The following is a 54739-nucleotide window of genomic DNA, read 5'->3' as shown; positions in this document are numbered from 1 at the left end:
ACCAAGATGCGCCGTAAACTTTCAGCGCGCCCCGCCTCAATTACCTCAGAATTTTCCCGCTACGTAAGACCCGAACCGTAACCCGTCGTCCCCGTCTAGCGCCCCGTGTCTGCATCTCTGCGTCTCCGGTAAGGGGCGTTCTAAGGTTTGTTCCAAATACCCGCAACCCCTTTTTTCGGATTTTATCCTTTTCGTCAAAAAACCTTCACAAACGCCTGTTTTATTGACTTTCTGAGCGTCGGAAATTTGTAGCACCAAGTCCCCGCGGGGTATCTCTCTCCGCTTATACGGGGCTTTTCGCGCCTCGACCCAACCACAGGTAGGTCATTGCGGTGGAATCGCCGACTCGCGGGCCGGATAATCGCGAATCCATATGGGGCGCTACAGCCGGTGCACGGTCACATCTGTGCCGCAGGCCTCTTGTGCAAGATCGACAACGTGCTGGTGGTGGGTGAGATAGATGGCCTGCCCGCGCTTTCCGACCCGCTGCATCAAGCGACAGGCCGCGCGGGTGCGGTCTTCGTCGAAGGTTTCAAAGACATCATCACAGAAGAACGGCAGCACGGTTCCTGTCGACGCCATTTGTTCATAGGCCGCCGCGCGCAGGGCAAGGTAAAGCTGGAACCGCGTCCCCTTGGACATTGCGGCGGCTTCCTTAGACACCCCATCCTCTGCCCGTACGGCCATTAACACATCCCCCTGAGCGGCAGGCTGCGTGGTCAGTGTAGTGTATGCCCCTTGGGTCAGATCACTGAATGCCTGTTCGGTCGCGGCCAACATCGTGCTGCGGTGGGTGTCGCGATACCTGCGGATGGCATCCTCGGCCAAAATATGGCCAAAACGCCCCGTCAGATAGCGCAGCATCACGGCCTGCATCTGTTCTTCGACCGTGCGCTTTTGCGAGGTGAGCGCCGCAATATCGCCATCCCCCCCAACTGCATCCAGCGCCGCTTGCGCCCGAGCGCGCGCAGCAATCGCGCTGTCGAGCTCTGCTTCAAGTCGCGACAGGTCTTCGCAGAGCTCGGCAAGCGCCACTTGCGCCTGTGCGAGGGGCGCGGCGCTGAGGCGTTCCTGCGCCTGCTCCCAGGCATCAACCCCCAGGATCGAAAGCAGACGGGTACGCAAATCCGCACTTTGCTGGCGCAGGGCAATTGCCTGTTGCGCGGTCGCCGTCGCCTGACGCAATGCATCGAGGGTAGAGGTGTCTATCTGATCATCAAACGCACGGGCCAGAAGTTGGACCTGATCATCTAGCACGGCAATTTCGCGCAGCGCCTCAGCCGCGGCGTCCTCCGCCACGGCAAGGCGCGCGTCCAGATCGCTGCGGCGCGCTTGGGCCTGACGGGCACGCTCCACCACAGTTTGCAAAGCGGCGTAACGCGCCAAGGGCTGTTCCTGCGCGTCTGCCCCGCCATCCAGTGCATCCAACTGTGCGATGAAACCGGCGCGATCCTGTTTGATGCCTGCAATCTGGCGCCGGACACCCGCCATGCGGGCGTCGACCTCTCGGATACTGCGCAGGCCCGTCAGCCCGTTCCACATGTCTATGCCAGACTGCAGCGCCGGAAGATGTGTTGCGACGGCACCGCGCCACTGGTCACGCGCCTCGGTCACGGCCGTGCGTGCCTTGTCCGCTGCGACTGCTCGGCGATCCCGCTCTGCCGTGGCCTGACGCACTGTGGCCTGTGCGATCTTTTGGGCATTCTGATGCTCGCGCGACGCCGCGATCTGGGTTTTGGCCATGAGCACGACGGTCCGCAAAGGCGCATCCCCTGCCTCCAACCGTGCCGCCAGATCGTCGCGCATCTGCTCTGCCGCGCGCAATAGCTCTGTGTGGGCCTGTTCAGATGTCTTTAAGGTTTCGGCTGCAGTTTGCGCCGCCTCTGCGTCGCGCACCCATTCGACAAAATCCTCGGCGGAAAGGGTTTCGGGCAAGCCAAGTGTATCGAGGTGGGACCGCAGTTCACCCGTCACCTTATCAAACGCAACCTCGGTCTCGGTACGTTTATTCTGCGCCCTGTCATGATCCTGCCGCGCCTCGATCAACTGTCGTTCCGCCTGCCGCATTTCCGCCAGCGATTGGCTTTGCCCTGCGCGTAATGAGGTCTGCGCGTCATCCGCGCGCATGGCGGCCTCGAACGCAGAGGCAGAGGCCATGTCCAACACATCTTTATGCAGCGCCCATAGCTCATCTCGGGTTTGTCGCCCTTTGGCGGCGGCATCATCGCTGATCAAGTCTGGGGCCGACGCGGCCATTGCGTGTTTTGTCTCGGCACCCGCCAGACGATCGGCTGCCGTGGTTTCCGCCTGCACGGCAGCACGCAGGGCAAGCCGCGCTTCGCCATGAGCCTGCATCAATTCCTGCGCGCGCCGGCTGCTGAGCGGAAGTGCCGGAACCGCGTCGAACGCCACATTTTGCCGCGTCAGCCCGCGCAAGGCTGTGGCCACCCCCTGACGATCCGCCGCGAGCCGGCGCAGCGCGTCATTATATCGACTGACCAGATCCTCCGCTTCGGCCTGCATGAATAGGCGTTCGACGTCCGCGTCGACGGCGGTCTCTTCTTCGGTATCGCGCAGGGCCCGTGCCGCGTCATCGTATTTGTCGCGCGCGACCTCTGCCTCCGCCTGAGTGGTTTGCAGATGCTTGCGCGCATCGTCCAGAGTGGCGCGCGCATGTTCAAGCGCCGTAAGGGCGGGATCGCTTAAGATGAATTGCGCAAGCGCGCCATCGGCGGGCAGCCCCAGAGCATCAAGCCGCGCTCGCATATCAGCGGTATCCTGCTTCAACTGTGCTTCGCGTTTGGGCAGGTCGGATTGCCCCGCCTCTACCTGACTTTTCTTGAAGGCAAGCGCATCAACATCAGCCCCTCGCGCCAAATCATCCGCGTTGACGGCGACCTCGTCTCGCGCGGCCCGCAATGTGTGCACCTCGGCGACGGACCGTTCCCTTTCGGCAACAAGCGCGATCCGTTTCGTCATCATTTTAATCAAGTCTTCGCTGTCGAACTCCAGCGTCGTGGGATAATGCGCGATAGGGGTAAGCTGCGCCTCTAGGGTTTTCCATTCTGTCGCCAATGGATGCGCATCAAGTATAGCCTCCAGCCGCGTTTTCTGAACGGAAAGCTCGGACTTGGCGGCGCGCAGACGCTGCTCTTCGGTTTGGGCGGCGTCCCGCGCAAGACGCAGCTCGCGAAACGCGGCGGCGCTGACGTCGTGATCCTTGATCTGCTGGACCAGTTCTGCATGCGCAGCCTTCAGCGCCGCGAACTCTGATTTTGTACCGCCTTTTAGATAAAGGTCACGATTGCCCTGCGCCACCCGCCCCAAGACCTGCGACAGATCGCTGATACCCGCCGCGGCAGAGAACAGCAGCTTCCCGATATCCCCCTCGCTTTTGGTAATCTCTTCGCCGCCGGCCTCGATTGTTTCATCGTCGAGACACAGCAGACTTTGGTATTCCTTTTGCGACACACCGCGCAGCGCCGCAGACAGCAAAGCATCCGGCACAGGTTGGCCCGCCGCGTCCACAAGATTGCCCGAGCGTTTGGGCAATCGGGACAGCTGGTGGATCTGCCCGTCAACATCGACGGTACCGCTGACGCGCAGGTTCGCGCGGGGGTGTTTGAAGGCATAGGGTTCACGCGCTGCAAAACCGTAAAGCAGCCGCAGATACCCCTCCATCAGGGTGGTTTTGCCCGCTTCATTGCCGCCAAAGACGATATGAAAGTCCGATCCGCTTGCGGGGCGCGCGCCGAAATCCAGCACGCGGTCGGTAAAGTGACCAAATCGGTCCAGCGCAAGCTGCTGCAGCCGCATCATTCGCCTGCTCCTCGCATCTGCGCGGCCATGGTCAACACCGCCTCGTCGGTCAGCTGCCGCAACAACGCCTCTTGCGCCTCTGCATCCGGAGCGAGGGCGCGGCGCTGATCAGCAGGCAATAGGCCAAGGATCTGGCTCAACTCTTGCTGCAACCTGTCCCGAGTGGCGGGCTCCTTCGCGATGGCAGTCATCAACTGCTGTACCTCGGCCACAGCACCATCCACCGCATCCTCAGATACAGCCGTTACATCCACCGACATCTTCTCGATCCACAGATCACCGATGCTTTCCGCGATTTCGTCGGCTTGGGCGCGCCAAATATCCGCCAACTGGCGTATCTGCCACGCCAGCGCCGTTTGCCCCGTCACCCGCAACCGCAAGATCGCAGCCCCCCGTCCGGCCTGTGCCTGCAACGCCGACCGCAGTTTGCGGCGCAGATCTTCGTCAGCCTCCGCCCCCGTCACATCGCAATCACAGCGGCGGAATTCCACGACCGAGGTCGCCACTTCCGAAACCGAGATCTTGCCATCCTCGATCGTCAGCAGGCTAGCGGACTTTGGCCCCGCCTCCCCGATATCGCGCCCTTGCGGCATGCCCGGCATCACGATCCAGGGGTCTTCGCTGTGCACAGCGCGTTTGTGAACATGCCCCAACGCCCAATAATCAAACCCAGCCCCCGCCAGTTCGCCGACCGACACAGGCGCATAAAGATCATGCCCCTCCGCCCCCGCGAGAGAGGTATGCATCATCGCAATATTAACCGCCCCCGCCTCTGGCACGGTATACTTCGGCAGCAGGCTTTCCGGCGCGTGACGGTCGCGAAAGCTGACGCCGTGAATATAGACGGGGTGGTCCGCCAGTTGTACTTTCTCGCCCCGCCCGTCGAACACATGCACGTTCGGCGGCAGGTCGATCTCCCCCGCGATGGGGTTTTCCGCGTCGTGGTTCCCCTTGATATAGAACACCCGCACGTCAGCCTGCGCCAAACGATGCATCTGCGCGGCGAGATACGCGGCGGTTTTCGCGCTACGTTCTTGCCCGTCATAAAGATCGCCCGATATTAGAAAGGCGCTGACTCGCTCGTCGATGCAATATTGCACCATCGTCTCAAGCGCTTGCCGGCTGGCGCCGCGCACCTGCGCGGCCAGACGGTCATCCTTCATCGCCAAACTACGAAGCGGTGAATCGAGGTGAAGATCGGCAGTGTGCAGAATACGAAGGGTCACGGACGGAGGCCACCTTGTTCACGGAAAACGCTGCGGTCTTTGTCACGTAGTTCACATTCCGTTGCAACGGGCCGCAGTTGTGTCTTGCGGCTTTGATCCGCTGATCCCGCGGGCTAAGACTGTCACACCCGCCTGATAGAAAGTCATTCGATGCATCGACACGATATCCCGCTGACCCAAGACCTGGTGCTGATCGGCGGCGGGCATGCCCATGCGTTGGTGCTGCGCAAATGGGGGATGAACCCGCTACCGGGCGCGCGGTTAACCGTCATCAATCCCGGCCCCACGGCCCCATATACAGGTATGCTGCCGGGCTATATCGCGGGCCACTATTCACGTGAAACACTCGAGATTGACCTTGTCCGACTGTGCCGCTTTGCGGGCGCGCGTCTGATCCTGTCCCACGCCACAGATATCGATCGCACTGCGCGTCTGGTCCATGTCGAAGACCGCGCTCCTATTGCATATGATGTTGCCTCCTTTGATATCGGGATCACCGCTAAAATGGGTATCCCGGGGTTTGATGGTTTTGCTGTCGGTGCAAAGCCACTTGATGTCTACGCCAAACGCTGGCGCGATTTCCTTGCCGCGGTGACGAGCGGGGACATAGAGCCCGAAATCGCCGTAATCGGCGGCGGTGTCGCCGGTTGCGAGCTGTCCCTCGCGATGGCCCATGCCCTACGCAGCGCGGGGATCGAGCCTCGGGTCACTTTGCTACAGTCCGACCCGACGCTTTCGGGCCTTGGCAACCGCGCGCGCCACACGGTCGAGGCCAAGCTTCGCGGCGCCAAGGTCACCCTACGCACCGGCATACGCGTCACGGAAATCGCCGCCGATCATGTCGTTCTGGGCAGCGGCGACAAAATCCGTTCTCAATTGACGGTCGGCGCTGCCGGTGCTTTCCCGCACGAATGGCTGGCGCAAACGGACCTTCCCTTGCGTGATGGGTTCATCGAAACCACGCCCGACCTGTCACTTCCCGGTGACCCAACTGTATTTGCCGTCGGCGACTGCGCAGCAATGCCCTTTGCCCCACGCCCCAAGGCTGGCGTGTTTGCCGTTCGCGCAGCACCCATCCTGTATCACAACCTTCGCGCCGCCCTCACCAATGGACCCCGCAAGCCCTTCAAACCACAAAAACGTTACCTAAAGCTTATCTCCCTTGGGGAAAAATCGGCTTTGGCGGAAAAATTCGATCTTGCATTCTCGGGGCCCGCGTTATGGCGCTGGAAAGACCGGATCGACCGCGCCTTCATGGATAAACTTGACGATTTGCCGCCGATGCAACCGCCAGCTTTGCCCGATACGCTGGCGCAGGGTGCCCGCGATATACTGGCCGCGAAACCCTTGTGTGGCGGCTGTGGCGCTAAGGTCGGAAACACAGTGCTTCGTGAAGGGCTATCAACGCTTCAAGGTCCGACGGATGCGGCCGTTCTTTCTGTCCTCGGCGATGATGCTGCGGTGCTAAAGCAACCCGGTGGCGGCTTTCAGGTCATCAGCGCCGATCACTTGCGCGCTTTGATCCACGACCCCGCCTTGATGACGCGCATCGCTGCAGTGCACGCCTTGGGCGACATTTGGGCCATGGGAGCGCAGCCCCAAGTGGCCCTTTCCAGCATCGTACTTCCCCATATGTCTCAGGCGCTTCAGTCCCGGACACTGCAAGAAATCACCGACGCAGCCCGTGCGATATTCGACCACGCGGGCGCGACGATTGTCGGGGGGCACACATCGATGGGTGCTGAAATGACCATCGGATTCACCGTCACCGGCACGCGCGAAACGCCACCAATCACCCTGTCGGGCGCTCAAGCTGGCGACTGCCTTGTGCTGACCCGGCCCATCGGATCAGGAATTATCATGGCTGCGCATATGGATGGCACAGCACGGGGAGCCGACGTCGCCCAGGCCCTAAACGAGATGGCAGAACCGCAGGACCGTCAAGCCTTCCACCTGCGTCGCGCCAATGCCATGACAGATGTCACCGGCTTTGGCCTTGCGGGTCACATCGCCGCCATCTGCCGCGCATCGCGCCTGAGCGCGGAAATCTCGGCGGACGCCATTCCCGTCTACTCCGGTGCCCGAGACCTATCAGATCGCGGCGTGCACTCCTCGCTGTATCACCCCAACGTAGACAACGCCCCCACGCGAGGACGCAGCGACCCGCTTTTGCACGACCCCCAAACCGCAGGCGGCTTGCTGGCTGCTCTACCCCCAGCCGAGGCAGAGATTGCGATCCGAGACATGGCCGCCGAAGGTAAAAAATCCTGTATTATCGGGCATTTGACCGACGGCGAAGGACCAATCACTGTGCTGTAGCTACACTCGGTGCGTCTGGCGATCCCGGGAGGACTCGAACCCCCAACATCCTGATTAGAAGTCAGGTGCTCTATCCAGTTGAGCTACGGGACCACTCAGGCCATCTCATAGCTAGTTTGCGTGGGATGAGCAAAGCAAAATCTACCCGCAATCCCCATGATATTGCCATCACGTATCTCCTCTTACGATAGTATAAATCACCAACGGCTCCGCACAGGGACCCAATACTTATTGATCTTTGGGACTTAGCCGTCGGCGATCCCAGGTGATACCGGCACGCACAACACGCGCCGGCGCGCCCACAGCCAAGCTATGTGCGGGGATAACCCCAAGAACCATGGAACGGCTACCGATCACTGAATGCTGCCCTATCTGCGCTCCTTTCATGATCCTGACACCATGGGCCAACCAGACATGATCCCCGATTTCGATATCTTGGGGCGGGTTGATCCGCTCCCCCGTTTCTACGTCAAGGATCGAATGCATATCACTGACATCCATGGTGATATCGCCGGACAGCATGCAATCCTCGCCAATCGTGATCGTGCCCGCTTCGTGCAGACTGAGGTGCGCCATCATGATCGTGGTGCGATCGCCAATGCGAATATGCGTGTCACGCGCGCGGCACCGAAATGACCCCGCCAAACGACAATCTACGCCAAAATAGACGGCGCTCTCGTGATTCCTGAGCTCAACCAAGCCACCGGAGATCACAGTACCCTCGCCGATCACCACGTGGTTATTGCGCCCGTATATATTAATCCGCACCCCTTCGGCGCAGGTAGCTGTTGGCGATATATCTACCTGATTGTTCTGACCATTATCCGTCACCAAAACGCCAAGTTGCGTTTTGTTCACCTATGTCACCTCCCGTAAAATCCGAACAGAAATTCTGTTGTAATGCTGAATAAACTTAACCTCCCCTTAAGAGTGAGCGTGCTGATCTAGAGATCTATCAACGCAACATAGAATCGAAATGATTGATTTTGTATAAACAGCTCAAAGCTCTCTTTGCCCGCTATATCGCCGCCCACCTAAGGGCCGTGGGGCGTCCAATGCACATTACGGACCCGTCCGGTGCCACGGTGGGTGCCGTTGATGTATTTGCCGTAAATGACGGGAACTTGAGGCTGGCGGGCTGGACGTTCGCGGATGATATCGTGCTGCATATGAACGGCGTAAAAGTAAGCGCTAAAGCTGACTTGATCCGTGACGACGTGGCCGAAGCCTATGGTGGCGCCCGACGGGTCGGATTCGACCTGACCACGCCGCTCGCCCCGACCGGCTTGCAAGAAATCGGGCGGTTTGGGGTCGAATTTCACCGTGTCCGCAATGGCACCTGGACAATTTCGCGAAGTCTAAAACTCCCTCACCTTTGGTGGATTCAAGCGCGATTGGTAATCAAATTCGTCATCGCGCTGATGCTGCAGTTGCCTGCCTATGGCGGCTGGCGCGTCAAACGGGACCTCGCTTTTCGCACGCGGATCAAACGCGGGCTGGGGCTATGCCCCATCCACCATGCGCGCGAACTTGACCCTGACCTTTTCCGCGCCAATACGCCTCCCGTCACAATGGCATCGGTGACGATAATACTGCCGGTATTCAATGCGCATGACCTACTGAAAGAGGCGCTGCGGCGCGTCGTCGACAATACCGATCTTCAGTGGCGCATTATTCTGATCGAAGATTGCTCAACCGATAAACGGATTCTACCGTTGCTGCGCGCGTGGTCCTTGGCCCACAATGACCGTGCGACACTGCTTGAGAATGATCAAAACCTTGGGTTTGTAAAAAGCGTAAACCAAGGCTTGCGCTATGCACAACGCTGGCCCGACACGGTTATTTTACTGAATTCTGACGCCTTAGTCCCGGCGAACTGGGCGAGCCGCCTTATCCGCCCCCTCGCTGAATATCCACGCGCCGCCACTGTAACCCCAATGTCCAACGACGCGGAAATTTTTACCGCCCCTCTCATATGTGCGCCCCAAAAACTTGCCGCCGGACAGGGGGATCTTATAGATGTGACCGCCGCGCAGCTTAACCCGCAAAGCTATCGCGTGGCCACGCCGACCGGGGTGGGATTTTGCATGGCGATAAATCCCAGCTATCTCAGAACTGAACCGCAATTGGATGTCAGTTTTGGTCGGGGATACGGCGAAGAGGTCGATTGGTGCCAGCGCATCAGAGCAGCGGGCGGACAGCATTATTGCGCCGTTAACCTTTTCGTAGAGCATCGCGGTGGACAAAGTTTCGGATCGGAAGAGAAGACGCGTCTTATCGCGAAAAACAACGCTCTAATTTCAAAACGTTATCCCGAATACGATACAGAGGTGCAGCAGTTCATTGCCTCTGACCCATTAAAATCGCCCCGGCTCGCTTTGGCATTGGCTTGGCTCGGGGCACAAGACACGTATCCGGTCTCGATATATATCGCACACAGCATGGGTGGCGGCGCTGAATCGTATCTGCAACATCGGGTGAAATCAAAACATCACGCGTTGGGCCGTTCCGCTGTTGTAATCAGGGTCGGCGGTGCCATGCGATGGCAAATCGAATTGCATTGCCATGACGGAATAATCTCCGGCGGGACCAACAACCTCGACTACGTCAAACAACTTCTACACCCCATAAAACGGCGACGATTAATCTATTCCTGTGCGGTTGGGGATCAAGATCCGCTGACTATTCCAAGTGCGATTCTAGAATTGAGCCAAACCGGCCAACAGGTGATAGATTTTCTCTTTCATGATTACTTCGCAATCTCGCCAAACTACACTCTTCTGAACGATCAGGGAGTGTACGATGGCCTACCCCCACCTCACCTAAATGCCCCAGCAACCACAGGTGCACCGATAAGCATGACTCGGTGGCAAAGCGAGTGGGGAAAACTCCTGACCGCATCCCAAGAGATCGTGGTATTTTCTAAAAATAGCAAAGAAATTGTGCGCGCAGCATTCCCCAACTGCGCCGACAAAATTCAAGTTACACCGCATAGAATTTCAGACGCCGTGCCCCGTATCCCTCGGCCCCTCAGCCCAAAGCGCCCGGTGATCGGTGTATTGGGCGACATTGGTCTTCAGAAAGGCGCACAGATCATCAGCCGAGCCGCTGATGCGATAGATGTGCAAGGTGTCGGTATGGTCATCGTCGGGAACTTCGATCCCGCCATTCCCCTCCCCCCCTCGGTGCCTATCCATGGGAGATATACCATATCAGATCTGGGAAAAATTGCCGCCCGATACGGCGTGACAGATTGGTTAATACCTTCCGTGTGGCCGGAGACATTCTCGTTTACCACGCACGAAGCTCTGACATCCGGTTTGCCCACCCATGCGTTCGCAATTGGTGCTCAGGGCGAGGCGGTTACGAAAGCTGAAAACGGTTTCCCTATTCCCTACTCAACCCAACAGGATTTGGCGGATATTCTGCTGTCTCACATTAAAAACCACATCACCAAAACCTGGGCGGTGGCCTCATGAACCAGATCTCAGTTCCCCTAAAATTTTTGCGAAACAATGGCATCGAGGTACTGAACCGGGGTGCTACGTCGATCAGCCTGCCCAGACATACCGTGCTCGAAGCCCCGGGGAGCCTGAAATGGACACAGTATGAACACTCGTTAGAGATGGGAACGTTCTCGTATCAAGTCTCGGGATACTGTTTTGCCGCCCGTATCGGCCGATATTGTTCATTCGGCGAATCCGTCCAAATAGGTCGGCAAAATCACCCGTTGGACTGGGTATCCACAAGCCCCGCTTTCTATCTTGGGGACCGGGTATTCGAACTTGGCGACGGTTTTGAGGCAGCCGAACATTACCACAATTATAGGACAGCTCACAGCAAGCCGCCCACCAAGGTAAAAATCACTACAATTGGAAATGATGTATGGATCGGGCACGGGGCGTATATCGCCGCCGGGGTCACCATTGGCGACGGCGCAATAATCGGTGCGCATTCGGTCGTGACCCGTGACATTGCCCCTTATTCAGTCGTCGCGGGGAATCCGGCCACTCTCAAACGAATGCGCCTACCGCCGAACTTCATCAGTCTCATGTTAAAGTGCCGCTGGTGGCAGTTTGCGCCGTGGCAAATGGACCACCTTGATCCGTCGGATGTGCTGGAATTCTGTAGAGGGATAAACTCAATGCTCAAAGATGTCGCGCCTTTCGCACCCCCGACGCTGGATCTGCGATCGGAAAACATTCAGTGAAAAAAGTCGCATTTTTACATATTCCCAAAACCGCGGGCCAATCTGTGCACTCGGAGCTCACTAAAATTTATGGCAACGCTCGAACCTCTCCTGTTCGCGTTCACCACCAAGCTTCTTCAGACGGTCAATTTCCCAACGGGTATGACCTTTACTCGGGTCACCTAGATTGGTGCCGCCTTCGTGAGACCCAGACAGATACCTTTGCGTTCACGGTACTTCGCGATCCATTTGAAAGGATCGCTTCTTTCTACTTTTATTTAAGAAATAAGGCCTCGCGCCTCACGGACAGCCTACTCTCGTCGCCTGGGCATATGGGGTTGTACAAAGTAAAAAATTGCTCCCCCGCCGCATATTTCTTTGGCGGAAGTCCCGCTTGGCAACAGTTCATTAAGGATCACTACGACAATTTTTACTGTAGCTATCTCGCCACCGGGAAAGTTCGCGGGGCGGCCGAGGTCTGCCATTTCTCGAAAGATATGCTTGTTGGTCAAGCGATAGGCGGCGCGCGGAAACTAGATAGGGTTTATCGCTTAAGCAGTTTAAATCTGCTTGAAAATGACATTCATAACCTGACTGGGCGTCGTCCTTCGATTGTGAAAACGCGCATCAATGTTGGGCCAAAAGGCGTTCAGACAAGCCGTTGGCAAGATCTAATGACTCTGATCAACGATAAACCGGCACAGGAAAGACTGGCTGCGTTTGCTGAGGCTGACATATCCCTGCTTGATCACCTCAAAGACGAGGGTTTGTTAATTTAACACCGCTTCAGAACCGTTTGAGTTGTGCAAGCGCGCGCAGGGCTAGATCCCCCGCACGTGTTTGCCGGTAGATCCCGAGCGAAGTCAGTGCCGCGCGACCCTTAGTGTGACTTTGGAATCGCCAATCGAGAAACCTCAATAATTGCTCGCGAGCGGTCACCGTCAGAATGGGAGCAATTCGGTACATCGCGGCCGCATTTGCATCGATCCAATTCACCAACGTACCATCCGCCATGCATCGAGCCCTGCGCCGTAAATGACGAACAGGCGCGCCCACAAGATTTGCACCGTGTTGCCTGTATAATACCCCAGGTTTCTGATCATGAAGAATACCAAACCCTGCGCCTGTGATCGCCTGGTACATCCACCAATCATGAAAAGGGGTTTCCGCAACGTCGGTAGTACTTAAAATGCTACGCAGATAGTTGGTGACGATAGGCGGAATCACAATCGTATTTCCGCGCAAAACGTTCTGTACGATTGCATTTCCAAAACGATAAGGGCGGTTCAGCATTGGGGACGTTCCCAACCGCCCCCCCGTTTGGTCCACATAGTAACTTCTACTACTGTAAACACATCTACCACCCAGCCGCCCGACGAGCGCGACAGCACGGGATAGTTTGTGAGGCAGCCAGATATCATCCTGATCGGAAAACGCCACCCACCTCCCGTCTAACTCTTGGTTTTTCAACAATTTATAATAATTGGCGGCAACGCCCCTCTGAGGCCCTTTGAGCAAGTGAATATCATGGTGCGGTGTTTCCGCTTTGAAATTTTCAAGCGCCTCCCAGGTGCCATCGGTCGAGCCGTCATCGCTTGCCCAAAGGCTCCAATCCTGATGCGATTGCCCGCGGATTGAGGCCAGCTGATCTGCCAAAAACATGCCACCGTTCTTCGTCCCCATTAAAATGTGAACATGCGGTTCCGCCATCCCAAAGTCCTTCGTAGTTTAATCGACTTTCTCTGAACTACTTCGCGCGAATTAATAAACTGTGAGGACTATTGAATTAGGCACTGAGATCATGACCCATAATCCTGCCCAATCAACGACCACGCACCATACGCATGCGGCGCGCAAACAACAAAAGCTGCGCGAGCGTGAGGAAGCTTTGCGACGCATCGAAAAAAAACGGCATGATAGGGCGCTTGCCGTTGCGGCGCGGGAAAAGAAACGAGAAACCGCCTCTCAAGCGACCATTCTGACACTGCCAGTCACGGCGATCGTCCCGCCTGTGCCGCAAGCGCGCCTTCACCTACGTCATCGGCTTTCGTTTGTCAGCTTTATCATCATCGTTCTCGGAACCAGCCTGTTCGTGTCATGGTACCTTTGGGAGCGCGCTGCAGATCGCTATACCTCTATCGCAGGATTTGCTGTCCATAGCGAGGATATGAGCTCGCCGGTCGAACTCTTGGGTGGGGTTGCAAATCTCTCGGGGTCCGGTGCCGCTGACGAAGAAGTTCTGTATCAATTCATTCAAAGTCAGCACTTAGTGGAGAAAATCGATAAGTCTCTGAATTTGCGAAAAATATGGTCACCCCCCGCAACGCATTCTGATCCGGTCTTCGGCTACCACGCCCCTGGTACGATCGAGGATCTGACCGAATACTGGGGTCGCATGGTCAATGTGTATAGCGATAGTAGCACCGGTCTGATCGAGGTTAAGGTGCAAGCATTTGATCCCGAGGACGCGCGCGCCATTGTCCAAGCAATCTATGCTGAAAGCGCACAACTGATACATGAACTTTCCGCGATAGCGCGCGAGGATGCTACCCAACATGCTAAAGAAAACTTGGCGCGCGCAGCGCAGCGCCTCAAGGAAACGCGGCTTACGCTGGCCGAATTCCGCATAAGGAACCAATTGGTGAGCCCCGATACACCGCTTCAAATTCAAACTGGGTTATTGGCATCTTTAGAAGCAGAAATGACGGAAACGTTGATTAGCATCGACATGCTTCAACAAACCAGCACGCCAACCGATCCCCGCTTGAAGCAAGCGCAACGAAGGCGCGAAATAATAGCAGCGCGTATCTCGCAGGAGCATCAGAAATTGAACGCCAAGCAGGGTTCAATGCACTCCATTGGTTTCGCGGATCTTTTTGGGCAGTTTGAAAGCCTAAAGGTCGATTTGGAATTTGCTGAACAGTCTTATACCGCCAGTCAAGCCGCCTTTGATACAGCGGTTGCAGAGGGACGAAAAAGATCAAAATACTTGGCGGCGCATATACCTCCGACACTTGCAGAGACGTCAATTTATCCAAATCGCGCTTTTCTTTTAGGCGTCACATTCGCATCTAGCTTCGCCCTGTGGGCGCTCGTTATGCTGGTTTGGCACTCCTTACGAGATCGGCACTAGGATCGCCGATGATTGTCTTTCGAAATTTGACCAAAACCTATCATGTGCGGGGGCGACGGAAGACAGTCGCTTCAAATATTAACGTTATTTTTCCAACTGGTATTTCTGTCGGGCTGCTAGGGCGGAACGGCGCTGGAAAATCTACGCTGCTCAAGATCATTGCGGGGGCAACTGACCCTACATCGGGCGAGGTCATCTCTGATGGCAGTGTATCCTTCCCAGTTGGCTTTGCTGGGTCGTTCCACCCCGACATGACGGGGGCACAAAACACGCGCTTCGTTGCACGGATTTATGGTGCAGACACGTCTGCACTGGTCGACTACGTCGCCGATTTTTCAGAGCTTGGGGTTCACTTTCATCTTCCATTCCGAACATACTCCGCCGGTATGAAGTCGCGTCTGGCTTTCGGCGTTTCCATGGGGCTGCAGTTTGACACCTATTTGATTGACGAAATCACCGCTGTCGGAGATGCTCGGTTCAAACAGAAAAGTCGTTCCATTTTTATGGACCGCCTGTCCCGATCTGGTGCAATATTTGTAAGCCATTCCAATGGCATGCTACGAGAACTATGCACTGCAGGCGCTGTTTTAGAAGCCGGAAACCTAGAATACTTTGCCGACATTAACGATGCGATAGCACATCACGAATACAACATGGGGAAATGATCAGCTCTTCCCAAGGCGTACCGTATGGCTCTATCTCTTCTGCCGGAAAACACCAAGCTTGCCTATTGCATCGGGGCTCAGAAAGCCGGCACGACTTGGCTTTATGAAACCTTGCGCACCAGCAGTCAGATTCATTTTTCGCGCAGTAAGGAACTTCATTATTTCAATGTGATCGCGGGTAAGTCTGACCAGGTCTATGACCTACGTATGAACACGGTGAAAACCTTGGCAAAGGAATTGGTGTCAGAACGCGGCCCCAAGAACCGGCGCAACCTTAGGGTCCTCAGCGAATTGGCTGACCTTTTGTCCATCTACACGGATGCGCCTGAACATCACGAGGCTTATCTTTCCTATCTTACTCAGGGATTTAGCGGTCAGCCTGTGATTTGCGACATCACCCCGGCTTATGCGATACTGGACGCAAAGGACTTCTCCGAAATGGGGAGCCTTGGCGAAAGTTGTTTCATCTTTATTTTGAGGGATCCGATTGATCGTATGTGGTCCCAAATCAGAATGGCCGTTAGCGCGGATGCCGCCCAGGTAGCTGACTTTCAAACGGCTTGCGAGGCGCGCGCGCAGCATTTGATCGACAGCAAACGGCTGCCTAAGTTAGAGCGGGCGAACTATCGGCGCACGATGAGCGAGCTGGAAGCAGTGATCCCCCTACATCGAATTAAATATGTATTTTACGAAGACCTTTTTCACGCTCATACCATGCGCGATATCTGCACGTTCTTAGGTATTTCGCCGATTTCACCCAAAGCTGATCTTCGCAGTAATTCTGGTCGTCACGCCATGTTGCCAGAGCACCTAAAACACAGTTTTAGAGAGGCCTTTGCCCTACAGTATGACTTCATTTTAAATCGTTTTGGCGCAGCGACGCCCGCCCGATGGCAGATCAACAGCGCGCAGAGGGTAACAGGATGATAGGTCGGGTCGCACGCGGACGAAATACAATGGTCTTTGCGACGCCACGCATTATCGTCGCGCTGATGCTTCGCGAAATCGGGACCAGCTATGGCCGGTCCCCGGGTGGGTATATTTGGGCATTGGCTGAACCCGTTCTCGGGATCGCGCTGTTGACCGCAATATTCTCGATCGGGTTTCGTATGCCCCCGCTCGGAAACAATTTTCCGATCTTTTACGCTACAGGTTTGCTGCCCTTTTTGATGTTCGTTGATCTCAGCAACAAGGTCGCGCAGGCGATCAACTATTCGAAGCAGCTACTAGCCTACCCGCGCGTGACTTTCGTAGACGCCATCTTGGGGCGGTTCATCCTCAATTTTCTCACTCAGCTTCTTGTAGGCTTTATCGTACTGAGTGGGATCATTTTTCTGTTTGATACGCGGGCCGCAATAAATGCATCAGACATCGTGTCAGCTCTGACTATGATTGCCGCGCTTTCACTGGGCGTGGGGGTGTTCAACTGTTTCATGATGTCGATGTTTCAGGTCTGGCAACGTGTCTACGGGATTTGCACGCGGCCGCTTTTGCTACTGTCCGGCGTCATCTTTTTATACGAAACGATACCCGAACCCTACCGCAGCTATCTTTGGTTGAATCCGCTGATCCACGTGGTCGGCCGCGTCAGGTCCGGATTTTATCATAACTACGACGCACCCTACGTCTCCTCAGCCTATGTCTACGCCGTTGCCGCGATACTGGGGCTTTTCGGCCTTGTGATGTTAAGGCGCTATCACCGTGACATTCTGGAACGGTAGCCATCCCAGCATGGCAATGTGAGCTTTAAAAACTTTCGAAGTCGCCATTCAGGATAGATAGGTTCTCGACCCCCAGCAGATCCAGTGTTTTGCCGCTGCCAAAATCCAGCACGATATGCCCTTCGGCCCCTTTGCGTGCGAAGGACTGAAGCTGGCTCATCGATAAACTTCCCCCACCCCAAAGGGAAGAATCCAGCGAAAGAGTATCAATTTCGTTTTGAAAGCTCAGGATTTTGTCTTGGCCTGCACCATAGATAAACCGATCCGCCCCGATCCCACCGGACAGCACGTCGTTTCCCGCGCCGCCGTCAAGCGTATCGTGACCGGCATTGCCTTTGATCAAATCATCGCCGTCTCCGCCGATCAGCTGGTCGGCACCATTGTCGCCCGACAGCGTATCGTTCCCGGACCCACCGTTAACCGTATCGTTGTTGATCCCCCCGGCAAGACGGTCATTCCCGCTATCGCCCTGCAAGAAATCTGCCCCCGCATTTCCGAAAAGCTGATCATTCCCGCTGCCGCCAAGCAGTTGATCCGCACCGGCGCTACCCTCCAAACGGTCTTTGCCGGCACCGCCCCACAGGCTATCGGCATTTAACCCGCCGATCAGATGGTCATCGTCCCTATCCCCATAGAGCCGATCCGCGCCGTTATTGCCGGTTAACGTGTCGTTCCCGTCGCCACCGCCAAGCGCGTCATACCCGTCGCCACCCCACAGGGCGTCGTCCCCATCACTACCGCGCAAAGTGTCCCAGCCGATACCGCCCCAGATCTGATCCCCCTCAGTCCCACCCTCAATCAGATCGCTCCCGCCGTTGCCATAGATCGTATCGGCCCCAGCTTCGCCAAGAATCGTATCATTGCCGCCTGCGCCGATCAGCCTGTCGCGATCCGCGCGCCCACTTATATGATCATCGGCCGCATCCCCTTCCAGCACATCCGACTGCGGCGTGCCAACCAGAACCAACGGGGTCGGTGCGGTGGGAAGGGATGGCGTATCGGGTTCCTCTGGCAGGGTCCAATCCGGCATGAAACGCGACTGCCCAATCAGATCGAGCGCTTGAACCTCCTCCTCGCTAAGGGACTGTCCGTTCGATGTTTTTATCTCTAGCCGCTCCTCACCAAAGGACAGAACCGCACCGTCTTTGGTCGAAGATATGGTCAACTGAGACCCATGTCTCAGGAACGGCCAGGCCGACAGATCAATACTGTCCTGCGCGCTGTCGAAATCGGCAATCGTATCGGCCTCCCCATCTGCGGAAAGGACAAAAAGATCGCGGCCGGAACCGCCGGTCAGCAGATCACGGCCGCCGCCGTCTCGCAAAATATCATCCCCTGCGCGCCCAGCGATATGGTCCGCGCCATCCCCGCCGGATAGCAAATCGCCCCCCGTGCCGCCTGTCAGCGTGTCAGCTTGATCACCCCCTGTTGCCGCCGCAACCCGGTCAGAAATATCCACCGTAAAGACGCTTAGCCCCGCTTCGGCACCTGAGGCGACGGCGAGGTGCAGTAAATCTCCTTGTACCGAAAAGTTAAGCGCCGACACCGCGTCGAGCGTGCTTCCCTCCGTGTCTTCGATCGACACCAGATGCATCAACCGGCCATCGTCCATCAGTTCGAAGACCGAAACGCCGTCATCTCCGCCCGCCGCCGCCACATAGGCGCGGCCGTGATGTGTTGCGGTCTCGATCACATGCACCCCGTCAAATCGCGTGTCCCGCGTGTCGAGGACGTGATCCGTTAAGGTTAATCCACCATTTTCCCCCAGCATCGCGACGCTCAAACTCGCGCTTTCTGCCGCGGCCAGTATCGCAAATCCATGCTCCCCAACGCCTACAAAGGCTGTCGCGCTTGGTCTGCCGATCCCCACGCCATCCTCCGCCGCGATACGAGAGACTTCTCGCGGGATACCATTCCCATCCAATTTGAACGAAATAAATGCGTCGTCCCGCGCCGAGGACGCCAACAGATACGGCGTGCTTCCGACATACCCGACGCTCAGCCCGGTCAGCCCTGCCTCTGACGCGACGCCACTGTCGCCCGATATGCGCGTCAGCGCCCCATTGTCGCCCATGCGCCACGACCCGATGCTATCCGCCCCCCGCACCAGCCCGTATAGATAGCTCTGGCCGCCTAAATCCAGCGTCTCAACGGCCAGTAACTGGGCAGGCACGGCACCACCGGTCACGGCAGAAACATTACCAAAGCGCCCATCATCTGTTAACGCAATGCGGGTGAGCGCGGCGTTATCCGCCCCCGTGAGCAATAGCGCACCGTCTACGACCTCCAGCCTGCTGGTGACCCCGGCCCGCGTGTCCCCGGCGATCGCCCGACTGTCCAGAAACCGAAGCCCCCCTTCCGCATCAATGCGATAGGCCAGCAAGTCACCGCCACCAAAGCGCGAGGTCGTGTACAGCACCGCCCCGCCAGAGGATTGGACAACCGCCATATCCGTCACCCCGGTCAGCGCCATATCCTCCCGCGCGGACAATGTGGTTTTATGCTCAAGCTCCATCGGTTTATTCCCCTACATGTTCCGGGGATAAAGATGGGCCGAATTCCTTAACGGCAGCTTCAGGTTTTAAGGCGGCAATGTGGCCCTTTCATACAATTTTCGGTTTTCGCAGATCAGAGGTATAGACCGCCGCTTTGCGTCGTGCCCGCGATATCGCCCGGCAGCACGGTCCCGCCACTTTGCACCACAGCGTTGCTGCTCACGTCAAAACGTTTGCCCGTGGCTGTGCCGGTGAAACCATGCCCGCTGAAATCCGCCTGCCCGGCCATCTCGCAACTCACAAACGCAGTGGCAAACTCGGGAGTATTCGCCAGCGTCACCGTCTGCATCCCCCGCGCCAGAACAGCCCCCTGCGACAGACGCAGATGATACGCGGCATCGCCGTCGATAACATACGAACCCGCACCCTCGACGCGCCCGCCGACAATATCCAGATGTCCCCCCGCCGCGCCAAAGATGACCTCATCAACCTCTAACACAGCTTCCGGCAACACCCGGATCGCCGGGTCGGCACCGGAGGTTTCTATCCTCATGCCTCGCAATCTCAGACGCCCCGAAACCAGCTCGATCACCGTCCCTGTCGCTGTCATCGTGACCGCGTCGGGGTCGCCAGCATTCCCGACAAGCTCAACCAGACCTCCCACCAATGCCGCGCTTACCGCGACTGGCATAGGGCCCAGATCATAGCTTCCATCCGCCAATTGAACCGTGACGGCGTGGCCTGCGCTGTCCAAACGGGCGACTTCCTCCATCGCACGGCCTAGCGACGCAAAGGCAGCCGCCCCCGTGCCCCGCCCACTTTGCCCATCGCCACCCTGAAGCGGGTCCACATAGTAAACGCGAGCGGCAGTCAGCCGCTCTCGCCAACCCGAGACTGGGGCGGTCACACGCCCGCTCGCCGCTTCAATGCGCAAAGCTTCCGCCCAAGTCGCGCCGTCTGCGCTGACCTTAATGGCGAAATCATCGCTCCCCGAGGTCCCCATCTCGGCCCGCCCCCCAAAGGCGGTCTGGAACAGCAGGCTGGCCGTGTCCCCTTCCGCCGCCTTGTTGACCTTCACCTGATGCCCCGCCCCGGCATTGTTGAACAGCACCGCATCCGACGCCACAACCAACCGGTTATACGCATCCGGCGTCGCCCCGACACCCAGCCGAGGCACATCTTGCAACCCCGGCACCGCCCAGCGCGCGCCGTCGTAAACCACTTGGGTTTGGCTGGGGGCCACAGATGCCACCCAGCCCGGCATCGGCGCGATAAACTGCCACGCCCCATCCACGAAAACCGCCACTTCTTGGTCATGCCCCGCCCAATCCCCCACAGCGTTTGAGGCCACCAGATACCGATCCCCCTCGGCTGCGGTCGCGGGCGGCGTAGTTTCGGTGAAAGACAGGACCGACAGTTGCACAATCGCATCCAAAAGCCGCAGCGCCTCGTTATGGGTCACATGCTTTTGCGCTTGCGACGGTTGAATATATGGAAGGGCGAGAACGGGGGATGTATCGGTCATATGGTGGCTCCTGTTCGGTAGATGGTGATCAGGGCTCACCCTGCCGCAGACAGGTTAACGCGAGCCTGCACCACCGCACGCCCCTATCGCGTTTGCCACTGCGCCCTTTCAGTGCTTTGCTACCGACATTGATTAGCTCGGGGGAACATCATGGCAGGACCGCTTTCAGGTATACGCATCATTGAATTCGCGGGGCTCGGCCCAGGCCCCTTCGCCTGTATGATGCTCGCGGACCACGGCGCGGAGGTGATCCACATCGACCGTCCGGGCGGCACCCGTGGCGGCCCCGAAAGCGACCCGAAAACCGATATTCTGCTCCGGTCCCGCAGAACAATCGAGGTCGACCTCAAATCCGCAACGGGCCAAGCCGTACTGCGCGATCTTGTCGCCTCCGCTGACGGGCTGGTCGAAGGGTTCCGCCCCGGCGTTATGGAACGTTTAGGCCTTGGCCCTGGGGATATGCTGACCCTGAACCCCAAGCTCGTCTACGGGCGCATGACCGGATGGGGACAAACCGGCCCCTACGCGCCAATGGCCGGGCATGACATCAATTATATTGCCCTCAGCGGTGCGCTGCATGCCTTTGGTCGCAAGGGGGATAAACCCACGCCCCCCGCCAATATGGTCGGCGATTTCGGGGGCGGTGCCATGATGCTTGCATTTGGCATGGTCTCTGCCCTTTTGGACGTACAGCGCGGTGGTAAAGGCACTGTGATCGACGCTGCAATGACCGATGGATCGGCCCTGTTGATGTCGATGATCTATGCGTTTCACGGTCAAGGCTGGTGGCAGGATGACCGGGGTGTGAACATGCTTGATACAGGGGCGCATTTCTATGATGTCTATAAGACAGCGGATGAAAAATTCGTCTCTATTGGCGCGATAGAGCCGCAATTCTACGTTCAACTACTGCACCTTTGCGGTCTGTCAAACGATCCCGTCATGCAGATCCAGAACGACCAAAGCCAATGGGACGCCATGCGCGATAAGCTTGCCCGCTTGATTGAAACCAAGACCCGCGCCGAATGGGACGAGATCATGATCGGCCACGATGCCTGCTATGCCCCCGTTCTGTCATTGGCAGAGGCACCTTCCCACCCTCACAACACCGCACGCGATACATTCGTCACCGCAGGGAACGTGCTACAGCCAGCGCCAGCGCCGCGATATTCGACCCATAAAACCACGCCGCCACGGATGCCCGACGGTCAAACCGATACCCGCACTATCCTCGCCGAGCTTGGCTATGACACAGATCGCATCGCCACCATCCTTAACGCAGGCGGTATTGCGTAACCGCTCTTATCCTTCATTTCGCAACCAGCGGCTGACAATCCAAAACCGACCCGCTACAAGACCGCCTAGCGCAGAGGGGCCAGCGGGCCGCAAGGAGCGGGGCAGCCGGATATGACATCGCCACAACGCCACCCGAATGGGGCAGCCACATGACCACGATGATCCCCGCCTGGGTCAACGGCAAGCTTACCCCCGTCGAAAAGCTTGAGGTCCACCAGCGCGGTCTGCGCCATAAGGCTATCTCGGTTTTCGTCATGCGCGGACGCGAAACCCTGATCCAGCGGCGGGCGCTTGGCAAATATCACACCCCCGGTCTCTGGGCGAACGCCTGCTGCACCCATCCGTTCTGGGATGAACCCGCGCTCACCTGCGCCAAACGGCGACTGGACGAAGAGCTGGGGATCAGCGGCCTACGGCTCGACCATCGCGACCAGGTCGAATACCGCGCCGATGTGGGCGGCGGCCTGACCGAACATGAGCTGGTAGAGATTTACGTCGCCGAAGCAGTCGCGCTCACCGATGTGACCCCGAACCCCGCCGAAGTGATGGACACCGCCTGGGTCGACCTCTCCGACCTCGCCCGCCAGACCCAAACCACGCCAGAGCGCTTTACCCCCTGGCTGCGCATCTATCTGGCCGAACACATGGACAGCATCTTTACCGCTTAATCCTCAGTCTCGTCCGATGGTTCTGGTATAACGCGTATGATTAACGTGTAGTTAGTTCGCCAAATCAAATGTGCCGATAAGCCTCGGTAAGACACTTTTCGCCCATATCAGCCAATGGCAGATTTCTCTCGAAAATTGGGCTCTAATGCGTCGCGTCGAGCTTCGCGCGATACGCCCCGAAGGCCCACAGGCTCATGATGGTATAGTTCTGAGCGGCCATATAAAACGCGATGATCGACGCCGTCATCCATGCCGGGAATCCCATACTGGCAGACAGCACAACAGCAAGTGCCGACGACACAATGCACCCAATGGCCGCCATAGCCATAAACTTTTCGATTTGACTGCGGCTAAGCACTTGTCGTTCGAAGGTAATGATCACGTGCCCAATGTATTGCAGTATGCCCGCGAATAAGAATGCCAGTACATTTGCCCACAAGGCCGGCAGCTTCAGCGACGTAAATATCACATACATCGCCACGTATGACATCGCAGTCCCCGTGCTGACCAAAGCAAATCTCGTGGACTTTCTGTAGCGCCGCGGCATTAGATACGACATCTTTTTCCATGTTCGTATCTGCAGCTCTTTCGACTTGGTATTTAGCATGTGAGCCACAGCGCCTCGGCCCGATCTTTCCACGGCGCGATCGCCTGCGTCAGCCGCGATACCAGCCCCGGGATCGAGGCTTCTTCGTTCATGCAAGGGATCACAACAGAAAGATACATATCACACCGCCTGAATAATTGACCCGTTCAGGGGTAATGAGGCGATGTGGCTGAAATAGGGCACCGATGGGTTCAATTTGCGGAACCTCTGGTCGTTAGACAGACCCTTTGAAACGTAAAAGGCCGGACATTTCTGCCCGGCCTTTGGTCATCAATCGTGGTCAGATCAATTGCTGACCGCGTTCCCCACACTCAGGATCTGCGGCAGGATCTGCGAAACAGCGCGGCTCCATTTGGTGACGGGCTGCTGCGCGATAAAGATGATGTCATCAGGGCGCAGCTCGAACCGCGGGGCCAGCGCGAAATTCGCGGCGTTACGGGCATCCAGATGCCACGCGGTAATGGCCCCCAGTTCGCGTGGATCGGAGGATGCACGCAACACATAGACCTGGGACACATCGCCGGTCGACGACGCTACACCACCTGCATCATACAAGGCATCTGCCAGACTTGCCTTACGCTCGTACGGCAAGGCAAAGCGCGACTGCGTCCCGACTTCCCCCGCCAGATAGACATAGTCGCGATCATCAGCACCAAGATCTAGGCGTGCTTTGTAGTTGTCACGGGCTTCGTCCAGATTATCACGGCGCAAGGACACCTCAAGCTGAAGCTCTTGCAATGCCGAGGCACGTGCCGCCTGACGCGCCTGAACCAAAGTGATCTGCTGCGCGAAATATTCCTGCGCACGCGCCAGTTCATATTCCGTATCAACAAAGATCGCATCGCCGGGCAGCAGGCGGGTCTTGGTCAGGCTCGCGCGGGAATAAAGCTGCGACAGCGGGATCTGATACAGCGTACCATCACGGTACAAACGGATCGAGGCATAGTCCTGATCCTCGACCGTGATCCCGCCAGCAGCCGCCAAGGCTTCTTCCAGATAGAGCGGCGTTAGCGTTACCGGCACAACAGTCGGCTGCGACACGGCTCCCCCGATGGACACACGGCGCGAGTTGAACTCGGAAATCTCGAGGCTGAAAGTCGGGTCAATCTGGTTCTCGACCAGACGCTGGAACAAGGCCGCTTCGGCGTCTTCAATGGTCAAACCGGCAATACGCACACGGCCCACATCGGGAATGTTGATCGATCCGTCATCCTGCACCGTATAGCCTTGGCGCGCGTTTTGTGCGGCCAGCAGCCCGGTCAACTGTTCAACCGATCCGGCGGCGCGCGGCGTGGCCAGCAGCACCACATCACCGATACCAATCTCGTAGGGACCGGGATCAACCGGGGGCGGCAGGCGCAGCTCAAGCGCGTTAGGGCGGGTCTGAACGTCGAGTGTGGGCGATGGCAGCGCCCCGGTTCCACGCAGCCCCGAGCCAGAGCCTGCGGTGCGGGAAAACACATCGGGCAGGCTCCGTGGCGCATAGGCGGACCTATTCGCCTGAATGACGGATTCAGCAGTGAGGTTCATCACCCGTACATTGGTGCCGCCAGCGACGCCCTCTACAACTTCAGGTGTTCGGTAAACCGTACCACAGCTTGCAAGGGTCAGGCCCAAAACAGCTACCAATAGGTATCGCACTTTAATACTCCCATTCATCATGTGACACCTCGCCCCCAGACAGGTTCGGCCCCTGTTAACCTTAACGGGCGGCGGCCTTGGTCATCAAATACCCGACCTCATCGCCCGCCCATTGCCGCGCCTGTACAATGGCACCGCTCTTTACACTGACCCAATACGTATTCCGAAACGACTGGTCCAGACTTTTACAATCCTCGGTTACAACCCGCGTCGGCACGGTGCCGATCTCAAGCGCGAGCGTCGCGCTGCCTTGCGGCTCCACCAGACAGCGATACGCGCGGGTAGAAATCTCATCCAGTCCCGTCAGATTGCTGTGCAACCGGTCCGAATAACCGCGCCGGCCGGACAGGATCAGCGCCTTGGGCTCCGACACATCAGCGGCGAAAAGTTCAGACCCAAGGCCGCGTGTCCCTTGCAGCATCCCGTCTTCCAGCATCAGCGCCGTTAAATCCGAACTCAGCCATGTATCGACACCGTTCACACGCGCCTCGCGCAGCATGCGGCCGGTTTGTGCACGGCTTTCGACGGTCAGCAGCAAGGCGGGGGTGGCGGTATCCTGCACCAGCGCGGCAAAACGCGGCGGAAACCCTTGCGCGGTTTTGGGCACGATTGAATCGTCATCCACAGCAACGGCAACACCACGCGCCAGAAGATTCTGGCTGGCGCTACAGGCTGTGAGGCCCGCCAGACACAGACCAAGGGTCAACGCACGTAAGATCATCGCAGGTATCTCCCCCAGCTGTCCCGAAGCTCTTTGCCGCGATAGTCGCGCACGACCCCGTGCAAACGGTTGGCGACAGCAAGACGCGCCCCGCCGTCGCGTGTAATCGGCTTGATTGTTTGCTGGACTTTCGTCCGCGACGGGCGTCCGGTCAGCCACGAAAGCGGCACTTCGAACCGCAGGCCCTTGTCGAAAGACCCTTCACCAAAATCATCAAAGGACACATCGGTGAGCGTGAAATAACCGCCAACCTTGAACCCGTTGTTAAATTCACGATCCAAAGAGAACGTCGCGCCATAGTCACCCGCGAGGTAGCGACCAACGTCTAGCTGCCCGAAGAACCCATTGCCCAGATCGTAATAGGCAGAGGCATGGCCGGTCACGACGTCATAGTCCTGAAACCCGAACAGCATGTCGAAATCACGTTGTTTGACATAGTTCAGTTCCGCCCCAAGTGCGAGCCGGCTATCCATCGGATACCAAAGCACTTCGGTCGACACGCCGCCAAACATCCCTTCCAGATACCCTGCCGAGACCCGGCCAAACAGGTTTTTACCCGGACGGAACAAATACTCGGCCGTGAGGCTGTTCACCTCGAGTTCTGATTCCTTTGCGTAGCGCACAGCATTGGAGCGGACCGGCTCGATCACGGAATTCGACACGCGGAACGATTTGTCGATATTGCCCACCAGCGGATAGCGGAAACGACCCGCAAAGGTCAGCCCCGGACGTGGCCGGTAGTCCATCTTAAGCTGGACGCCGAAATCGGCCCTAATCGGGCTGTTAGGGTCGAAAAAGGACGTGGCGAGATATGGCCCGATCGACGTGTCAAAGACCGGATAGATATCCGCCAACTCGCCTTCGCGGCCCTGATCGTGCCCGTCTTCCAGACGCGCCCGTGCCAGACTGCGCCAGGCACCATCGTAATCAAACTGCAGCTCTTCCAGATCGGATCTTTGCGTCACGATCTGATTCAGCGGCACGCCGCGCTCCAGAAACACGACCGTGAACTCTTCGATTGCGGGGGGCAGCGTCACCGCCATGGCCCGCGCCGTGCGCCCTGCCGCTTGGGCCTCATTGTCGAAACGGGTGTTTTCCACGCGGACGGTCGCGCGGTTGCCCGACATGGTGAAGCCTTGTAGCTCCAGCCCGTCTTCCGCCAGCACACGCTGCAACACGGCCTCGACCGCATCACGCCCGCCCCCGGCAGCAGAGTTGTTCCACTCCGCAATCGCCAGCCGGTTGCGCGCGCCAACGGTGCGCGGGGCCTGCTCCAACCCGCCGGGCACAGACGGTTTCTTGGGGTTGATGACATAGCTCAGCTGCGCGCCGACCTCATGCCCCCCGACGACAAACCCCTTGAGGTGCACACCGTTGTTGAAACGATACTCCAACCCCACATTGAGGGGCGAAGACACGTCGATGCCCGTGTTCACCGATTCCCGCGTGTATTCATCGGGGGAGTATTCGGCGAATAGCGTCATCTGGTCCGACACATTCCACTGCACGCCCGCGAAGACCGACGTCGGCCCGCGGAACCAATCGCCGGTTTCAAGCTGGCCACCTGTACCGCTGAACCCTGAGGAACGCGTGTCAAACCGGTCAGACAAAACGCTGAACGGATTCGAGAATGAGTTGCGCCCCGCAAGCCGCCCCCAGCCCAGACCACCGGTGACCTCCAGCTTCGACCCGAAGCTTTTGGTGGCCACAAAATATTCACTGCTCAGGATACCAGTGCCTAGAAAGTCACGCATCCCCACGGCGAAAGCAGGGCGTAGGTCGGTTTCATCCCAAATCTGGTAATGCACATCAAAGCTGCGGTCGAAAGTATCGCCGTCCAAGAACGCATTTGTACTGATATTCTTAATCTGCGAATACCGGAATGTCCCATAGAGACGCGGCAAGACCTGGAACGTTGCTGAATACCGGTAGTTGGGGCCAAACGCGCTTGCCGTGAAGGCCAGATCGCCGTCCTTCAACACGCGGGCCGTCGGCATTTCAACCAACCCGGGTGTGCCGTAGGTCGATAAAGATTGCGCTGAACCTTCGGCAAGACTAGTGACGCAAAACGCCCCGGCTAGCATCGAACAAGCTAGTTTCCTCGAGCGCCCTTGCATCTGCTAACCTACCTATTAATTAATTGTTGCGAATACTGGGACCGTAGAGAAGTTTAGGAAGGACTACACTTTGTGTGCCGTCCAATCAACGGATTTACCATTTCGTTGCGCCAGTTTTGCAACACAGAGGATACGCCAAGACCTATGCTGAACCGTTGGTTTAAACGCCGTCAACCTGACCCCGAACCCGAACCTCATTTCGATCCGATCACACCGGATGTACCCGTGATTGCGATCGGAGATATTCACGGGCGTTTTGATTTGCTTGAAAGACTGCCCGAACCTCCGGACGGAACACAGGTGATCTGCGTCGGCGACCTTGTCGACCGCGGCGAACAAAGCGCGCAGGTACTGCGGGCTCTGCACGAACAGCACGATATCATCACGCTGATGGGCAACCACGAACAGATGATGCTAAAGTTTATCGACAATCCGAAAGAGAATGGTCCGCGCTGGCTCCGGTACGGCGGGCTCCAGACTTTGTCGAGCTTTGGCGTCTCGGGCGTGTCGCAAACATCCTCTGGTGACGATCTGGAACGCGCCCGCGACGCCCTGCAAGACGCTATGGGCGAGGCCTTGCTCGACTGGGTGATCAACCTGCCAACCTCTTGGGTGTCGGGCAATGTCGCCTTTGTCCACGCCGCTGCTAACCCACTGATCCCTATCAAGGATCAGGAAAGCCGGACGTTGCTTTGGGGGCATGAGGATTTCGGGCGCAAACGCCGCCGTGACGGCATCTGGGTCGTACACGGGCACACAATCGTCGACACCCCGATGATCAAGGGCGGCGTGGTATCGATCGACACCGGTGCCTACGCGACGGACAAGCTCACCGCCGCAACGATCAACAATGGCGAGGTCGAATTTAACTACCTCTGATCTGACGGCATCCCGATTTTAACCACACCTTAGGATACCTCTGCTTTAGCTGACACACCGGCACATGCGCCGGTGTTTGGTTGCTATGGGTAAGAGGTGACGATGGCGTTTATCGATATCGGGATACGGCAGGGCAGTGATGTTCATGCACGTCGGGCACCACTTTACGAAGGCGGCGGGAAACGGGTGTTCGACCTTGCCGTCAGCCTCGCGTTGCTGCCGCTGATCCTGCCGGTGATTATCGTTTTATACTGTCTGGTGGCATCCAAGGGTCAGGGCGGACTTTATGCCCACCCGAGGATTGGGCGCGCCGGCAAGGTTTTCCGCTGTTGGAAAATCAGAACGATGGTCCCTGATGCACAGGCCGCGCTGCCGGCGATTCTATTGGCGCGACCTGATCGCGCGCTGGAATGGGCGTTGTACCAAAAGCTGACCAAAGATCCGCGCGTGATCCCCGGTGGCCATTTCCTGCGTCGCACCGGTCTGGATGAACTGCCCCAGATCTGGAACGTACTGCGCGGCGATATGTCTTTGGTCGGGCCGCGCCCCGTCACCCGGGCGGAGCTGCACAGCTACGGTGATGCCCGCCACGCTTACCAACGGGTGCGCCCGGGGGTCACAGGGCTTTGGCAGGTATCGGGGCGCGGCATCTTGCTGTTTGCTGAACGCGCCTTGCTTGATGAACGCTACGCCCGCCAGCCAAGCTTTATGGGCGATCTCAAGATCATCGCGCGCACTCTGCCCGTCCTGCTGCGCCCCACCGGATACTGACGGGGCGCAACAACAGTTAACGCGGTGACAAGACGCTAGACCAACCCTTTGATCCCCGTTGCGGTGGTGCCGCTGTCGCGCACTTTTGAGATGCGAAACGGATAGACGACCCCCGCCATCAAACCGGGCAGAGTGATTGCATCCCCGCTTTTCAGCGTCACCGCGACATCACCGGCCCCACCGACCATAAAGCCACGGGTGATCTGCGGCAGGTTGGCGGTATCGTCGGGCACAATATCAAAGGCCCCGCAAATAGGGCCGGTCAATCCTGCGGTATAGTCATTGAAATTGTCGGTAATTGGCATGTCGCTCTCCGTTTGGTGAAGAGCGCAGCTTGGTCTACCGATCCTACCTAAATCTTACCCCACCGTGCGGAGCACCCCCAAGGCCGGCAACCAGCCTTGGGGAAGATCATTTACGCAAGCTTGCCGTGGCAATGCTTGAACTTTTTGCCCGACCCGCAGGGGCATTCATCATTGCGCGCAGGGGTGCCCCACGTGCTTGGATCATTCTCGTCGAACCCCGCCACAGCGGTAGAACCGGACGCGGCAGCGGCGGTCGAAGCCGGCGCTTCGCTGTTCTCTTCCGCCGCCTGCGCTGCGTTAACCTGCGCCGCGGCCTGACGTTCCTGCATTTGCGACAGGATTTGCTGCTGCTCTTCCTCTGTCATAGGACGGATCTGACCCAGCTTCTGGGTCACTTCGGTCCGCAGGCTGTCCAGCATGCTTTCAAACAGTTGGAAGGATTCGTTCTTGTATTCGTTCAACGGATCACGCTGCGCATAGCCGCGGAAACCGACGACCGACCGCAGATGTTCCAGCGTCAGAAGGTGATCACGCCACTTGCCGTCAATCGCCTGCAACAACACCTGCTTTTCGATGTTGCGCATGTTCTCGGAGCCGAACTGTTCAGCCTTCTGGGCCATCATGTTTTCGCTGGCTTCGACAAGACGTTCGCGGATGACCTCATCGTCGACGCCCTCTTCCTCACACCATGCTGCAACGGGCACATCAAGGTTCAGCTGATCCGCAACCGCGGCCTGGAAACCTTGTGTATCCCACTGATCTGCATAGGTTTTTGGCGGCATGAACTGGTCGATCAGATCGTCGATCACCTGCTCGCGCATGTCGGCGGTGATCTCTTGCAGGTCGGCAGCTTCCATGATGTCGCGGCGCTGGCCAAAGATGACCTTCCGCTGGTCGTTCATTACATCGTCGAACTTCAACAGCTGTTTACGAATGTCAAAGTTGCGCCCTTCGACCTTGGCCTGCGCGCGCTCCAACGACTTGTTGACCCAAGGGTGCACAATCGCTTCGCCCTCTTTCAGGCCAAGCGTCGTCAACACTTTCTCAAGACGTTCAGAGCCGAAAATACGCATCAGATCGTCTTCGAGAGACAGGTAGAAGGACGACCGGCCGGGGTCACCCTGACGGCCCGAACGGCCCCGCAGCTGGTTATCGATCCGGCGGCTTTCGTGACGCTCGGACGCCAGAACATAAAGCCCCCCTGCGTCGAGCACCTTTTTCTTCTCGTCAGCGTGTTCCGCTTCGATCTTTTCACGGATCGCAACGGGATCGGCATCAGGATCAGCGTCCAGCGCTTCAATCACCTTCAGCTCGACGTTGCCGCCCAGCTGAATGTCGGTGCCGCGACCGGCCATGTTTGTCGCGATGGTCACCGCGCCGAACTTGCCCGCATCCGCCACGATCTGCGCTTCCTGCTCGTGCTGGCGCGCGTTCAGAACGTTATGCTTGATACCCGCTTCGGTCAGCATCTGGCTCAGCATTTCGGATTTCTCGATAGAGGTGGTACCCACCAGAACCGGTTGGCCTATCGCATTGGCTTCTTTGACCTTTTCGATCATAGCCTGATATTTTTCCAGCGCCGAACGATAGACCTGATCGTCTTCGTCCACACGCGCAACCGGCACGTTGGTCGGGACCACGACAACACCCAGCCCGTAAATCTCGGCGAATTCTTCGGCTTCGGTTTCGGCAGTACCCGTCATGCCCGCCAGCTTGTCATAAAGGCGGAAGTAGTTCTGGAAGGTGACCGAGGCCAGTGTCACGTTCTCGGGCTGGATCTGGCAGCCTTCCTTCGCTTCGATCGCCTGATGCAACCCGTCGGACAGACGACGACCGGACATCATACGCCCGGTGAATTCGTCGATCAGCATCACCTCGCCGTCGCGCACGATGTAATCCTTGTCGCGCTGGAACAGCTTATGCGCCCGCAAACCCTGGTTCACGTGGTGCACGATGGTGGTGCTTTCGGGGTCATACATCGTTAACCCTTCTTCCAGCAGGCCGCGGCTGTGCAGCTCTTGCTCGAGGAACTCGTTCCCTTCGTCGGTAAAGGTCACGTTGCGGGTTTTCTCGTCCAGCTCGTAGTGGCTTTCCTGCAGCAGCGGGATCACATCGTCGACGATTTTATACATCTCGGAGCGGTCTTGCGACGGGCCAGAGATAATCAACGGCGTCCGCGCCTCGTCGATCAGAATACTGTCGACCTCATCCACGATGGCAAAATTGTGCTGTTTCTGGAAAATCTGGCTCAGCTCAGACTTCATGTTATCGCGCAGATAATCAAAGCCCAGCTCGTTGTTCGTGGCGTAGGTCACGTCGCAATCATAGGCGGCGCGTTTGTCTTCCTCGGTCATGCCGGACACCGCAGCGCCCGTGGTCAGCCCCAGCGAGGCAAAGACCTTGCCCATCCAGTCGGCGTCCCGTTTCACGAGGTATTCGTTCACCGTGACCACATGCACGCCCTTGCCGGTCAGCGCATTGAGGTAAGCGGCCAGCGTCGCGGTCAGGGTTTTACCCTCACCGGTTTTCTGCTCGGATATGTTGCCCTGATGCAGGAAAATCGCCGACATCAACTGCGTGTCAAAGGCGCGCAGACCCAAGGTCCGGCGTGCGCCTTCGCGGCAGTTCGCAAAAGCTTCCGGCAGCAGATCATCAAGGCTTTCGCCGTCAATCGCCCGCTTGCGCAGCTCTTCCGTTTTTTGCTTCAGACCGTCGTCGGTCAAAGCCAAGAATTCTTCTTCCAGCGCGTTGATCTTTTCAACCAGCGGGCGGGTCGCCTTGATTTTACGGTCGTTTGGGGTCCCAAAGACTTTTTTGGCGAGTGTTCCGATGCCCAGCATGCAATCTCCTGCCGAAGTTATGTTCCAAGGCGTCCATCTGCTTGCCGAGCCGCCGGACAGCCCCTAGATACAAGACTGAACGTGCGCCAAGGCCGCGCCCATAGGGCGATGTAAGGGCCGCACTAAACCGTGTCAATGTAGCAGCCCCTTGTGGCTGCCAAACCAAGGACAGATACATGCAAAAACCTCTCACTTTTCTGGCACCATTCGTGGTGGCAGCTTCGCTCGCCCTGCCCGCTGTTGCGCAGGACGACACTGCCGAAAACACGGATGCGCAGACAGACGTCACCGCTGAAACCGTGGTTGCCACGGTCAATGGCACCGACATCACGATTGGCAGCATGATCATTGCCCGCGCCACCCTGCCCGAACAATATCAACAGCTTCCCCCCGAAGTCCTGTTCAAAGGCATTCTGGATCAGCTTGTGCAGCAAACCGCCTTGTCGCAAGATTTTGACGGCGAAGTGCCAAAGCGGATCGAGATGGCGCTTGAAAACGAACGCCGCCAGCTGATCGCGGGCGAAGTGATCGAGAGAGCAATGGCCCAGGACGTCACCGAGGGAGAGCTGCAAGCCGCCTATGACGAAGCCTACGCCGATGCGGAACCGACCGAGGAATTCAGCGCGTCGCATATTCTGGTAGAAACAGAAGAAGAAGCCCAAGCCGTCAAGAAAGAGCTGGATGAAGGCGCGGATTTTGCCGAGCTGGCGAAAGAAAAATCCACCGGTCCTTCCGGTCCTGCGGGCGGTACTTTGGGTTGGTTCGGGCCCGGCATGATGGTGCCCGCGTTTGAAACCGCCGTTGCCGAGCTTGAAGTCGGCGCTGTGTCTGATCCCGTTGAAACCCAGTTCGGCTGGCACGTGATCAAACTGGACGACAAGCGCCAGAAAGAAGCACCCAAGCTCGAAGACGTGAAGGACGAGCTGGAAACCCAGGTCCGTCAGGTCAAGGCACAGGCCCTGATCGAAAAGACCACCGAAGCCGCAGATGTTGACCGCTCGGCGGCTGACACAATCGACCCTTCGGTTCTGACCAACCTCGGCCTGCTGGAGTAACAAATGGGCAAAATCACCGCTGTATCCCCGCTGGCACCCGATCACTTCCCTGATCTTCCTGTCATCGATGGTGTGCGTTTCGCCACCATCGCGGCGGGGGTACGGTATCAAGGCCGCACCGATGTGATGCTGGCCGAATTGGCCCCGGGCTCTACGGTGGCGGGGGCGTTTACGCGCTCTGCCACCCGCGCCGCGCCGGTTCTGGATTGTCAGGCCAAGATCGGCGCGACATCAGACACCGGTGCCGCGATCCTGGTCAACTCGGGCAACGCCAATGCCTTCACCGGCAAGGGCGGCGTCACCGCGGTCGAAGCAATTACCGCTGCGGTTGCTGATGTCTGTAATATTCCCCAATCGCGTGTTTTCACCTCATCGACCGGTGTGATCGGCGAACCGCTGCCCCACGACCGGATCACGGCTGTTCTCGCGGACCTTAAGGGCGCGTTGTCCGACAAGGGCATTTCCGATGCGGCTAAGGCGATCATGACCACGGACACATTCCCCAAAGGGGCCCGTGCCGAGGTCGAGATTGACGGAAAAACAGTCTCTATCGCGGGGATTGCGAAGGGATCGGGCATGATCGCGCCAGATATGGCGACGATGCTGGTCTATATCTTCACCGATGCGGTTGTGAGCCAACCGGCGCTGCAAAAAATGGCGTCGACCCATACCGATAGCACCTTTAACTGCATCACCGTGGATAGCGACACATCGACCTCCGACAGTTTGATCCTGGCCGCAACTGGCGCGTCGGGCGTGGATGCCAGCGAAAGCGATGCGTTCTCGGAAGCGCTGCACGGCGTCATGCTGAACCTCGCGCATCAGGTTGTGCAAGACGGCGAAGGGGCGACCAAATTTGTCGAGATCGCCGTGACCGGTGCCGCTACGGATGATGATGCCAAGACCCACGGTATGGCCATCGCCAATTCCCCCCTCATCAAGACCGCCATCGCGGGCGAGGACCCGAACTGGGGCCGCGTGGTAATGGCCGTCGGTAAATCAGGTGCTGCTGCTGATCGGGATCGCCTGTCGATCCGCTTTGGCGATATCGAGGTGGCCAAAGACGGCTGGCGCAGCCCCGATTACTCGGAAGAGGCAGCGGCGGCGCATATGAAGGGCCAGAACATCACCATCGGCGTTGATCTGGGCCTTGGCGACGGCAAAGCAACGGTTTGGACCTGCGACCTGACCCACGGCTATATCGAGATCAACGCGGACTATCGTTCGTGAAGGTTATCCTTGTCTCGGCGGTTGCCCTGATCGACGTGGACGGGCGCGTGCTTTTGGCACAGCGCCCGCCCGGCAAATCCATGGCCGGTTTGTGGGAGTTTCCGGGCGGCAAGGTCGAAGCCGGCGAAACCCCCGAGGCCGCGCTAATCCGCGAGCTTCAAGAGGAACTGGGCATCGACACATGGGCCTCCTGCCTTGCCCCGCTGACCTTTGCCAGCCATGCCTACGATGATTTTCACCTGCTGATGCCGCTGTTTGCCTGCCGCAAATGGAACGGCACACCGCAAGCGCGCGAGGGGCAGACCCTGAAATGGGTCCGTGCCAATGCGCTGAAAGATTATCCGATGCCCCCTGCGGACATTCCCCTGATTCCGATCCTGCGCGACTGGCTTTAGGGCCAGCGCGACCTCGCTGCTGTTTCTTTACGCGCGTGAATACTGCTTCCTTGACTTTTTTGTTGCTATACTTAGGCAAATTGTCGCTTATAAAGATGCAACTTCAGGTTCTTCTGGGAGGAAGCAATGCTTCGCACAATCACCATCGGTTCCACCGTATCCGTCCAGGGTATTTTCGTCCGCGACATGCCCGACGGCCGCGTATCGGTTAAGGTTGATGACGCGATCTATACCGGCAAGCCAATCCAGCGCCGGAACTGATCAGGCACACGCAAAACATCTGAACCATCCCCCTGCCCCAAGCGTTTGCTTAGGTCATCAAGGATGGATCAATCATGAAGCCTCAACGTGTTATCGTTATTCTGAACAGAGGTTCCGGCCGCCAAGACGGGACAGAGCGTAAGTCCCGGATTTCAGACAGGTTTCAACACCACGACATTCCCGTCAGCTTCGTTGAATTCTCGCCCAATGGCGCGGATTTGGGACAGGTGGCGCAATCGACTGCCGAGGCGAACCCCGATGCCACCATCGTCGCGTCAGGCGGCGACGGAACGATCAGCGGCGTCGCCTCGGGCTTGGCGCATGTGCCCAACCAGATGGGGATTATTCCCGCAGGCACCTTTAACTATTTCGCCCGTTCGCTGAACCTGCCCGAAACCGTTGACGAAGCCGTGGATGTCATCGCCAAAGGCATCCTGCGCCCCACGGACATCGCCAAGATCAATGGCAACGCGTTTCTGAACAACGCCAGCATCGGGGCCTATGCCGCCATTCTGAAAACCCGCGAAGGCATCTATGACCGCTGGGGTCGCAGCCGTGTTGCGGCCTATTGGTCGGTGGTCAAAGCGCTGGCAACACTCCGCGCGCCGCTCAGGCTGACGGTGACGATTGATGGCAAATCCTTTAAACATAGGACACCGCTGGTCTTTGCGATCAGCAACGCCTTTCAGCTGAATCAAATGGGGCTGAGCGGCGAAGACTGTATCGCCAAGGGCGGCATGGTGCTGCTGGTTGCCCCCGATACCAACCGCTGGGGGCTGTTCAAACACGCTGCCGCGCTGGCCCTTGGGGTCGCGAAACGTGAAACCGACTATCAAATGCACTGCGGGAACGAGATCACGCTTGAGATGCCGCATAAATCACGCCCCGTCGCCCGCGACGGAGAGCTAAGCCGCATGAAAGGCCCGTTCAAACTGCACATGCAGCGCGAGGCCCTGCAACTGATCGTTCCTGCCGAATTTAACGAGGCCGTCAGATGAGCACATTGGTGCATCTCTCAGATTTACACTTTGGCAAGGATCGACCCGACCTGCTGGAACCGCTGCTCTCTTGTGTGAACGAATTGAACCCCGATATGGTCGCCATCTCGGGCGATTTCACGCAGCGTGCGCGGCGGAGCCAGTTCGAGGAAGCGCATAACTTTATCCAGCGGATCAACGCGCCTGTCTTGGGTGTGCCGGGGAACCACGATGTCCTGCTTGACCGCCCGTTTCAGCGGTTTTTCATGCCATGGCGCAGGTATCGCAAATGGATCAACGCCGATCTGACGCCTCGGTATGAGGACGATGATATGGTCGTCATCGGCATCAACTCGGTCGATCGCTTTTCGTGGCAGACGGGAAAGCTGACGGCAGGGCGCATCGCGCATGCCTGCAAGGCGATGGACGACACCGCCGCGCGCAAAGCCCGCGTGTTGGTGGTGCATCACCCGCTAGAGCATCCCAATCACACCAAGAAAAAGCCCATACCCGGTGCCGAAATCGCGCTGGAAAAGCTGCTGTCTTGCGGGGCGAACCTGATCCTGTCGGGGCACCTCCACACGTGGCACGCAGAGAATTTTACCGTCGAATCCGGCGGCACCACGGCGATCCAGTTGCATGCGGGGACCAGCCTGTCGTCTCGCGTGCGCGGAGAGCCGAATGATTTCAACCTTGTGAAAATCTCGGACGATCAGGTCTGTGTCGACCGGCTGAGCTTTAACGAAGACAAACGGGTGTTCGAAACGACAGAAGCCCGGACATTTAACCGGGCTTCTGGTCATCAGATTTCGGACGAAGTGTAACTTAGTCCAGCGTACGCACGACTTCTTCACGTGTGAAGATTTCGATAACGTCGCCCGGACGGATGTCTTCGTAGTTCTCGAACGCCATACCACATTCCTGGCCTGACGGTACTTCGGCAACTTCGTCCTTGAAGCGCTTGAGCGTTTTCAGCGTGCCTTCGTGGATCACGACATCGTCGCGCAGCAGGCGCACACCAGCGGCGCGGCTTGCTTTGCCTTCGGTCACCAGACAGCCCGCAACCTTGCCAACGCCGGTCACTTTGAACACCTCTTTGATCGACGCATAGCCGATGAAGTGTTCGCGGATCTCGTTGCTCAGCAGGCCGCTTGCGGCAGCTTTCACATCATCAACCATGTCATAGATGACAGAGTAATACCGGATCTCGACACCCTTCTGGTTGGCCGAGGCACGGGCCGATGCGTTTGCACGGACGTTGAAACCGATGATCGGCGCGTTGGAGGCTTCGGCAAGACCAACGTCAGTGTCGGTGATCGCACCCACGCCCGAGTGAAGGACGCGCACGCGGACTTCGTCGTTGCCGATTTTCTCCATCGCTTGAACGATCGCTTCGGCAGAACCCTGAACGTCTGCTTTGATCAACAAAGGCAGCTCGCTAATGGTTTCGTTCACCTTGGCGTTCGCCATCAGCTGTTCCAGCGTCGTCGCAGCACCAGCCGCAGCGCGTTTGTCTTTGGCGGCTTTTTCACGGTATTCCGCAATCTCGCGCGCCTGCGCTTCGGTGTCGGTGACGTTCAGAACGTCGCCCGCACCCGGTGTCCCGTTAAGGCCAAGCACCTCTACCGGCACGGACGGGCCTGCTTCTTTCACGCGCTCGCCCTGATCGTTGATCAGCGCACGGACCTTACCGTACTGCTCGCCCACAACAAAGATGTCGCCCTGACGCAGCGTACCGTTCTGAACAAGAACAGTCGCAACGGGGCCGCGGCCCACGTCAAGCTGCGCTTCGATCACGGCACCGACCGCGGCGCGGTTCGGGTTCGCTTTCAGTTCCAGCAGTTCTGCTTGCAGCGCGATGGCTTCCAGCAGTTCGTCCAGACCTTGACCCGTGGTTGCCGATACTTCGACGTCCTGTGTTTCACCGGACATCTTTTCAACGATGACCTCGTGCTGCAGTAGGTCCGTACGGACTTTGTCAGGGTTGGCTTCGTATTTGTCGATCTTGTTGATCGCCACGATCATCGGCACCTTGGCCGCTTTCGCGTGGTTAATCGCTTCGATCGTCTGAGGCATCACAGCATCATCCGCCGCGACCACCAGAACGACGATGTCGGTGACTTGCGCACCGCGCGACCGCATCGAGGTAAAGGCCGCGTGGCCCGGTGTATCGAGGAAGCTCAGAACCTGACCGTTGTCGGTTGTGACCTGATAGGCACCGATGTGCTGCGTGATACCGCCCGCTTCGCCGGACTGAACCTTGGCTTTGCGGATCGCGTCAAGCAGCGATGTCTTACCGTGGTCAACGTGGCCCATGATCGTGATGACCGGAGGACGCGAGACCAGATCTTTCGGATCGTCTTCGGCTTCCTTGATCACGTCTTCAACGTCAGCGTCGGAAACGCGCACCACTTTGTGGCCGAATTCCTCGATGATCAGCTCGGCTGTGTCAGCGTCGATGGTTTCGTTCTGTGTGACCATCATGCCGTTTGTCATCAATGCTTTGACGACAGCGCCAACGCGTTCGGCCATCCGGTTCGCCAGTTCGGAAACCACGATCGCCGGAGGCAGGTTGACGTTGCGCACGACCTTTTCACGCTCAACCGAACCGCCCATTGCCTTCTGGCGCTGGCGTTCCTGCTTGCGTTTCATCTGCGCCATGGACCGTTGACGGCCACCTTCGCCACCGGACAAAGCCTGGTTCAGCGTCAGTTTCCCGGAACGACGGCTATCGTCGCCACCCTTGTTGCGCTTGTTGGTTTCCTCGCGGTCGCCTTCTTTCTTGCGGGCCGCAGGGGTCGGTGCGCCGGATTTGATGTTCGGCGAACGCGGCGCGGCAGGGGCCGCTGCGGGGGCTGCGGCAGCGGCTGCTGCGGCTTCCGCTTCTTTCTTGCGGCGCTCGTCCTCTTCGGCTTTCGCCTTCAGGCTTTCCTCGCGCTCACGCTCTTCGGCTTCCTTCGCCTCGATCTCGGCACGACGGCGTTCGCGGTCTTCCGCGCGGGCCTTTTCCTCGGCTGCGCGTGCTTCGGCTTCTTCCGCCTCGCGGGCGCGGGCAGCCTGAACCGCCTTCAACCGGCGTTCCATTTCGGAATCGGTGATCCCTGCCGGACGCTTGGAGGGATCCCCGAGCGATGGATTGCTACCGCCGCCGGCTTTTGCGCCAGCAGGTTTGGGCACCACAACGCGCTTGCGCTTGGTTTCGACCACGACGTTTTTCGTCCGCCCGTGGCTAAAGCTTTGCTTTACGTTGCCGGGACGCGAAGACGCTCCCCGCAGGCCCAATGTCTTTTTGCCGTCACTATCGCTCATGAAGCTCGTCTATCCTTTCGGGTGACCGTTGCCACCCTCGTTTATGCGCACGCCTTTTAACCGCTGAGCCTCCTCTACAACACGAGAGGTAAGACCACCAGAGGCGAGCGCCCCATGTATCACAGTTTGGCGTCCGAAAGCCAAACCCAATTCGTCTGCCGTCAGCCAGCCAATGTAATGGCCGTAATGCGGCGTGCTTAGTTTCGATTTGCCGCGGCCCGATCCATCTACTGCCTGGATCAACACTTCGGCTTCTTCCATTTGCAGCCAACCTTTGACTTTTTCGTAGCCCGCAACGGCCTTGCCCGCCTTGCGTTGCAACGAAATCAGGTCAACCACACGGCGGACAAGTTGCTTTTCAACTTCATCCACCAAATCATCCGCAACCTTGACAGGTTGCTTGGCCGAGCGGGCGAACAGACCCTTCTTGGCCGCTTTTTCCAACGCGGCCCGATCCGCTGACACATACATCCCCCGACCGGGCAGTTTCCCCATTATATCCGGGAAAACATGCATGTCGGGACCAATGACAAAGCGGATCAGCCCGTTTTTGGGCTGCGCCTCGCCAGTGGCGATACACTTTCGTTCGGGACCGTCTTGCCGGTCTTTAGAAACGCCACCACGTGTCATATCGTTCCCCAAGGCCCCGCGATCAGGCCTCGGCCTCCTCGTCCGTGTCGATGTCGGCATCGAATTCTTCGTCGACATCATCCGCTTCAAGCTCCGCAGGATCGACCCAGCCCAGCAGGACGCGCGCGGTCATGATCAGCTTTTGCGCATCTTCCAGCGACAGATCGAAAGGTTCAAGTGTCCCTTCATCCTTGGTGCGTTCGCCATTCACGGTAGTCCAGCCACCGGCCAGCTCCCAATCCGCGCAAGTCGCGAAATCTTCGAGCGTTTTAACGTCGTCTTTGGCCAGTGCCTCAATCATTTGGGGTGTCAGACCGTCGAATTCAATAAGCGTGTCGTCCACACCCAAGGCGCGCGCCGCATCAAGCGCCGCTTTGTTCTGCGCTTCGATCACGTCACGGGCGCGGGCTTGCAGCTCGCTTGCGGTGTCTTCGTCAACACCGTCGATGACCAGCAGCTCGTCCACTTCGACATAGGCGACTTCTTCGAGGTTGGTGAACCCTTCGGAGACCAGAAGCTGGGCAAAGAATTCGTCCAGATCCAGATTATCCATGAACAGCTTGGTGCGCAGTTCGAACTCTGCCTGACGGCGCTGGCTCTCTTGCTCTTCGGTCATGATGTCGATGTCCAGACCGGTCAGCTGCGACGCCAGACGCACGTTCTGACCACGACGACCAATCGCCAGCGACAGTTGTTCTTCGGGAACGACGACTTCGATCTTGCCCGCTTCCTCGTCCAGAACAACCTTGGAGACCTCGGCAGGCTGAAGCGCGTTCACAAGGAACGTCGGCTGGTCTTCGTTCCACGGGATAATGTCGATCTTTTCGCCCTGAAGCTCGTTCACAACGGCCTGAACGCGGCTGCCGCGCATACCAACGCAGGCCCCCACAGGGTCGATGGAGCCATCATAAGAGATGACAGCGATTTTCGCGCGCGAACCTGGGTCACGGGCAACGGCTTTGATCTCGATGATGCCGTCATAGATTTCAGGCACTTCCATCTTGAACAGCTCGGCCATGAATTCGGGCGCGGTGCGGCTCAGGAAAATCTGCGGGCCACGCTGTTCGCGACGCACATCCTTGATGTACACGCGGATACGGTCATTCGGGCGATAGCTTTCGCGGCCGATTTTCTCGTTGCGACGCAGGATCGCTTCGCCAGCGCCCACATCGACGATAACGTTGCCATATTCCTCGCGCTTGACCAGACCGTTGATGATCGTGCCGGCGCGGTCCTTGAATTCTTCGTACTGGCGGTCACGCTCGGCTTCGCGGACCTTCTGCAAGATCACCTGCTTGGCGGATTGCGCGGCGATACGGCCCATTTCAACCGGTGGAACTTCTTCGCTGAATTCCTGACCGACTTCGGGGTTGGCCATATACTGCTTGGCCTGCTCTACCGTGAACTCCGCCTGATAGTTCTCAAGCTCGTCATCGGCCACAACCGTACGCACACGGGTAAAGGTCGCGCGACCGGTCTTGCGGTCGATGGAAACGCGAATGTCCATCTCAGCGCCGTAGCGCGACTTCGCCGCCCGAGCGAGCGATTCTTCCATCGCTTCAACCACGAGATTGGGGTCGATCATCTTTTCGCGGGCCACAGCCTCGGCGGTTTGCAGCAGTTCCAGCTGGTTGGCAGATGTAATGGCCATTTAGTCGTCTCCCTCGGTGGACCCTTCGGTCTCGATGTCATCGAATTTGGTTTCGTCAATCGCACCGGACGCTTTGCGTTGGCGCAGCATTTCTTTGATCAGATCGTCGGTCAGAACCAGTTTGGCGTCGGTCAGCCAATCGAACTTGAGCCCGATGGTGCCTTCCTCGACGTTGATCAGCACCTCGTCATCCTCGACGCCTGCCAGCTCGCCCTTAAAGCGGCGGCGGCCGTCGATCAGTTCGCCGGTCTCGATCTTGGCCTCATAGCCCTCGAACATCTCGAAATCCTTGAGCCGCGTCAGCGGGCGGTCGATGCCGGGGCTCGACACTTCAAGGGTGTATTCATCAAGGATCGGATCCTCGACATCCATGACAGCGCTGATGGATTGGCTGATCAGGGCCAGCTCGTCCACCTCGATACCGCCATCGGGACGGTCTGCCATCACCTGCAATGTCGTCGACTTGCCCGACATCAGGCGAACGCGCACCAGTTCAAACCCCATATCCTCGATCACCGGTGTGATGATCTCGGCCATGCGGCGATCAATGGCTGCTTTTGCAATCAGGTCGTTGTTCATAATCTCACTATCATCCTGCAGTTTCGAGCAGGCACAAAAAAACGGGCGCGCGGCCCGTGTTCAAGATCGGTGGAGCCTCAGGTGTGGACCCCGATGCGCCGCTGTTGAGACGTCATATACGCCCGTATCTGTGAAACTGCAAGCCCCGTGTGCCTGCCCTGCTTAGGCCAGCCACCAGCGTTCGGCGGCGCGCAGGTTGTCCAACGGGCGATGCTGGCCGGTGCGCAGGGGCATGGCGATGCTGCGTGACACCGCATGGGTCACCCCGCGTGCATGGGGCAGCAAGGCAATATCATCATAGGATTGAAGGGCTTCGCCATCATTCAGGTCTGCCGCTTCGACCAGATATTCAGCCATCGCCTGCGCACGGACCTGCTGCGCGGGAATGGACACCAGTTCAACCGTATCGAACCAGCCGGCGCTGCGCCCTTTGTAGTGATCCGCCACACGTTCGGCCAAAACCTGCTGACCCGGCGTAAATCTTCGCAGACGGTACAGGCCTGTGCCGATGCCTTCGTCCATCGCGTGGGCGGCGCGGATCACATGACGCGGGTCCGCCAGCGTAAAGGGCAAGTCCATCGCGGGCGCATCCATCGTGATGCGCAGCTGATGGGGGCCCGTCGCCTCTACCACACCGTCCAGCGCGAGGGACGCGACAACATCGCGCGCGGTCATGGGGCGTTGATCGTGAAACAGCACATCCTTGCGCAGATCGACCAGCCAGACGCGCCCGTCGGCGCTGCCTTGCCAGGCTGTTGCCAGCTCTCCGCGCAGGGTGCCGTCAGCGGCGATTTCGGTCAGCGTATCAAAGATTAGCCCCTGCCGCGCCACCTGCATGAACAGGCCATCGCCCTGCCCCCAAGTATCGCTGCGCGCCGCGCCCGACAGCGCCATCCGCAACCGCCCGCCCGCTTTGGGCATGGACGCCGCAGACACACCTGTCGCCGCCAGCAAGGCCGCCGCAGCACCCGAGGCAAATAAAGCACGGCGATCCATCAAAGAGCGGGTCATTGCGCGGCAATCCTGTCCATCGTGCGCACCAGTTCGGCGCTGATGCCGGGCTCAGACAGCGCATGACCGGCATTGCGCACCATCTTCAGCTCGGCATTAGGCCAAGCCTGCGCCAGTTCATACGCGCTGGAGGGGGGGCAAATCATATCGTAGCGGCCTTGCACAATCACGCCGGGGATATGGGCAATGCGGTCCACATGCGCAAGGATCTGGCCGTCAAACTCAAGAAATCCGGCGTTGGTGAAATAGTGATTCTCAAGCCGGGCGAAGGTGCGCGAATATTCCCCCGGTCCCTCATACGATCCGCCCGACGCATGGATCGAAGCCAGCGCGTTTTCCCACGCGGCCCAGGCCTTGCCGTATTTCACCTCGGTCATGCGGTCACCGCAGAACAGCCGCCGGTGGTAGGCGGCGATCAGATCGCCGTGCTCGGCTTCGGGGATCAGGCCGGTAAACCGCGCCCAAAGATCGGGCCAGAACTTGCCCGCGCCGCCGCCATAGAACCAGTCAAGCTCCGCCTGCGTCATCATGAAAACGCCGCGCAGGATGATGTTGCGCACCCTCTCGGGGTGGGTTTCGGCATAGATCAACGCCAGCGTCGCGCCCCAGCTGCCCCCAAAGGCAATCCATTTCTCGATGCCAAGCGCTTTGCGGATGCGTTCGATATCCGCGACCAGATCCCATGTGGTGTTATTGAGGACCGACGCAAAAGGCTTGGACCGCCCGCACCCGCGTTGGTCAAACAGGATCACGTGATATTTTGCCGGATCGAAATAGCGCCGCATCGACGGGCTGCACCCGCCGCCGGGGCCGCCATGCAGGACCACCACGGGAATGCCATCGGGGTTGCCGCATTGCTCGACATAGATCGAATGACCATCGCCCACATCCATCATCCGCTGATCGAAGGGATCGATCGGCGGGTGAAGATATTGCACTGCGCGCTTTTGGTCCGGGATTTTGTCCATTACAGCCCTATATAGTCATTGGACCCAAAAGAGCACAGAGAGATCAGAATGCAAGCGCCTCAAAGCACTGTTGACCCCGCCGAGATCGAAAAGTTTCAGGCCATGGCCGCCGAATGGTGGGACGAGAACGGCAAGTTCAAGCCGCTGCATATGCTCAATCCCTGCCGTCTGGATTACATCACCTCCCAAATCGCCGGAGAGTTCGACCGTGACCTGAAATCGCCCGAGCCGTTTCGCGGGCTGCGGATTCTGGACATCGGCTGTGGCGGCGGGCTGCTGTCGGAACCGATGGCGCGGTTGGGTGCGACCGTGGTCGGTGCCGATGCCGCAGCAGGCAACATCCCCGTCGCGCAGGTCCATGCGCAGCAATCGGGGCTCGACATCGACTATCGTCACACCACAGCCGAGGCGCTCGCCGAAGCGGGGGAACAATTCGACGTAGTGCTGAACATGGAGGTGGTCGAACATGTCGCCTCTCCTATCGATTATCTGATCGCCTGCCGCACCCTGCTGAAACCCGGCGGGCTGCACATCTGTTCAACGCTGAACCGAAACCCCAAGTCTTTCATGATGGCGATTGTCGGGGCAGAGCACGTGATGCGCTGGCTGCCCAAGGGCACCCATGAATGGTCGAAATTCATCACGCCGGATGAACTCTTTGACCTGCTGCACAAGGCGGGCCTGACGGCGGTGGATCGCAAAGGCTTCGTGTTTAACCCGATCACATGGTCGTGGCGTCTGTCGGACCGTGACCTGAGCGTGAACTACGTCACCGCCAGCCTGAAGCCAGAGTGACCCAAACCGGCGTCAGCCTTCAAGCTGGCGCCGCAGGGCGCGCAGGGTATCAAGCGTGGCACGCACCTGCTCCTCGCCCAGATCATCGGCCACGTCATTGATCAACGGCGAAATTTGCCGGATCGCATGATCCCGCGCATTGCGCCCTGCGGGGCTGATCGCCACCATCTTGCGCCGCGCATCGTCCCAATCGGGGCGGATATGCACATAGCCCGCCCAGACCAGTTTATTCAGCGTGTTCGTCATCGCGCCACGGGTGACATTGAACGTCTCGGCCAGCTGCGCGGGGGTCTTTTCGCCGTCATGCCAGGCCAGATTGTTCAGCACCGAAAAATGCGAAATCTCCATGCCTTTGGGCAGCGCCCGGGTCAGCCGGTTGCGCATCCGTTGATCAGCCGACAGCAATTCGCTGATCAACGTGATCGCAAGTGAGTTTCGATTTTCCGTCATAAGCCGTTACTAAGGTGCCTTGAAATCCCGCCGGTTGGCAAGACTGGGTACGCGGGTACGTGCCTGATGTACACGCGCCATGTCCAGCGTGAACGGATAAATGCCCGGCGCGGTGCCCGCATCCAGCAGCACCTCGCCCCACGGGGCAACAACCAGCGAATGGCCGTAGGTGTCGCGGGTCTTGTGGCTGTCGCTGGCATGGGTGCCGGTCTGCGCGGGGGCCAACACGAAACACCCTGTCTCGATCGCGCGGGCCCGCAGCAGCATGTGCCAATGCGCGGCACCGGTCACGGGCGAAAACGCGGCGGGCATGGTCAGGATCGTGGCCCCCGCATCCACCAACGCCTGATAGAGCTTGGGAAAGCGCATGTCATAGCAGATGCTCATCCCGATTTTGGCGAAAGGCGTCTGCGCCACAACCGCCTGATCGCCGGGGCGGTAGCCTGCCGATTCGCGGTAGCTTTCGCCCGCGTCGATATCCACGTCGAACATATGGATCTTGTCGTAGCGGGCTTTGATCTGCCCCTGCGGATCAATCAGGAACGACCGGTTGGCAAAGCGCCCGTCCGCATCCCGCGTTTTCAGCCCAAGCGATCCGATCAGCAGCCAGATGCCCGCCTCTTGCGCCACATCCCGCAGGGCGGCGAGGGTGATGTCATCGTCTTCGTGCTGCAAAACGCTGCGCTGGTGGTCGCGGCTGGTCGAGACGCAGTTCGTGACCTCGGGCGTGAGGACAAACGCCGCCCCCTGCGCCGCGGCATCGCGCACCATCTCTACCGTGCCCGCCAGATTGCGGGCCGGTGTATCGCTGACGTTCAGCTGGATCAGCGCCGCCTGCATCAGGAGGCCAACAAAGCGTCCAGCTTGCCCGCGCGCTCAAGCGCGTAAAGGTCATCACAGCCGCCGACATGGGTGTCGCCGATAAAGATCTGCGGCACAGTGCGCCCGCCATTGGCACGTTCGATCATCTCGGACTTACGTTCTGGCTGGGCAAGCACGTCGACCTCGGCAAAGCTCACGCCTTTTTCATTCAGCAGACGTTTGGCGGCATGGCAAAAGCCGCACAGCGGGGAGGTATAGATCTCAACAGGTTGCATGTTGATGTCCTTTCAACAAATGGGTTGGATCAAGACTTAAGTATCTTTTGCCACTCTTGCCAGTGTCACGACGCAGATTGGCCCTGCGCGTGCGTCCAGACAGGCCCGCGCCGACGCCTGTAATGTCGCGCCCGATGTCATCACGTCATCCACCAACAGCACCGGACGGTCACGCAGCAGGTCAGCGCGGCGGGGATGGGCGGTGATCGCGCCATCCAGATAGGCAAAGCGTTCGCGGCGTCCCTTCCCCTCTAGCGCGGCGGTGCGTCGGACGCGGCGCAGCGCGTCGGGGCACCACCCGAGCTTGTGTTCGCGGGCAAGTGCACGGGCCAGCAGGGCCGATTGGTTGAACCGCCGCTTCCACAGCCGCGCGTAATGCAGCGGCACAGGCACCACCAAAGTTTCAGGCGTGACGAAGGGCGCAATCACCTGCGCCATCCAGTGTCCTGCGGGTTTGGCGATGTCCTGACGGTCGCCGTGTTTCAGCGCCAGCACCAGTCGGCGGCCGGTATCTCGGTACAAAAGGGCTGCGCGCCCGTGGTCCCACGGCGGCGGCGCGGCAAGGCACGCGTCGCAGCGCACGTCTGTCTCGGACAGATCGCCCAGCAAGGGAATACCGCAGGTTTCGCAGACCACACCTTCGATGAACCCCGTGTCGCGCCAGCACGGGCCGCACAGCCCCCCATGTGCAGCCACCCACGCCCCGCACGCCAGACAGGACGGCGGGTAAATCAGCGCAACAGCGGTTTGTAACTGGTCTCGCATGATCTTATTATCCTTTCATGAACGCTTCACACACCCTGACCGATCGCGCGGCGCTGACCCGCAACCGCAGCCGCGCCACCGATGACGCCCTGTTCCTGCACCGCGCCGCGCTTGAAGAGGTCGATGATCGGCTGTCGCTGGTTAACAGAACCTTTAAGTCAGCGGCGATTGTCACCGGCTTCCCGCAGGTCTGGGGCGCGCTGCACCCCTCCGCGACGCTGGTGGAGGACACCGATACGCTTTCGCTGACCCAAGGCGCGCATGATCTGGTGGTCCATGCGATGGGGATGCATTGGGCGAATGATCCGGTGGGTCAGATCATCCAGTCACGCCGTGCCCTGCAACCCGATGGGCTGTTTTTAAGCGTTGGTTTCGGCGGGCAGACCCTGCACGAGCTGCGCGCCTGTCTGGGTCAGGCCGAGGCGTCGATCACCGGTGGGCTGTCGCCGCGGATCGCCCCTATGGCCGAGTTGCGTGATATCGGCGGGCTACTGCAACGGGCGGGGCTTGCGCTGCCGGTGGCGGATTCCGTGACGCTGACGACAGAATACAGCGATATCTGGCACCTGATGCGCGACCTGCGCGCCATGGGAGAGGCCAACGCGCTGACCAGCCGTCTGCGCCGTCCGAGTGGCCGCGCGATCTTTGACGCGGCGGGGCAGCTTTACCGCGACCACTACGCCACGCCAGAGGGGCGCATCAAAGCAAGCTTTGAGCTGGTCTTTCTGGCGGGCTGGGCACCGGCGGACAGCCAGCCCAAACCCCTGCGACCCGGCTCTGCGCAGCAGCGCTTGGCCGATGCGCTGGCCACGGCAGAAACGCCGCTGCGCGATTGACGCGCGACCATAACCGTTTATCTCAGCGCTAAACGCAGAAAAGGAATGCCAGATGACGCAGCAGCGCCCAGCCCATGCACAACCTGACCACCCCACCGTGCCCGCCCCCAAGGTGGGTATCCTGCTGGCGAACCTCGGCACGCCGGACAACTATGATTACTGGTCAATGCGCCGTTATCTATCGGAATTTCTGTCGGATCGCCGCGTGATCGACTACAGCCCGTGGAAATGGCAACCGCTGCTTCAGCTGGTGATCCTGTCGAAACGCCCCTTCACCAGCGGTGCCGCGTATAAGTCGATCTGGAACCACGAGGCGGGCGAAAGCCCGCTGATGACCATCACCAAACAGCAAGCCGCGAAGATAAAAGACGCGATGCAGGCGCGGTATGGTGACGCAGTCATGGTCGATTATTGCATGCGCTACGGCAACCCGTCGACCCAATCCAAGGTGGCGGCGATGACCGCTGCGGGCTGTCAAAAGATCCTGTTCTTCCCGCTGTACCCGCAATACGCCGGTGCCACCTCTGCCACCGCGAATGACGCGTTTTTCGCCGCGCTCGCCAAAGAGAAATGGCAGCCCGCCGCACGCACGGTTGAACCCTATTTCGACCGCCCCGATTATATCGAAGCGCTCGCCACCTCGATCGAGAAGGCCTACGCCAAGATGGAGACAAAGCCCGACAAGCTGCTGTGTTCCTATCACGGTGTCCCGCTGCGCTATTTGATGGAGGGCGATCCCTACCACTGCCAATGCCAGAAAACGACGCGCCTGCTGAAGGAACGGCTGGGCTGGGACGACACCCAGATCATGACGACCTTCCAGTCGAAATTCGGCCCCGAAGAATGGTTGCAGCCCTATACGGTGGAAGAGGTCGCGCGGCAGGCCGAAGCCGGCAACAAGAAGATCGCGGTCTGTGCCCCTGCCTTTTCAGCCGATTGCATCGAAACGCTGGAAGAGATCAACGAAGAGATCAAGGAAAGCTTTGAACACGCGGGCGGGGAGGAGTTTCACTATATCCCCTGCCTCAATGACGACGACTTGCACATCAAGGCGCTGTCCAATGTGATCGAAGAAAACCTGCAAGGCTGGATCGACTAATCCCCCGCGCCGCTTGGACCTGAAAACAAAGAAAGCGCCTGTGGCTACAGGCGCTTTTCTTTTGTCCGCTTGTCATCTGATACCAAACGGCAGACATAAAAAAAGGCGGTGTAGAACACCGCCTTTTTCTAACTGAAACTTCGACCGAATTAGTCGGAAGCAACTGCAGCAGCAACAACGGCCAGCAGCAGCAGAGGAATCAGGATGCCCGAGGAAGAAGAGGTGGACTCTTCAACGATGACGGGTGCTTCGATGATTGGCTCTGCCAGCGAACCAGCAAATGCATTCGATGCAGCAGCTGTCAGAGCAGCGGCGAGAACGAGTTTCTTCATAACATAACCTCCAGAAAAGGCGTACTTCACAGTGTGATAGCACGCGCCCAAGACTTACCTCGTAAAACTTTCTAAACAGCATCAGCGGGCAATTGCAAACCCGGATTCAGCTTTTGAGCACCACAATCGCTAAAAAGTTGTCAAATAAGCAACACTTGGGTGCCGACGTTCGCCATGCCAAAAAGTTCAGCAATATGTTCATTGTACAGGCCAATGCAGCCATTCGACGAACGACGCCCGATCTTGCGTGTGTCATGCGTGCCATGGATACGGTAGTACGTCCAGCTCAGGTACAGCGCGTGGGTGCCCAAGGGGTTGTCAGGGCCTGGCCCGATCACCGCTGGCCACTCTGGGTTGCGTTCCAGCATCGACGGGGTCGGACGCCATGTGGGGCCGACGACCTTCTGGATCACGCTGGTACGCCCACGGCGGGTCAGCTCCTCTGTCAGCGGTACGCTTGAGGGGTACAGCTTGTAGATCGACTGATCCTCGGACCAGTAATGCACCGCGCGGCTGTCGATATCGACAAGAATGGCCCCGTTCTTGGTGTCGCTGAAGTAAGGCTGCCAATCCAGCGTGCGGAAGCTGGAGGTGTTGCGACGCACGGTCTCGGTCAGATCACGCTCCGTCTCCGTGGTCGCTTCGCTGTTCACGCTGCTTTGCGCCAGCGCGGGCGTTGCCAGCATCGCGGCGCTGCCAGCAAGGAAAGCACGGCGCGACGAAAGGGTAAATTTCTTATCAGACATCAGATGTCTCCTGAAGGTAGTTACAACCTAGTATAATACTGTCGTATATGGCTCGAAAGTCGCAGTTTCAAATCAAACAAGCGTTAACAGGCGCGCTCACGCTCATGTGCGTTTGATCTGCAACGCATCAAGCTGTATGGCACGACAAACCCAATTGCGTGGAGCTGCGCCATGATCCGTCTGTTTTCAATCCTTATTTCCCTGACCGTGGCGCTGGCGGCCTGTACCCCTGCACCGACCCCGCTTGCGTCCGACGGTCGCCCCGGCCCTACCGTCTATAAGATCGGGCGCAATGATACCGGCAAGCTTCAGTTCCGTATGCTTGATTCCGTGAACGCGCTGCGCGGTGCCTCCGGTCTGGCACCCGTTCAACTGGACGCACAACTGAACGCCGCCGCCGCGACCCATTCTCGGGATATGGCGGTGCAGAACCGCCCCTGGCACTTCGGGTCTGACGGGTCGTCCCCTGTCGATCGTATCCAACGTGTAGGATATACTGGCGCGCTGGTCGGCGAAGTCATCTCGGAAACCTACGAGACCGAGCTCGAAACACTTGCCGCGTGGATGGAGAAACCGGACACCCGCCGCATCATCATGTCGAAGGACGCTTTGAACATGGGCTTTTCCTGGCATCAGGAAAACAACGGCAAGATCTGGTGGACGATGGTGATGGGGAAGTGACCGCCAAGGTCACCCCCGCTTTTAACTAGATATCAGGGGTTCAGTGCGATCGGGGTGTTATCCCCGACCATCGCATAGATCTCCTCCATCTCGTCGTTCGAGACAGAGATACACCCCCACGTCCAATCGGTGCGATTCTTGTCCTTGGCGGTCTTTTGACCGTGGATAAAGATGTCGCCACCGGGGCTTTTGCCCAAAGCTTCCGCGCGGGCGCGGTCCATTTCATTGGGGTAGTTGATGCCGATCGACAGGTGGAACCGGCTGTTCGGATTGCGCCGGTCGATCATATAGATCCCTTCGGGCGTGCGCCCGTCACCTTCGTACACCTTGTGGCCCACAGGCGCGAACCCCAGTTTGATATCGTATGATTCCAGCACCTTGTCATGGTGCATCAGATACATCCGGCGGTCGCCCTTGTTGACGATCACATAGGTGACCTGCGGCCCGTTGTACCGTTTGAATTTACTGCTGCTGCAGGCCCCAAGCGCGACCAGCGCGGTGCCACCCAGAATCAGGTTTCTGCGTTTCATGTTCACTATGCCTCGTTCCCGCGACCTTTTCGGCCTTATGTGGATGCCCTATCATGTAGCAAATATCGATGCGGTCAAAAAGCCGTTACTGGCGGCTGTGCTCTGCCAGCTTCTTTTCGATCGCTTCCAGCTTTTCCATCACCTCAAGTCGGTAGGCATCGGTGCGCACGGTCTCTTCCTCGTTATGCGCGTCCTGCATCGAGTTCACGATCAGACCTACCAACAAGTTCACCACGGCGAAGGTCGTGACCAGAATAAACGGCACGAAGAAGACCCAAGCATAGGGATAGACCTCCATCACCGGGCGGACGATCCCCATCGACCAGCTTTCCAGCGTCATGATCTGAAACAGGCTATAGGCGCTGGCGGGCAATGACCCGAACCATTCGGGGAACTGGTCGCTGAACAATTTGGTCGCGATCACGGACCCGATGTAAAAGATGATCGTCATCAGCAGGAACACCGACCCCATACCGGGCAACGCGGTGATAAACCCTTCGACGACGCGGCGCAGACGCGGGGCGACGGACAGCACCCGCAAAACCCGCAGGATACGCAGCGCCCGCAAGACAGACAGCCCCTGCACCGCGGGCACCAGCGCGATGGCAACGACCGTAAAGTCAAAGACGTTCCAGCCGTTGCGGAAGAACCCGACCCCGCGCGCAATGATCTTGAGCGTGATCTCGGCGATGAAAATGAACAGGCAGACGCGATCCAGAAACAGGATCAGCGTGCCGTATTTCTCCATCAGGGCGGGGGCTGTCTCCATCCCCAGCAGGGCGGCGTTGAACACGATCACACCGATGATGAAATTGCTGACGGCCCGCCCTTCGACCCATCTTCCCAGACGTTCCCGCATGTTTACCGTGCCCACCATAGATCTGCGTTATTTACGTTTGCGTTGTACTTCCGGCGCAGTGAACTGCGCTGCCAGCTCCACATGGGAGGACCAGCGGAATTGATCAACGACTTGCACCCAATTCAATGTATAACCGGCGGCAATCAGCACGGCGGCGTCCCGCGCGAAGGTGACGGGGTTACACGACACATAGGCCAGCACCGGCGGCATCGCTTTGACGATCTCGGCAATCTGGGCCTCGGCCCCCGCGCGCGGCGGGTCGATGACCACGGCGTCGGTCTTGGCCAGCTCGTCCGGCAGCAAGGGTCGGCGGAACAGGTCGCGCGCCTCTGTCGTGACGGGTTTGAGCCCTGTCGACATGCGCCACCCGTGATCCAGCGAGGCGGTCATGGCGGCGTCACCTTCGACGGCGTGTACCTCTGCCTGATCGGCCAGGGGCAGGCTGAACGTGCCGCAGCCGGCAAACAGGTCAATCACATGACGCGCCTCACCGACAGCCTCGCGCACGGCGGTGACCAGCGCCGCCTCTCCGTGCGGGGTGGCTTGCAGGAACGCACCGGGCGGGGGTGTCACCTTGGCCGCACCGAAACGCTGCACGGGCGGCGTGCGCATCGCGATCACCTCGCCGTCCCAGGTCAGCCGCGCCAGCCCCAGACTGTCGCACAGATGTGCCAGTTCTTGCCGCAAGGGGCCGTCCAGCTCTTTCCCGTTCTGGACCGAGATATCGAGCCCTCCGCGCGACGCGGTCACCGTCACAGCAAGAGCAGCCTTGCGGCTTGTACCGATCACGGCAAGCTTTTCGGCAATCGGCAGCGCGCCCATCACCGCAGGGTCCAGCAACTGACACCCGGGAATTTCGATCACCACATCAGACCCGCGCCCGTGGAAACCGGCCATCGCGCCCTTTTTGGTGCGTTTCGCCGCAAAGGTGGCCCGACGGCGCGATTGCGCGGGCGAGGTTTGCAGTTGCTTAAAAACAGTCTCTATCCCGTGGGCATCCAGCGACGCCTTGACCACGCCCAGCTTGAAATCCGCGACGTAATCATCCGACGCATGCTGCAACTGGCAGCCGCCACAGGCCTTGAAGTGGCGACACGGCGGCGACACCCGGTTCTCAGACGGGGTGACGATACGGATGTCGGTCAGGGTCTGACCGTCAGGCGTGCCTGTGACCACCTCGCCCGGCAGGGTCATCGGGGCAAATAAAGGGCCGGGCGCAATGCCGTCGCCCAAGTGGCCAAGTCGCTGGATTGTATATTCTGTCATGCGCAGGGCTTACCGCGAAGCCGGGCGCAGCAAAAGCCTTATTCTGCGGCCTTCATATCCAAAAACCCGCCCGACTGCCGCCGCCAGTAGCGGGCATACAGCCCGTCTTTGGCAAGCAGCGCGTCATGGGTGCCGATCTCTAGGATCCGGCCCGCGTCCATCACGGCGATGCGGTCCATCTCGGTCAGGGTCGACAGACGGTGGGCGATGGCCATCACGGTCTTGCCCTCCATCACGCGGGTCAGCGCGCTTTGGATCGCGGCTTCGACCTCGCTATCCA

Annotated in this window: 51 protein-coding genes and 1 tRNA gene (1 of these 52 only partly in view); 22 read left to right on the top strand and 30 right to left on the bottom strand. The window is 58.6% G+C overall.

Annotated elements, in window-relative coordinates; translation table 11 throughout:
• Positions 1 to 381: 381 nt before the first annotated feature.
• Both ACNQ62_RS03375 and ACNQ62_RS03370 read right to left on the bottom strand, forming a co-directional pair.
• A complete protein-coding gene (locus ACNQ62_RS03375; RefSeq protein ID WP_418094203.1) occupies positions 382 to 3819 on the bottom strand; it encodes an AAA family ATPase in 3438 nt (1145 codons plus the stop codon).
• A complete protein-coding gene (locus ACNQ62_RS03370) occupies positions 3816 to 5030 on the bottom strand; it encodes a metallophosphoesterase family protein (RefSeq protein WP_418094211.1) in 1215 nt (404 codons plus the stop codon). The genes ACNQ62_RS03375 and ACNQ62_RS03370 overlap by 4 nt, the downstream gene beginning before the upstream one ends.
• 165 nt (positions 5031 to 5195) lie before the next feature.
• Between ACNQ62_RS03370 and selD the strand changes: the two genes are divergently transcribed.
• Positions 5196 to 7364 (top strand): selenide, water dikinase SelD, encoded by a 2169-nt coding sequence (gene selD / locus ACNQ62_RS03365; RefSeq protein ID WP_418094202.1) that lies wholly within the window; start codon positions 5196 to 5198, stop codon positions 7362 to 7364.
• Positions 7365 to 7380: 16 nt separating this feature from the next.
• Here selD and ACNQ62_RS03360 read toward each other — a convergent pair.
• Together ACNQ62_RS03360 and ACNQ62_RS03355 are read right to left on the bottom strand one after the other, a co-directional pair.
• Positions 7381 to 7457 (bottom strand) — tRNA-Arg (locus ACNQ62_RS03360).
• A 135-nt stretch (positions 7458 to 7592) separates the two neighbouring features.
• Positions 7593 to 8222, bottom strand: coding sequence for an acyltransferase (locus tag ACNQ62_RS03355; protein ID WP_418094201.1), 630 nt, complete (start codon positions 8220 to 8222; stop codon positions 7593 to 7595).
• 128 nt (positions 8223 to 8350) lie between these two features.
• On the opposite strand from ACNQ62_RS03355, the gene ACNQ62_RS03350 reads away from it, so the two are divergent.
• The 3 genes from ACNQ62_RS03350 to ACNQ62_RS03340 are packed head-to-tail and all read left to right on the top strand — an operon-like array spanning position 8351 to position 12332.
• Entirely contained in the window at positions 8351 to 10843 is a 2493-nt protein-coding gene (locus tag ACNQ62_RS03350; RefSeq protein WP_418094200.1) for a glycosyltransferase, read from the top strand.
• Positions 10840 to 11574, top strand: coding sequence for a CatB-related O-acetyltransferase (locus tag ACNQ62_RS03345; RefSeq protein WP_418094199.1), 735 nt, complete (start codon positions 10840 to 10842; stop codon positions 11572 to 11574). Before ACNQ62_RS03350 ends, ACNQ62_RS03345 begins: the two co-directional genes overlap by 4 nt.
• Positions 11571 to 12332 (top strand): sulfotransferase family 2 domain-containing protein, encoded by a 762-nt coding sequence (locus ACNQ62_RS03340; RefSeq protein WP_418094198.1) that lies wholly within the window; start codon positions 11571 to 11573, stop codon positions 12330 to 12332. Before ACNQ62_RS03345 ends, ACNQ62_RS03340 begins: the two co-directional genes overlap by 4 nt.
• 7 nt (positions 12333 to 12339) lie before the next feature.
• Here the strand turns inward: ACNQ62_RS03340 and ACNQ62_RS03335 are convergent, their stop codons facing one another.
• Positions 12340 to 13263: a glycosyltransferase family 2 protein gene (locus ACNQ62_RS03335; protein WP_418094197.1), complete on the bottom strand. Its 924-nt coding sequence runs from the start codon at positions 13261 to 13263 to the stop codon at positions 12340 to 12342.
• Between the two features lie 91 nt (positions 13264 to 13354).
• On the opposite strand from ACNQ62_RS03335, the gene ACNQ62_RS03330 reads away from it, so the two are divergent.
• From ACNQ62_RS03330 to ACNQ62_RS03315, 4 genes are read left to right on the top strand one after another with little or no spacing between them, the layout of a single operon-like run.
• Entirely contained in the window at positions 13355 to 14686 is a 1332-nt protein-coding gene (locus tag ACNQ62_RS03330) for a capsule biosynthesis protein (protein ID WP_418094196.1), read from the top strand.
• Positions 14687 to 14694: 8 nt separating this feature from the next.
• On the top strand, positions 14695 to 15351 hold the full coding sequence (locus ACNQ62_RS03325) for an ABC transporter ATP-binding protein (RefSeq protein WP_132997683.1): 657 nt from the start codon (positions 14695 to 14697) through the stop codon (positions 15349 to 15351).
• A 24-nt stretch (positions 15352 to 15375) separates the two neighbouring features.
• Positions 15376 to 16278, top strand: a complete 903-nt coding sequence (locus ACNQ62_RS03320; RefSeq protein WP_418094195.1) for a sulfotransferase — start codon at positions 15376 to 15378, stop codon at positions 16276 to 16278.
• A 29-nt stretch (positions 16279 to 16307) separates the two neighbouring features.
• Complete coding sequence (locus ACNQ62_RS03315) at positions 16308 to 17072, top strand: ABC transporter permease (RefSeq protein ID WP_418094194.1); 765 nt, start codon at positions 16308 to 16310, stop codon at positions 17070 to 17072.
• A gap of 25 nt (positions 17073 to 17097) precedes the next feature.
• On the opposite strand, the gene ACNQ62_RS03310 is transcribed toward ACNQ62_RS03315, so the two are convergent.
• Together ACNQ62_RS03310 and ACNQ62_RS03305 are read right to left on the bottom strand one after the other, a co-directional pair.
• Positions 17098 to 19587, bottom strand: a complete 2490-nt coding sequence (locus ACNQ62_RS03310; protein WP_418094193.1) for a calcium-binding protein — start codon at positions 19585 to 19587, stop codon at positions 17098 to 17100.
• Positions 19588 to 19700: 113 nt separating this feature from the next.
• Positions 19701 to 21092, bottom strand: a complete 1392-nt coding sequence (locus ACNQ62_RS03305) for a DUF2793 domain-containing protein (protein WP_418094192.1) — start codon at positions 21090 to 21092, stop codon at positions 19701 to 19703.
• 150 nt (positions 21093 to 21242) lie between these two features.
• Here ACNQ62_RS03305 and ACNQ62_RS03300 point away from each other — a divergent pair, with 150 nt between their 5' ends.
• Together ACNQ62_RS03300 and idi are read left to right on the top strand one after the other, a co-directional pair.
• Positions 21243 to 22388, top strand: a complete 1146-nt coding sequence (locus ACNQ62_RS03300) for a CaiB/BaiF CoA transferase family protein (RefSeq protein WP_418094191.1) — start codon at positions 21243 to 21245, stop codon at positions 22386 to 22388.
• A gap of 149 nt (positions 22389 to 22537) precedes the next feature.
• Positions 22538 to 23056 (top strand): isopentenyl-diphosphate Delta-isomerase, encoded by a 519-nt coding sequence (gene idi, locus ACNQ62_RS03295; RefSeq protein ID WP_237278104.1) that lies wholly within the window; start codon positions 22538 to 22540, stop codon positions 23054 to 23056.
• A gap of 142 nt (positions 23057 to 23198) precedes the next feature.
• On the opposite strand, the gene ACNQ62_RS03290 is transcribed toward idi, so the two are convergent.
• The 5 genes from ACNQ62_RS03290 to ACNQ62_RS03270 all read right to left on the bottom strand — a co-directional run bounded on the left by ACNQ62_RS03290 (position 23199) and on the right by ACNQ62_RS03270 (position 28109).
• Complete coding sequence (locus tag ACNQ62_RS03290; RefSeq protein ID WP_418094210.1) at positions 23199 to 23603, bottom strand: GtrA family protein; 405 nt, start codon at positions 23601 to 23603, stop codon at positions 23199 to 23201.
• Positions 23604 to 23656: 53 nt separating this feature from the next.
• Positions 23657 to 23782: a hypothetical protein gene (locus ACNQ62_RS03285; RefSeq protein ID WP_268874243.1), complete on the bottom strand. Its 126-nt coding sequence runs from the start codon at positions 23780 to 23782 to the stop codon at positions 23657 to 23659.
• Between the two features lie 166 nt (positions 23783 to 23948).
• On the bottom strand, positions 23949 to 25193 hold the full coding sequence (locus ACNQ62_RS03280) for a polysaccharide biosynthesis/export family protein (protein WP_005850883.1): 1245 nt from the start codon (positions 25191 to 25193) through the stop codon (positions 23949 to 23951).
• Positions 25194 to 25365: 172 nt separating this feature from the next.
• A complete protein-coding gene (locus tag ACNQ62_RS03275) occupies positions 25366 to 26025 on the bottom strand; it encodes a YjbF family lipoprotein (protein WP_418094190.1) in 660 nt (219 codons plus the stop codon).
• Positions 26022 to 28109 carry a YjbH domain-containing protein gene (locus ACNQ62_RS03270; protein ID WP_418094189.1) on the bottom strand — a complete coding sequence of 696 codons (2088 nt, stop codon included), beginning with the start codon at positions 28107 to 28109 and terminating at the stop codon, positions 26022 to 26024. The genes ACNQ62_RS03275 and ACNQ62_RS03270 overlap by 4 nt, the downstream gene beginning before the upstream one ends.
• A gap of 177 nt (positions 28110 to 28286) precedes the next feature.
• On the opposite strand from ACNQ62_RS03270, the gene ACNQ62_RS03265 reads away from it, so the two are divergent.
• Together ACNQ62_RS03265 and ACNQ62_RS03260 are read left to right on the top strand one after the other, a co-directional pair.
• Positions 28287 to 29021: a metallophosphoesterase gene (locus ACNQ62_RS03265; protein ID WP_418094188.1), complete on the top strand. Its 735-nt coding sequence runs from the start codon at positions 28287 to 28289 to the stop codon at positions 29019 to 29021.
• A gap of 102 nt (positions 29022 to 29123) precedes the next feature.
• Positions 29124 to 29792 carry a sugar transferase gene (locus tag ACNQ62_RS03260; RefSeq protein ID WP_418094187.1) on the top strand — a complete coding sequence of 223 codons (669 nt, stop codon included), beginning with the start codon at positions 29124 to 29126 and terminating at the stop codon, positions 29790 to 29792.
• Positions 29793 to 29827: 35 nt separating this feature from the next.
• On the opposite strand, the gene ACNQ62_RS03255 is transcribed toward ACNQ62_RS03260, so the two are convergent.
• Together ACNQ62_RS03255 and secA are read right to left on the bottom strand one after the other, a co-directional pair.
• Positions 29828 to 30097 (bottom strand): spike base protein, RCAP_Rcc01079 family, encoded by a 270-nt coding sequence (locus ACNQ62_RS03255; RefSeq protein ID WP_074636708.1) that lies wholly within the window; start codon positions 30095 to 30097, stop codon positions 29828 to 29830.
• Between the two features lie 110 nt (positions 30098 to 30207).
• Positions 30208 to 32937, bottom strand: a complete 2730-nt coding sequence (secA, locus tag ACNQ62_RS03250) for a preprotein translocase subunit SecA (RefSeq protein ID WP_005850870.1) — start codon at positions 32935 to 32937, stop codon at positions 30208 to 30210.
• Positions 32938 to 33113: 176 nt separating this feature from the next.
• On the opposite strand from secA, the gene ACNQ62_RS03245 reads away from it, so the two are divergent.
• From ACNQ62_RS03245 to ACNQ62_RS03220, 6 genes are all read left to right on the top strand, one after another.
• Complete coding sequence (locus ACNQ62_RS03245; RefSeq protein WP_418094186.1) at positions 33114 to 33992, top strand: peptidylprolyl isomerase; 879 nt, start codon at positions 33114 to 33116, stop codon at positions 33990 to 33992.
• A 3-nt stretch (positions 33993 to 33995) separates the two neighbouring features.
• On the top strand, positions 33996 to 35222 hold the full coding sequence (gene argJ, locus ACNQ62_RS03240) for a bifunctional glutamate N-acetyltransferase/amino-acid acetyltransferase ArgJ (RefSeq protein ID WP_418094185.1): 1227 nt from the start codon (positions 33996 to 33998) through the stop codon (positions 35220 to 35222).
• Entirely contained in the window at positions 35219 to 35617 is a 399-nt protein-coding gene (mutT, locus tag ACNQ62_RS03235) for an 8-oxo-dGTP diphosphatase MutT (RefSeq protein WP_005850865.1), read from the top strand. The genes argJ and mutT overlap by 4 nt, the downstream gene beginning before the upstream one ends.
• A gap of 126 nt (positions 35618 to 35743) precedes the next feature.
• Entirely contained in the window at positions 35744 to 35878 is a 135-nt protein-coding gene (locus ACNQ62_RS03230) for a hypothetical protein (protein WP_005850863.1), read from the top strand.
• Positions 35879 to 35952: 74 nt separating this feature from the next.
• Entirely contained in the window at positions 35953 to 36876 is a 924-nt protein-coding gene (locus ACNQ62_RS03225) for a diacylglycerol/lipid kinase family protein (protein WP_418094184.1), read from the top strand.
• Positions 36873 to 37679, top strand: a complete 807-nt coding sequence (locus ACNQ62_RS03220) for a metallophosphoesterase family protein (protein ID WP_418094183.1) — start codon at positions 36873 to 36875, stop codon at positions 37677 to 37679. Before ACNQ62_RS03225 ends, ACNQ62_RS03220 begins: the two co-directional genes overlap by 4 nt.
• Before the next feature lies 1 nt (position 37680).
• On the opposite strand, the gene infB is transcribed toward ACNQ62_RS03220, so the two are convergent.
• From infB to pip, 6 genes are all read right to left on the bottom strand, one after another.
• A complete protein-coding gene (gene infB / locus ACNQ62_RS03215; protein ID WP_005850858.1) occupies positions 37681 to 40164 on the bottom strand; it encodes a translation initiation factor IF-2 in 2484 nt (827 codons plus the stop codon).
• A gap of 9 nt (positions 40165 to 40173) precedes the next feature.
• Entirely contained in the window at positions 40174 to 40794 is a 621-nt protein-coding gene (locus tag ACNQ62_RS03210; protein WP_005850857.1) for an RNA-binding protein, read from the bottom strand.
• A gap of 22 nt (positions 40795 to 40816) precedes the next feature.
• Positions 40817 to 42445 (bottom strand): transcription termination factor NusA, encoded by a 1629-nt coding sequence (gene nusA, locus ACNQ62_RS03205; protein ID WP_005850855.1) that lies wholly within the window; start codon positions 42443 to 42445, stop codon positions 40817 to 40819.
• Positions 42446 to 43024 (bottom strand): ribosome maturation factor RimP, encoded by a 579-nt coding sequence (gene rimP / locus ACNQ62_RS03200; RefSeq protein ID WP_005850854.1) that lies wholly within the window; start codon positions 43022 to 43024, stop codon positions 42446 to 42448. It abuts the gene before it with no gap.
• Positions 43025 to 43186: 162 nt separating this feature from the next.
• On the bottom strand, positions 43187 to 44035 hold the full coding sequence (locus tag ACNQ62_RS03195; protein ID WP_418094182.1) for an ABC transporter substrate-binding protein: 849 nt from the start codon (positions 44033 to 44035) through the stop codon (positions 43187 to 43189).
• Complete coding sequence (gene pip, locus ACNQ62_RS03190; RefSeq protein ID WP_418094181.1) at positions 44032 to 45003, bottom strand: prolyl aminopeptidase; 972 nt, start codon at positions 45001 to 45003, stop codon at positions 44032 to 44034. Before pip ends, ACNQ62_RS03195 begins: the two co-directional genes overlap by 4 nt.
• 48 nt (positions 45004 to 45051) lie before the next feature.
• On the opposite strand from pip, the gene ubiG reads away from it, so the two are divergent.
• The gene (ubiG, locus tag ACNQ62_RS03185; RefSeq protein WP_064217204.1) at positions 45052 to 45798 is read left to right on the top strand and encodes a bifunctional 2-polyprenyl-6-hydroxyphenol methylase/3-demethylubiquinol 3-O-methyltransferase UbiG; all 747 of its coding nucleotides are present in this window, start codon (positions 45052 to 45054) and stop codon (positions 45796 to 45798) included.
• A 12-nt stretch (positions 45799 to 45810) separates the two neighbouring features.
• Here ubiG and ACNQ62_RS03180 read toward each other — a convergent pair whose 3' ends face one another.
• The 4 genes from ACNQ62_RS03180 to ACNQ62_RS03165 are packed head-to-tail and all read right to left on the bottom strand — an operon-like array spanning position 45811 to position 48110.
• Complete coding sequence (locus tag ACNQ62_RS03180; RefSeq protein WP_418094180.1) at positions 45811 to 46248, bottom strand: MarR family winged helix-turn-helix transcriptional regulator; 438 nt, start codon at positions 46246 to 46248, stop codon at positions 45811 to 45813.
• A gap of 9 nt (positions 46249 to 46257) precedes the next feature.
• On the bottom strand, positions 46258 to 47088 hold the full coding sequence (locus tag ACNQ62_RS03175; RefSeq protein WP_418094179.1) for a carbon-nitrogen hydrolase family protein: 831 nt from the start codon (positions 47086 to 47088) through the stop codon (positions 46258 to 46260).
• Positions 47088 to 47345, bottom strand: a complete 258-nt coding sequence (grxC, locus tag ACNQ62_RS03170; protein ID WP_005850844.1) for a glutaredoxin 3 — start codon at positions 47343 to 47345, stop codon at positions 47088 to 47090. The genes ACNQ62_RS03175 and grxC overlap by 1 nt, the downstream gene beginning before the upstream one ends.
• Positions 47346 to 47381: 36 nt before the next feature.
• Positions 47382 to 48110, bottom strand: coding sequence for a double zinc ribbon domain-containing protein (locus tag ACNQ62_RS03165; protein WP_418094178.1), 729 nt, complete (start codon positions 48108 to 48110; stop codon positions 47382 to 47384).
• A 17-nt stretch (positions 48111 to 48127) separates the two neighbouring features.
• Between ACNQ62_RS03165 and ACNQ62_RS03160 the strand changes: the two genes are divergently transcribed.
• On the top strand, positions 48128 to 48946 hold the full coding sequence (locus tag ACNQ62_RS03160; protein WP_064217208.1) for a hypothetical protein: 819 nt from the start codon (positions 48128 to 48130) through the stop codon (positions 48944 to 48946).
• A 52-nt stretch (positions 48947 to 48998) separates the two neighbouring features.
• Positions 48999 to 50045 (top strand): ferrochelatase, encoded by a 1047-nt coding sequence (hemH, locus tag ACNQ62_RS03155; protein ID WP_064217209.1) that lies wholly within the window; start codon positions 48999 to 49001, stop codon positions 50043 to 50045.
• Positions 50046 to 50194: 149 nt separating this feature from the next.
• Here hemH and ACNQ62_RS03150 read toward each other — a convergent pair whose 3' ends face one another.
• Both ACNQ62_RS03150 and ACNQ62_RS03145 read right to left on the bottom strand, forming a co-directional pair.
• Positions 50195 to 50377 carry a hypothetical protein gene (locus tag ACNQ62_RS03150; protein ID WP_005850832.1) on the bottom strand — a complete coding sequence of 61 codons (183 nt, stop codon included), beginning with the start codon at positions 50375 to 50377 and terminating at the stop codon, positions 50195 to 50197.
• A gap of 140 nt (positions 50378 to 50517) precedes the next feature.
• Positions 50518 to 51123: a L,D-transpeptidase gene (locus ACNQ62_RS03145; RefSeq protein ID WP_037942384.1), complete on the bottom strand. Its 606-nt coding sequence runs from the start codon at positions 51121 to 51123 to the stop codon at positions 50518 to 50520.
• A gap of 171 nt (positions 51124 to 51294) precedes the next feature.
• On the opposite strand from ACNQ62_RS03145, the gene ACNQ62_RS03140 reads away from it, so the two are divergent.
• The gene (locus ACNQ62_RS03140) at positions 51295 to 51804 is read left to right on the top strand and encodes a CAP domain-containing protein (RefSeq protein ID WP_005850828.1); all 510 of its coding nucleotides are present in this window, start codon (positions 51295 to 51297) and stop codon (positions 51802 to 51804) included.
• 32 nt (positions 51805 to 51836) lie between these two features.
• Here the strand turns inward: ACNQ62_RS03140 and ACNQ62_RS03135 are convergent, their stop codons facing one another.
• The 4 genes from ACNQ62_RS03135 to ACNQ62_RS03120 all read right to left on the bottom strand — a co-directional run.
• Positions 51837 to 52334 carry a L,D-transpeptidase family protein gene (locus ACNQ62_RS03135; RefSeq protein ID WP_005850826.1) on the bottom strand — a complete coding sequence of 166 codons (498 nt, stop codon included), beginning with the start codon at positions 52332 to 52334 and terminating at the stop codon, positions 51837 to 51839.
• 85 nt (positions 52335 to 52419) lie between these two features.
• Positions 52420 to 53211 (bottom strand): ion transporter, encoded by a 792-nt coding sequence (locus ACNQ62_RS03130; RefSeq protein WP_005850824.1) that lies wholly within the window; start codon positions 53209 to 53211, stop codon positions 52420 to 52422.
• Between the two features lie 9 nt (positions 53212 to 53220).
• Positions 53221 to 54459: a class I SAM-dependent RNA methyltransferase gene (locus ACNQ62_RS03125; RefSeq protein ID WP_418094177.1), complete on the bottom strand. Its 1239-nt coding sequence runs from the start codon at positions 54457 to 54459 to the stop codon at positions 53221 to 53223.
• A 38-nt stretch (positions 54460 to 54497) separates the two neighbouring features.
• A protein-coding gene (locus ACNQ62_RS03120) for an ABC transporter ATP-binding protein (RefSeq protein WP_418094176.1) crosses the window boundary here: on the bottom strand, positions 54498 to 54739 show its 3' end. The gene runs 1585 nt beyond the window's last position; 242 of the gene's 1827 nt are visible here — the last part of the coding sequence; its start codon lies off the right edge, out of view; the stop codon is at positions 54498 to 54500.

Origin of the sequence: Sulfitobacter sp. SBS6 (assembly GCF_048285585.1) — a bacterium.
GTDB lineage: Bacteria > Pseudomonadota > Alphaproteobacteria > Rhodobacterales > Rhodobacteraceae > Sulfitobacter > Sulfitobacter pontiacus.
Note: the sequence above shows the minus strand (reverse complement) of the source record. Positions and strands in the feature narration are given on the sequence as shown.

Excerpts from the sequence above, each read along its gene's own strand:
- ACNQ62_RS03375 (WP_418094203.1), bottom strand. The coding sequence starts at position 3,819 with ATGATGCGGCTGCAGCAGCTTGCGCTGGACCGATTTGGTCACTTTACC.
- selD (WP_418094202.1), top strand. The coding sequence starts at position 5,196 with ATGCATCGACACGATATCCCGCTGACCCAAGACCTGGTGCTGATCGGC.
- ACNQ62_RS03345 (WP_418094199.1), top strand. The coding sequence starts at position 10,840 with ATGAACCAGATCTCAGTTCCCCTAAAATTTTTGCGAAACAATGGCATC.
- ACNQ62_RS03335 (WP_418094197.1), bottom strand. The coding sequence starts at position 13,263 with ATGGCGGAACCGCATGTTCACATTTTAATGGGGACGAAGAACGGTGGC.
- ACNQ62_RS03330 (WP_418094196.1), top strand. The coding sequence starts at position 13,355 with ATGACCCATAATCCTGCCCAATCAACGACCACGCACCATACGCATGCG.
- ACNQ62_RS03325 (WP_132997683.1), top strand. The coding sequence starts at position 14,695 with ATGATTGTCTTTCGAAATTTGACCAAAACCTATCATGTGCGGGGGCGA.
- ACNQ62_RS03320 (WP_418094195.1), top strand. The coding sequence starts at position 15,376 with ATGGCTCTATCTCTTCTGCCGGAAAACACCAAGCTTGCCTATTGCATC.
- ACNQ62_RS03315 (WP_418094194.1), top strand. The coding sequence starts at position 16,308 with ATGGTCTTTGCGACGCCACGCATTATCGTCGCGCTGATGCTTCGCGAA.
- ACNQ62_RS03310 (WP_418094193.1), bottom strand. The coding sequence starts at position 19,587 with ATGGAGCTTGAGCATAAAACCACATTGTCCGCGCGGGAGGATATGGCG.
- ACNQ62_RS03305 (WP_418094192.1), bottom strand. The coding sequence starts at position 21,092 with ATGACCGATACATCCCCCGTTCTCGCCCTTCCATATATTCAACCGTCG.
- ACNQ62_RS03300 (WP_418094191.1), top strand. The coding sequence starts at position 21,243 with ATGGCAGGACCGCTTTCAGGTATACGCATCATTGAATTCGCGGGGCTC.
- idi (WP_237278104.1), top strand. The coding sequence starts at position 22,538 with ATGACCACGATGATCCCCGCCTGGGTCAACGGCAAGCTTACCCCCGTC.
- ACNQ62_RS03290 (WP_418094210.1), bottom strand. The coding sequence starts at position 23,603 with ATGCCGCGGCGCTACAGAAAGTCCACGAGATTTGCTTTGGTCAGCACG.
- ACNQ62_RS03285 (WP_268874243.1), bottom strand. The coding sequence starts at position 23,782 with ATGTATCTTTCTGTTGTGATCCCTTGCATGAACGAAGAAGCCTCGATC.
- ACNQ62_RS03280 (WP_005850883.1), bottom strand. The coding sequence starts at position 25,193 with ATGAACCTCACTGCTGAATCCGTCATTCAGGCGAATAGGTCCGCCTAT.
- ACNQ62_RS03275 (WP_418094190.1), bottom strand. The coding sequence starts at position 26,025 with ATGATCTTACGTGCGTTGACCCTTGGTCTGTGTCTGGCGGGCCTCACA.
- ACNQ62_RS03270 (WP_418094189.1), bottom strand. The coding sequence starts at position 28,109 with ATGCTAGCCGGGGCGTTTTGCGTCACTAGTCTTGCCGAAGGTTCAGCG.
- ACNQ62_RS03265 (WP_418094188.1), top strand. The coding sequence starts at position 28,287 with ATGCTGAACCGTTGGTTTAAACGCCGTCAACCTGACCCCGAACCCGAA.
- ACNQ62_RS03260 (WP_418094187.1), top strand. The coding sequence starts at position 29,124 with ATGGCGTTTATCGATATCGGGATACGGCAGGGCAGTGATGTTCATGCA.
- ACNQ62_RS03255 (WP_074636708.1), bottom strand. The coding sequence starts at position 30,097 with ATGCCAATTACCGACAATTTCAATGACTATACCGCAGGATTGACCGGC.
- secA (WP_005850870.1), bottom strand. The coding sequence starts at position 32,937 with ATGCTGGGCATCGGAACACTCGCCAAAAAAGTCTTTGGGACCCCAAAC.
- ACNQ62_RS03245 (WP_418094186.1), top strand. The coding sequence starts at position 33,114 with ATGCAAAAACCTCTCACTTTTCTGGCACCATTCGTGGTGGCAGCTTCG.
- argJ (WP_418094185.1), top strand. The coding sequence starts at position 33,996 with ATGGGCAAAATCACCGCTGTATCCCCGCTGGCACCCGATCACTTCCCT.
- ACNQ62_RS03230 (WP_005850863.1), top strand. The coding sequence starts at position 35,744 with ATGCTTCGCACAATCACCATCGGTTCCACCGTATCCGTCCAGGGTATT.
- ACNQ62_RS03225 (WP_418094184.1), top strand. The coding sequence starts at position 35,953 with ATGAAGCCTCAACGTGTTATCGTTATTCTGAACAGAGGTTCCGGCCGC.
- ACNQ62_RS03220 (WP_418094183.1), top strand. The coding sequence starts at position 36,873 with ATGAGCACATTGGTGCATCTCTCAGATTTACACTTTGGCAAGGATCGA.
- infB (WP_005850858.1), bottom strand. The coding sequence starts at position 40,164 with ATGAGCGATAGTGACGGCAAAAAGACATTGGGCCTGCGGGGAGCGTCT.
- ACNQ62_RS03210 (WP_005850857.1), bottom strand. The coding sequence starts at position 40,794 with ATGACACGTGGTGGCGTTTCTAAAGACCGGCAAGACGGTCCCGAACGA.
- nusA (WP_005850855.1), bottom strand. The coding sequence starts at position 42,445 with ATGGCCATTACATCTGCCAACCAGCTGGAACTGCTGCAAACCGCCGAG.
- rimP (WP_005850854.1), bottom strand. The coding sequence starts at position 43,024 with ATGAACAACGACCTGATTGCAAAAGCAGCCATTGATCGCCGCATGGCC.
- ACNQ62_RS03195 (WP_418094182.1), bottom strand. The coding sequence starts at position 44,035 with ATGACCCGCTCTTTGATGGATCGCCGTGCTTTATTTGCCTCGGGTGCT.
- pip (WP_418094181.1), bottom strand. The coding sequence starts at position 45,003 with ATGGACAAAATCCCGGACCAAAAGCGCGCAGTGCAATATCTTCACCCG.
- ubiG (WP_064217204.1), top strand. The coding sequence starts at position 45,052 with ATGCAAGCGCCTCAAAGCACTGTTGACCCCGCCGAGATCGAAAAGTTT.
- ACNQ62_RS03180 (WP_418094180.1), bottom strand. The coding sequence starts at position 46,248 with ATGACGGAAAATCGAAACTCACTTGCGATCACGTTGATCAGCGAATTG.
- ACNQ62_RS03175 (WP_418094179.1), bottom strand. The coding sequence starts at position 47,088 with ATGCAGGCGGCGCTGATCCAGCTGAACGTCAGCGATACACCGGCCCGC.
- grxC (WP_005850844.1), bottom strand. The coding sequence starts at position 47,345 with ATGCAACCTGTTGAGATCTATACCTCCCCGCTGTGCGGCTTTTGCCAT.
- ACNQ62_RS03165 (WP_418094178.1), bottom strand. The coding sequence starts at position 48,110 with ATGCGAGACCAGTTACAAACCGCTGTTGCGCTGATTTACCCGCCGTCC.
- ACNQ62_RS03160 (WP_064217208.1), top strand. The coding sequence starts at position 48,128 with ATGAACGCTTCACACACCCTGACCGATCGCGCGGCGCTGACCCGCAAC.
- hemH (WP_064217209.1), top strand. The coding sequence starts at position 48,999 with ATGACGCAGCAGCGCCCAGCCCATGCACAACCTGACCACCCCACCGTG.
- ACNQ62_RS03150 (WP_005850832.1), bottom strand. The coding sequence starts at position 50,377 with ATGAAGAAACTCGTTCTCGCCGCTGCTCTGACAGCTGCTGCATCGAAT.
- ACNQ62_RS03145 (WP_037942384.1), bottom strand. The coding sequence starts at position 51,123 with ATGTCTGATAAGAAATTTACCCTTTCGTCGCGCCGTGCTTTCCTTGCT.
- ACNQ62_RS03140 (WP_005850828.1), top strand. The coding sequence starts at position 51,295 with ATGATCCGTCTGTTTTCAATCCTTATTTCCCTGACCGTGGCGCTGGCG.
- ACNQ62_RS03135 (WP_005850826.1), bottom strand. The coding sequence starts at position 52,334 with ATGAAACGCAGAAACCTGATTCTGGGTGGCACCGCGCTGGTCGCGCTT.
- ACNQ62_RS03130 (WP_005850824.1), bottom strand. The coding sequence starts at position 53,211 with ATGGTGGGCACGGTAAACATGCGGGAACGTCTGGGAAGATGGGTCGAA.
- ACNQ62_RS03125 (WP_418094177.1), bottom strand. The coding sequence starts at position 54,459 with ATGACAGAATATACAATCCAGCGACTTGGCCACTTGGGCGACGGCATT.